This window comes from Haliea alexandrii, assembly GCF_003719295.1.
Classification (GTDB): Bacteria; Pseudomonadota; Gammaproteobacteria; order Pseudomonadales; family Halieaceae; genus Haliea; species Haliea alexandrii.
On record NZ_RFLW01000005.1, the window covers coordinates 1 to 55,872 of the forward strand.

57 protein-coding genes and 4 tRNA genes (1 of these 61 only partly in view) are annotated in these 55,872 nt (G+C 60.8%); 30 read left to right on the forward strand and 31 right to left on the reverse strand.

Annotated elements, in window-relative coordinates; translation table 11 throughout:
- Positions 1–125 precede the first annotated feature (125 nt).
- The 5 genes from EGJ68_RS16225 to EGJ68_RS16245 form a co-directional block, all read right to left on the reverse strand.
- A tRNA-Thr gene (locus tag EGJ68_RS16225) sits at positions 126–201 on the reverse strand.
- 16 nt (positions 202–217) lie between these two features.
- A tRNA-Gly gene (locus tag EGJ68_RS16230) sits at positions 218–291 on the reverse strand.
- A 75-nt stretch (positions 292–366) separates the two neighbouring features.
- Positions 367–450 (reverse strand) — tRNA-Tyr (locus EGJ68_RS16235).
- A gap of 104 nt (positions 451–554) precedes the next feature.
- Complete coding sequence (locus tag EGJ68_RS16240) at positions 555–968, reverse strand: hotdog family protein (protein ID WP_123035603.1); 414 nt, start codon at positions 966–968, stop codon at positions 555–557.
- Complete coding sequence (locus EGJ68_RS16245) at positions 965–1,513, reverse strand: FAS1-like dehydratase domain-containing protein (protein WP_123035604.1); 549 nt, start codon at positions 1,511–1,513, stop codon at positions 965–967. The genes EGJ68_RS16240 and EGJ68_RS16245 overlap by 4 nt, the downstream gene beginning before the upstream one ends.
- A gap of 156 nt (positions 1,514–1,669) precedes the next feature.
- Here EGJ68_RS16245 and EGJ68_RS16250 point away from each other — a divergent pair, with 156 nt between their 5' ends.
- Entirely contained in the window at positions 1,670–2,086 is a 417-nt protein-coding gene (locus EGJ68_RS16250) for a Zn-ribbon domain-containing OB-fold protein (protein WP_123035605.1), read from the forward strand.
- Positions 2,083–3,252, forward strand: a complete 1,170-nt coding sequence (locus EGJ68_RS16255; RefSeq protein WP_123035606.1) for a lipid-transfer protein — start codon at positions 2,083–2,085, stop codon at positions 3,250–3,252. Before EGJ68_RS16250 ends, EGJ68_RS16255 begins: the two co-directional genes overlap by 4 nt.
- 35 nt (positions 3,253–3,287) lie before the next feature.
- Here EGJ68_RS16255 and EGJ68_RS16260 read toward each other — a convergent pair whose 3' ends face one another.
- Positions 3,288–4,631 carry an MFS transporter gene (locus EGJ68_RS16260; RefSeq protein ID WP_199228084.1) on the reverse strand — a complete coding sequence of 448 codons (1,344 nt, stop codon included), beginning with the start codon at positions 4,629–4,631 and terminating at the stop codon, positions 3,288–3,290.
- The gene (locus tag EGJ68_RS16265) at positions 4,628–5,077 is read right to left on the reverse strand and encodes a gamma-glutamylcyclotransferase family protein (RefSeq protein WP_123035607.1); all 450 of its coding nucleotides are present in this window, start codon (positions 5,075–5,077) and stop codon (positions 4,628–4,630) included. The genes EGJ68_RS16260 and EGJ68_RS16265 overlap by 4 nt, the downstream gene beginning before the upstream one ends.
- A 132-nt stretch (positions 5,078–5,209) precedes the next feature.
- On the opposite strand from EGJ68_RS16265, the gene EGJ68_RS16270 reads away from it, so the two are divergent.
- The 3 genes from EGJ68_RS16270 to EGJ68_RS16280 all read left to right on the forward strand — a co-directional run bounded on the left by EGJ68_RS16270 (position 5,210) and on the right by EGJ68_RS16280 (position 7,256).
- On the forward strand, positions 5,210–5,617 hold the full coding sequence (locus EGJ68_RS16270) for a globin (RefSeq protein ID WP_123035608.1): 408 nt from the start codon (positions 5,210–5,212) through the stop codon (positions 5,615–5,617).
- Positions 5,618–5,729: 112 nt separating this feature from the next.
- Complete coding sequence (locus EGJ68_RS16275; RefSeq protein ID WP_123035609.1) at positions 5,730–6,650, forward strand: NAD-dependent epimerase/dehydratase family protein; 921 nt, start codon at positions 5,730–5,732, stop codon at positions 6,648–6,650.
- A 9-nt stretch (positions 6,651–6,659) separates the two neighbouring features.
- Positions 6,660–7,256, forward strand: a complete 597-nt coding sequence (locus EGJ68_RS16280) for a uracil-DNA glycosylase family protein (RefSeq protein WP_123035610.1) — start codon at positions 6,660–6,662, stop codon at positions 7,254–7,256.
- A 65-nt stretch (positions 7,257–7,321) separates the two neighbouring features.
- Here EGJ68_RS16280 and EGJ68_RS16285 read toward each other — a convergent pair whose 3' ends face one another.
- Positions 7,322–8,068 carry a PEP-CTERM sorting domain-containing protein gene (locus tag EGJ68_RS16285; protein WP_123035611.1) on the reverse strand — a complete coding sequence of 249 codons (747 nt, stop codon included), beginning with the start codon at positions 8,066–8,068 and terminating at the stop codon, positions 7,322–7,324.
- 273 nt (positions 8,069–8,341) lie between these two features.
- Here EGJ68_RS16285 and EGJ68_RS16290 point away from each other — a divergent pair, with 273 nt between their 5' ends.
- A complete protein-coding gene (locus EGJ68_RS16290; RefSeq protein WP_123035612.1) occupies positions 8,342–8,695 on the forward strand; it encodes a transposase in 354 nt (117 codons plus the stop codon).
- 63 nt (positions 8,696–8,758) lie between these two features.
- Here the strand turns inward: EGJ68_RS16290 and EGJ68_RS16295 are convergent.
- The 4 genes from EGJ68_RS16295 to birA all read right to left on the reverse strand — a co-directional run bounded on the left by EGJ68_RS16295 (position 8,759) and on the right by birA (position 13,507).
- A tRNA-Thr gene (locus EGJ68_RS16295) sits at positions 8,759–8,834 on the reverse strand.
- A gap of 172 nt (positions 8,835–9,006) precedes the next feature.
- Positions 9,007–11,472, reverse strand: a complete 2,466-nt coding sequence (locus EGJ68_RS16300; RefSeq protein WP_123035613.1) for a putative bifunctional diguanylate cyclase/phosphodiesterase — start codon at positions 11,470–11,472, stop codon at positions 9,007–9,009.
- Positions 11,473–11,771: 299 nt separating this feature from the next.
- Positions 11,772–12,530 (reverse strand): type III pantothenate kinase, encoded by a 759-nt coding sequence (locus EGJ68_RS16305; protein ID WP_123035614.1) that lies wholly within the window; start codon positions 12,528–12,530, stop codon positions 11,772–11,774.
- On the reverse strand, positions 12,530–13,507 hold the full coding sequence (gene birA / locus EGJ68_RS16310; protein WP_123035615.1) for a bifunctional biotin--[acetyl-CoA-carboxylase] ligase/biotin operon repressor BirA: 978 nt from the start codon (positions 13,505–13,507) through the stop codon (positions 12,530–12,532). The genes EGJ68_RS16305 and birA overlap by 1 nt, the downstream gene beginning before the upstream one ends.
- Before the next feature lie 162 nt (positions 13,508–13,669).
- On the opposite strand from birA, the gene EGJ68_RS16315 reads away from it, so the two are divergent.
- From EGJ68_RS16315 to EGJ68_RS16350, 8 genes are all read left to right on the forward strand, one after another.
- On the forward strand, positions 13,670–14,194 hold the full coding sequence (locus EGJ68_RS16315; RefSeq protein ID WP_123035616.1) for a nuclear transport factor 2 family protein: 525 nt from the start codon (positions 13,670–13,672) through the stop codon (positions 14,192–14,194).
- A 119-nt stretch (positions 14,195–14,313) separates the two neighbouring features.
- Positions 14,314–14,694 (forward strand): MerR family transcriptional regulator, encoded by a 381-nt coding sequence (locus EGJ68_RS16320; protein WP_123035617.1) that lies wholly within the window; start codon positions 14,314–14,316, stop codon positions 14,692–14,694.
- Between the two features lie 70 nt (positions 14,695–14,764).
- Entirely contained in the window at positions 14,765–15,934 is a 1,170-nt protein-coding gene (locus EGJ68_RS16325) for an isovaleryl-CoA dehydrogenase (protein WP_123035618.1), read from the forward strand.
- 13 nt (positions 15,935–15,947) lie between these two features.
- Positions 15,948–17,555: a carboxyl transferase domain-containing protein gene (locus EGJ68_RS16330; RefSeq protein WP_123035619.1), complete on the forward strand. Its 1,608-nt coding sequence runs from the start codon at positions 15,948–15,950 to the stop codon at positions 17,553–17,555.
- Between the two features lie 451 nt (positions 17,556–18,006).
- Positions 18,007–18,795 carry an enoyl-CoA hydratase/isomerase family protein gene (locus EGJ68_RS16335; protein WP_123035620.1) on the forward strand — a complete coding sequence of 263 codons (789 nt, stop codon included), beginning with the start codon at positions 18,007–18,009 and terminating at the stop codon, positions 18,793–18,795.
- 2 nt (positions 18,796–18,797) lie between these two features.
- On the forward strand, positions 18,798–20,804 hold the full coding sequence (locus tag EGJ68_RS16340) for an acetyl/propionyl/methylcrotonyl-CoA carboxylase subunit alpha (protein ID WP_123035621.1): 2,007 nt from the start codon (positions 18,798–18,800) through the stop codon (positions 20,802–20,804).
- Positions 20,801–21,706 (forward strand): hydroxymethylglutaryl-CoA lyase, encoded by a 906-nt coding sequence (locus EGJ68_RS16345; RefSeq protein WP_123035622.1) that lies wholly within the window; start codon positions 20,801–20,803, stop codon positions 21,704–21,706. Before EGJ68_RS16340 ends, EGJ68_RS16345 begins: the two co-directional genes overlap by 4 nt.
- A 75-nt stretch (positions 21,707–21,781) precedes the next feature.
- Entirely contained in the window at positions 21,782–22,132 is a 351-nt protein-coding gene (locus tag EGJ68_RS16350) for a hypothetical protein (RefSeq protein WP_123035623.1), read from the forward strand.
- Between the two features lie 48 nt (positions 22,133–22,180).
- On the opposite strand, the gene EGJ68_RS16355 is transcribed toward EGJ68_RS16350, so the two are convergent.
- The gene (locus tag EGJ68_RS16355; protein ID WP_123035624.1) at positions 22,181–22,648 is read right to left on the reverse strand and encodes a hypothetical protein; all 468 of its coding nucleotides are present in this window, start codon (positions 22,646–22,648) and stop codon (positions 22,181–22,183) included.
- A gap of 120 nt (positions 22,649–22,768) precedes the next feature.
- Here EGJ68_RS16355 and EGJ68_RS16360 point away from each other — a divergent pair, with 120 nt between their 5' ends.
- The gene (locus tag EGJ68_RS16360; protein WP_123035625.1) at positions 22,769–24,253 is read left to right on the forward strand and encodes an AlkA N-terminal domain-containing protein; all 1,485 of its coding nucleotides are present in this window, start codon (positions 22,769–22,771) and stop codon (positions 24,251–24,253) included.
- 75 nt (positions 24,254–24,328) lie between these two features.
- Positions 24,329–24,838: a methylated-DNA--[protein]-cysteine S-methyltransferase gene (locus tag EGJ68_RS16365; RefSeq protein WP_123035626.1), complete on the forward strand. Its 510-nt coding sequence runs from the start codon at positions 24,329–24,331 to the stop codon at positions 24,836–24,838.
- Between the two features lie 75 nt (positions 24,839–24,913).
- On the opposite strand, the gene EGJ68_RS16370 is transcribed toward EGJ68_RS16365, so the two are convergent.
- The 3 genes from EGJ68_RS16370 to cysQ form a co-directional block, all read right to left on the reverse strand.
- The gene (locus EGJ68_RS16370) at positions 24,914–25,861 is read right to left on the reverse strand and encodes an MBL fold metallo-hydrolase (protein ID WP_123035627.1); all 948 of its coding nucleotides are present in this window, start codon (positions 25,859–25,861) and stop codon (positions 24,914–24,916) included.
- Positions 25,862–25,893: 32 nt separating this feature from the next.
- Positions 25,894–26,148: a YdcH family protein gene (locus EGJ68_RS16375; RefSeq protein ID WP_123035628.1), complete on the reverse strand. Its 255-nt coding sequence runs from the start codon at positions 26,146–26,148 to the stop codon at positions 25,894–25,896.
- Positions 26,149–26,281: 133 nt separating this feature from the next.
- Positions 26,282–27,151, reverse strand: coding sequence for a 3'(2'),5'-bisphosphate nucleotidase CysQ (cysQ, locus tag EGJ68_RS16380; RefSeq protein WP_123035629.1), 870 nt, complete (start codon positions 27,149–27,151; stop codon positions 26,282–26,284).
- 188 nt (positions 27,152–27,339) lie between these two features.
- On the opposite strand from cysQ, the gene yrfG reads away from it, so the two are divergent.
- The 7 genes from yrfG to EGJ68_RS16415 are packed head-to-tail and all read left to right on the forward strand — an operon-like array spanning position 27,340 to position 34,291.
- A complete protein-coding gene (gene yrfG / locus EGJ68_RS16385; protein WP_123035630.1) occupies positions 27,340–28,017 on the forward strand; it encodes a GMP/IMP nucleotidase in 678 nt (225 codons plus the stop codon).
- Positions 28,014–28,409, forward strand: coding sequence for an RNA-binding S4 domain-containing protein (locus EGJ68_RS16390; protein ID WP_123035631.1), 396 nt, complete (start codon positions 28,014–28,016; stop codon positions 28,407–28,409). Before yrfG ends, EGJ68_RS16390 begins: the two co-directional genes overlap by 4 nt.
- A 60-nt stretch (positions 28,410–28,469) precedes the next feature.
- Positions 28,470–30,416: a 1-deoxy-D-xylulose-5-phosphate synthase gene (gene dxs, locus EGJ68_RS16395; protein WP_123035632.1), complete on the forward strand. Its 1,947-nt coding sequence runs from the start codon at positions 28,470–28,472 to the stop codon at positions 30,414–30,416.
- 28 nt (positions 30,417–30,444) lie between these two features.
- Positions 30,445–31,569 (forward strand): glycosyltransferase family 4 protein, encoded by a 1,125-nt coding sequence (locus tag EGJ68_RS16400; RefSeq protein ID WP_199228085.1) that lies wholly within the window; start codon positions 30,445–30,447, stop codon positions 31,567–31,569.
- A complete protein-coding gene (locus tag EGJ68_RS16405) occupies positions 31,562–32,488 on the forward strand; it encodes an NAD-dependent epimerase/dehydratase family protein (protein ID WP_123035633.1) in 927 nt (308 codons plus the stop codon). The genes EGJ68_RS16400 and EGJ68_RS16405 overlap by 8 nt, the downstream gene beginning before the upstream one ends.
- Positions 32,458–33,510, forward strand: coding sequence for a glycosyltransferase family 2 protein (locus EGJ68_RS16410; protein WP_123035634.1), 1,053 nt, complete (start codon positions 32,458–32,460; stop codon positions 33,508–33,510). The genes EGJ68_RS16405 and EGJ68_RS16410 overlap by 31 nt, the downstream gene beginning before the upstream one ends.
- Entirely contained in the window at positions 33,500–34,291 is a 792-nt protein-coding gene (locus EGJ68_RS16415; RefSeq protein ID WP_123035635.1) for a glycosyltransferase, read from the forward strand. The genes EGJ68_RS16410 and EGJ68_RS16415 overlap by 11 nt, the downstream gene beginning before the upstream one ends.
- A 68-nt stretch (positions 34,292–34,359) precedes the next feature.
- On the opposite strand, the gene EGJ68_RS16420 is transcribed toward EGJ68_RS16415, so the two are convergent.
- The 6 genes from EGJ68_RS16420 to EGJ68_RS16450 all read right to left on the reverse strand — a co-directional run bounded on the left by EGJ68_RS16420 (position 34,360) and on the right by EGJ68_RS16450 (position 41,755).
- Positions 34,360–35,193, reverse strand: a complete 834-nt coding sequence (locus EGJ68_RS16420) for a class I SAM-dependent methyltransferase (protein WP_123035636.1) — start codon at positions 35,191–35,193, stop codon at positions 34,360–34,362.
- 382 nt (positions 35,194–35,575) lie between these two features.
- Positions 35,576–36,625 (reverse strand): hypothetical protein, encoded by a 1,050-nt coding sequence (locus EGJ68_RS16430; protein ID WP_123035638.1) that lies wholly within the window; start codon positions 36,623–36,625, stop codon positions 35,576–35,578.
- A gap of 1 nt (position 36,626) precedes the next feature.
- Positions 36,627–37,484, reverse strand: a complete 858-nt coding sequence (locus EGJ68_RS16435) for a hypothetical protein (RefSeq protein ID WP_158283716.1) — start codon at positions 37,482–37,484, stop codon at positions 36,627–36,629.
- A 599-nt stretch (positions 37,485–38,083) separates the two neighbouring features.
- Positions 38,084–38,839 carry a 3-deoxy-manno-octulosonate cytidylyltransferase gene (locus EGJ68_RS16440; RefSeq protein WP_199228086.1) on the reverse strand — a complete coding sequence of 252 codons (756 nt, stop codon included), beginning with the start codon at positions 38,837–38,839 and terminating at the stop codon, positions 38,084–38,086.
- Complete coding sequence (locus EGJ68_RS16445; RefSeq protein ID WP_123035640.1) at positions 38,829–40,439, reverse strand: aldolase catalytic domain-containing protein; 1,611 nt, start codon at positions 40,437–40,439, stop codon at positions 38,829–38,831. The genes EGJ68_RS16440 and EGJ68_RS16445 overlap by 11 nt, the downstream gene beginning before the upstream one ends.
- Positions 40,433–41,755, reverse strand: coding sequence for a flippase (locus tag EGJ68_RS16450; protein WP_123035641.1), 1,323 nt, complete (start codon positions 41,753–41,755; stop codon positions 40,433–40,435). Before EGJ68_RS16450 ends, EGJ68_RS16445 begins: the two co-directional genes overlap by 7 nt.
- A gap of 236 nt (positions 41,756–41,991) precedes the next feature.
- Between EGJ68_RS16450 and gmd the strand changes: the two genes are divergently transcribed.
- From gmd to EGJ68_RS16485, 7 genes are all read left to right on the forward strand, one after another.
- Entirely contained in the window at positions 41,992–43,113 is a 1,122-nt protein-coding gene (gene gmd, locus EGJ68_RS16455; protein WP_123035642.1) for a GDP-mannose 4,6-dehydratase, read from the forward strand.
- Complete coding sequence (gene fcl, locus EGJ68_RS16460) at positions 43,113–44,078, forward strand: GDP-L-fucose synthase (protein ID WP_123035643.1); 966 nt, start codon at positions 43,113–43,115, stop codon at positions 44,076–44,078. Before gmd ends, fcl begins: the two co-directional genes overlap by 1 nt.
- A complete protein-coding gene (locus tag EGJ68_RS16465) occupies positions 44,056–44,469 on the forward strand; it encodes a CCDC90 family protein (protein ID WP_123035644.1) in 414 nt (137 codons plus the stop codon). Before fcl ends, EGJ68_RS16465 begins: the two co-directional genes overlap by 23 nt.
- 106 nt (positions 44,470–44,575) lie before the next feature.
- Positions 44,576–44,830, forward strand: coding sequence for an exodeoxyribonuclease VII small subunit (locus EGJ68_RS16470; protein WP_123035645.1), 255 nt, complete (start codon positions 44,576–44,578; stop codon positions 44,828–44,830).
- Positions 44,827–45,741, forward strand: a complete 915-nt coding sequence (locus tag EGJ68_RS16475) for a polyprenyl synthetase family protein (RefSeq protein WP_233248867.1) — start codon at positions 44,827–44,829, stop codon at positions 45,739–45,741. Before EGJ68_RS16470 ends, EGJ68_RS16475 begins: the two co-directional genes overlap by 4 nt.
- A 238-nt stretch (positions 45,742–45,979) precedes the next feature.
- Positions 45,980–48,184 (forward strand): TonB-dependent receptor, encoded by a 2,205-nt coding sequence (locus EGJ68_RS16480; protein ID WP_123035646.1) that lies wholly within the window; start codon positions 45,980–45,982, stop codon positions 48,182–48,184.
- A 4-nt stretch (positions 48,185–48,188) separates the two neighbouring features.
- Positions 48,189–49,130 (forward strand): Lrp/AsnC family transcriptional regulator, encoded by a 942-nt coding sequence (locus EGJ68_RS16485; RefSeq protein WP_123035647.1) that lies wholly within the window; start codon positions 48,189–48,191, stop codon positions 49,128–49,130.
- A gap of 68 nt (positions 49,131–49,198) precedes the next feature.
- Here the strand turns inward: EGJ68_RS16485 and ribA are convergent, their stop codons facing one another.
- The 9 genes from ribA to ribD all read right to left on the reverse strand — a co-directional run.
- Positions 49,199–49,798: a GTP cyclohydrolase II gene (ribA, locus tag EGJ68_RS16490; RefSeq protein ID WP_123035648.1), complete on the reverse strand. Its 600-nt coding sequence runs from the start codon at positions 49,796–49,798 to the stop codon at positions 49,199–49,201.
- 69 nt (positions 49,799–49,867) lie between these two features.
- Positions 49,868–50,545, reverse strand: a complete 678-nt coding sequence (locus EGJ68_RS16495; protein ID WP_123035649.1) for a retropepsin-like aspartic protease family protein — start codon at positions 50,543–50,545, stop codon at positions 49,868–49,870.
- Between the two features lie 13 nt (positions 50,546–50,558).
- Positions 50,559–51,086: a phosphatidylglycerophosphatase A family protein gene (locus EGJ68_RS16500; RefSeq protein WP_233248868.1), complete on the reverse strand. Its 528-nt coding sequence runs from the start codon at positions 51,084–51,086 to the stop codon at positions 50,559–50,561.
- Positions 51,087–51,176: 90 nt separating this feature from the next.
- On the reverse strand, positions 51,177–52,097 hold the full coding sequence (gene thiL / locus EGJ68_RS16505) for a thiamine-phosphate kinase (protein WP_123035650.1): 921 nt from the start codon (positions 52,095–52,097) through the stop codon (positions 51,177–51,179).
- Positions 52,097–52,549: a transcription antitermination factor NusB gene (nusB, locus tag EGJ68_RS16510; protein WP_027950858.1), complete on the reverse strand. Its 453-nt coding sequence runs from the start codon at positions 52,547–52,549 to the stop codon at positions 52,097–52,099. The genes thiL and nusB overlap by 1 nt, the downstream gene beginning before the upstream one ends.
- A gap of 8 nt (positions 52,550–52,557) precedes the next feature.
- Complete coding sequence (ribH, locus tag EGJ68_RS16515; RefSeq protein ID WP_123035651.1) at positions 52,558–53,034, reverse strand: 6,7-dimethyl-8-ribityllumazine synthase; 477 nt, start codon at positions 53,032–53,034, stop codon at positions 52,558–52,560.
- Positions 53,035–53,064: 30 nt separating this feature from the next.
- Positions 53,065–54,168 carry a 3,4-dihydroxy-2-butanone-4-phosphate synthase gene (gene ribB / locus EGJ68_RS16520; RefSeq protein ID WP_123035652.1) on the reverse strand — a complete coding sequence of 368 codons (1,104 nt, stop codon included), beginning with the start codon at positions 54,166–54,168 and terminating at the stop codon, positions 53,065–53,067.
- Between the two features lie 31 nt (positions 54,169–54,199).
- Positions 54,200–54,862 (reverse strand): riboflavin synthase, encoded by a 663-nt coding sequence (locus EGJ68_RS16525; protein ID WP_123035653.1) that lies wholly within the window; start codon positions 54,860–54,862, stop codon positions 54,200–54,202.
- Between the two features lie 49 nt (positions 54,863–54,911).
- Positions 54,912–55,872: the 3' portion of a bifunctional diaminohydroxyphosphoribosylaminopyrimidine deaminase/5-amino-6-(5-phosphoribosylamino)uracil reductase RibD gene (gene ribD / locus EGJ68_RS16530; protein WP_123035654.1), read on the reverse strand. It continues 158 nt past the right edge of the window; 961 of the gene's 1,119 nt are visible here — the last part of the coding sequence; its start codon lies beyond the right edge, outside the window — the gene reads right to left on this strand; its stop codon occupies positions 54,912–54,914.

The following is a 55,872-nucleotide window of genomic DNA, read 5'->3' on the forward strand; positions in this document are numbered from 1 at the left end:
TATTACGTTCGAACTTTTCCTTTGCCATCTCGACGGTCTCCTGTTACCGGCCTGGACTTGCAGTAATACCGCACATTCCTGTGTCAACTTCAACCGCCCGGCACGCCGCACGGCAATCAACTGGGTGGAGCTCATAACCGGATTTGAACCGGTGACCTCTTCCTTACCAAGGAAGTGCTCTACCGACTGAGCTATATGAGCCTTGCTCGTACCCAATTGGAGCGGGTAGCGGGAATCGAACCCGCATCATCAGCTTGGAAGGCTGAGGTTCTACCTTTGAACTATACCCGCCTGACCCGCTAGTATCTGGCGGATTAACCGCAGCGGCGGCATGCTAAAGCACGACTTCTGCCACGGCGTTGAACCTGGTGGAGGGGGGTGGATTCGAACCACCGAAGCTTTCGCGTCAGATTTACAGTCTGATCCCTTTGGCCACTCGGGAACCCCTCCGAAAGGCGGCATATTGTCCAGACGGCCCGGTCCTTTGTCAACCGATAAATCAAACAAAATCATCCACCTGCCGGGCGATGCCAAACAGGAACCCAGCGGGGGTTTCAGACGGGTAGTGCGATGGTCGCCAGTGCCTTCACATGCATGCCCCACTGGCTGTTCTGGCCTACGACTTCAACCTCGACCAACCCGTCCGCACAGGACTTCACTTCGCCGCTCATGGTCATGGTGGTACCCGGGATATTGGGCGCCCCCAGGTGAATGGTCAGCTTGCGGAAGACAGCATCGCGGCCACACCAGTCGCGCAGATAGGATTCGGTCAGGCCCTGGGTTGTCAGGATATTCATGAACACATCCGGCATGCCACTGGCCTGCGCCACCGCTTTATCGTGGTGGACCTTTTGAAAGTCGCGTGTCGCCAGGGCACCACTCACGATCAGTGACGTGGTGATGGCAATTTCACGTGGCGGCAAGGTGTCACCGACCTTGACCTGCCCCTGCTTGATTGGATCACTCATTGGGCAGCCTCCCCGCCGGCATTTTTGGGACGGTATTTGAGCACCTTGAAGCTCTGGCGACCCAGCGGGTCCCCGTCCTGATTGGTGAACTCGGTAACCGTCTCGTAAAAGTAGCCCTCGCCGAGCCCCGTCTTTTTACGCTCGGAAATGTTGTCGATCACCGTTCGCGCGTGAACCACTTCACCGAGGCGCACCTCCCGGTCGTACTCCTGGGTGGTATTGGTCGCGACCACACCCACATAGCCGTGCTCATCAAAGAGGTCGAACAGCTGGGTCTGCGGGTCCTGCTCACGCCCCTGGGCCGCTACTGCGTAACCGGCCTGGCCCCACGCGAACAGCATCGTTGCCGGCGCCACCAGCTCACCGCGGGAGCCCGACGCCGCCTCGGCTTCATCCAGATGATCGGGATTGGTGTTGCCCATGACTTCGCACCAGTGGCGAATCATGGCTTTATTTACTGCGTCCTTGGCGGTGGAGGAACCGCATTCGCGGCCGACGAAGGCCTGTATCTTTTCCTCGAAGGCGCTGATGTTCTCGCTGCTCATGGTTTTGAGGCTCCGTAGAAATGCAGGTGCGGCATGCGTGCCGCTGACTCGTGATCCAACTCGATCGACAACATAATTGAATTTATATTCAATTTCAATTATGTTTTACCGCAGTCATATTTCAATAAACAGCAATTATCAAACGGTGGTGTGCACATGGCGCAAAGTTTCCGAATGAAGCCCCCCATGGGGGAAGACAACGGCTGGTGGTGGCAGCAAGCGGCAGAGGGTAACCTCGCCATTCAGCGCTGCAAGGCCTGCAGCACACTGCGACACCCCCCGCGGCCGATGTGTGGCGACTGCCAGTCGCTGGAATGGGACCACGTCGTTGCATCCGGCCGGGGTACCCTGGACAGTTTCACCGTTTTGCATCATCCGCAATTCCCCGGCTTTGATTACCCGCTCATCATCATCCTCGTGAAGCTGGAAGAAGGCACACGTTTCACGTCACAGCTGATCAACTGCAGCGAAGACGCGGTCGAGTTCGGCATGCCTGTGGAAATGGTCATGCACGAGGACCCGGACGGTTTCCGTCTGCCCATGTTCCAGCCCGCACAAGGAGCCCACGCATGAGCCAATTTCTCAAGGACAAGGCGGCCATTGCCGGTATTGGGCTCACCGAATTCTCGAAGAAGTCCGGCGTATCCGAGCTGTCTCTGGCGGCCCAGGCCACCCTCGCCGCCTGCGAAGACGCAGGACTGCCCCCCTCGGAAATCGACGGTTTTGTCAGCTATACGCTGGATTCCACCGATGAAATCGAGCTTGCTCGCACTGTCGGCGCCGGCGATTTGAAGCTCTTCACGAAGGTCAACTACGGTGGCGGCGCGGCCGTTGGCACCATCCTGCATGCCGTCATGGCGGTGGCCACCGGTGTTGCCGACAACGTCATTTGTTACCGCGCCATGAATGGCCGCTCAGGCCAGCGCATGGGCCAGGGTATCTCCGGGCAGATTGTCAGCTCGGACCTGGTGCACTGGTCCTGGTACATGCCCTACGGCATGCTGACACCGGGCTCCTGGATTGCCATGATCGCCAACAAGTACATGCACCACCACGGCGTTACTGCGGAAGACCTGGGCCGGGTCGCCATTTCCCAGCGCAATTACGCGCAGAGTAATCCACGCTCCTTCTTCCACGGCAAGCCGCTGACCATGGAGGACTATCTGGCCTCGAAAATGATCGCCGATCCGCTGCGCTTGTACGATTTCTGTCAGGAAACTGATGGTGGCTGCGCCATTCTGGTCACCAGCGCGGAGCGCGCACGCGACCTGCAGCAGAAGCCAGCCATTATTCGCGGTGTAGTGCAAGCCTCCACCCGCGGCCAGGAGCAGATGACCAGCTACTACCGCGATGAGCTTGATTCCCTGCCTGAAATGGAGATGGCCGCAAAGCTGGTGTACGCCCAGAGCGGGCTGGGGCCGGACGACATCAACGCAGCCTGCCTGTACGATGCCTTTACCTCAGAAGTGATCATGCAGCTGGAGAGCTTCGGCTTCTGCGGCCGTGGCGAGGGCAAGGACATGGTACGCGACGGCGCCCTGGACATTGATGGCCGCCTGCCCAACAACACTCATGGCGGCCTGCTGTCAGAGGCCTACATCCACGGCATGAACAGCATTGCTGAAGGCGCACGCCTGGTACGCGGCACCTCGACCAGCCAACCGAAGGGTGTAGAGCATGTGCTGGTGAGCAGCGGCGTTGGAGTGCCCACCGGGGCACTGATTCTCGCACGCGACTGACCCCACAGCCCCGCGTAGCAAGCACTGCGCGGGGCTCACTCCCTCCAGGCGTCTGCCGCCAGCGCGCCGCGCGCTTCGTCAACCGGCAGCACCGCGACCATCGCCAGCACAAACAGCGCCAGGCAGAACACGATCGCATCCGCAAGGCCGAGCAGCCACTGCACAAGGCCCAGGCCAAAAATCCCGAACACCGCCGCAGCCTTGGTCGCCATGCCCCAGTAACCGAAGAACTCTGCCGCTTTGACGTGCGGCGTCAGCACCCCCACCAGCGCACGCGCCGCCGATTGTGAGGACCCCAGGCTCAGCCCCGAAAGCACGCCGGCAAACAAAAATACGTGCTGCGCCTGCCACGACACGTCCAACCAGACATGCGCCAGTTGCGTGAGAGCCGGTGTCTGCCAGATTGCGAGAATTGCAACCAGCCACAGCGCCAGCGTGAACAGATAAACCCGGCGCGCGCCCCAGTGGCTCTGCAGATGGCCAAATACCAGTGCACCCAGCGCTGCGGTAATCTGCACCGTAATGAACATCCACACGCGTACCGACTCATCCCACCCGATCACCTGTGCCCCGTAAATAAACGAAAACGCGATGATGATGTAGACGCCGGCCATGGCGAAAAATACCGAAACCAGCAGGGAGCGCAGATCCCGGAACTGCGCCAGCGCGCGCTGCGTCGCCAGCACCCGGGCAATGCCCATGCCAAGCAACGCCCGGTTGCCCAGACCGGGACGACGAACACCCCGCTCGCGCAACCAGAGAAATGTGGGGATGGCGGCAAGCAGGAAAAAGCCTCCGGCGAACGGCCCCACCCAGCGGATGCGGTCATAATTGTCCAGTGACACGTCGCCAAGCACCAACAGGGTAAAAGCTGTAGCCACCAAGCCGCCGACATAGCCGAGGCTCCAGCCCAACCCCGAAATCCAGCCGAGCGCACTGCGCGGCCCCAGATCCGGCAGGAAACTGGCAATAAACCCTTCACCGATGGCGTAGGCAAAATTGGAGAGCACCAGCAACACCATGGCCGGCACAATCCAACCGGGTTCCACAACGTACAACAGGCAGGTAGCCGCTACGGTGAGCAGATAGCTGGCAAACAAGAAGCGCTTGCGGCTGCGCGAGTAATCCATGATCGCACCGCACACGGGGCTGGCAAACACGACCAGCACATAGCTCACCGCCAGCGCTATGCTCCAGAGCAGGTTACCCAGCCGGTAGTCCGGCGCATCACCCACGATCACGCGCGTGAACAGGTCCCCGAAAACCACCGTAATAATGAGTAGCGTGTAACCCTGATTGGCGAAATCGAACATCGCCCAGCCGAATATTTCGCGCCGCGGCGCCAGCGCGACAGGGCCAGTGCCGGTGCCGGTGCTCACACCGGTAGCCGCCGATACACCCACACGGCCTCACCCGAATCCAGTGCCAGGCACACACGCTCGTAACGCACCCCGAGGCGCTCGTAGCGATCGAGGCGGGCCAGCTCTCTGGGGCCAACGGCGAACACCTCTCCGGGCACACGGCCATCCGCTAGCGGCTGGATATCCAGGCGCTGCTTGTCAAAGCCCGCTACCGCAGCGGGCGCTGTAGAAATGCGGCGCCCAACGATCAACCAGCGCACCAGCGGATTACGCAGGGTGCCATACACGAAGACGCGTTGATCGCAGGGCCCCTCCGGAACGTTGTAGCCCGGTGGCAAGGCATACCCCCAGGGTCCCAGCAGCACCCACCACAGGTACATGCCCGTTGCGGACAACACACCCAGCAGGCCGGCGGCGACCCGCCACCTCCACGCGCCACGTGAAACGGTCACTTGTGCAGTCATTCGCACATCATACCGCTGCGGCCGACACTGTACAGTGCTGCCACCTCGGCCACGCTAGCGCAAGCTGCCGCTACAGCACAGCAGACCATCTTCAACTAGACTTCCAGCAATGGCCGGACAGGGACGCTGATCATGAAGGAGCCGACATCAAAGCAGCTGTTCTTGCACAGCGTGACGCGCTGCATGGAAGACCATGCCTTTATACCGGCATTTTATGAGCAGCTGTTCGACGCATCAGATGAGATCAAGGCCAAGTTTCGCTTCACCGACCTCGAAAAGCAGAACGCCATGCTGCGCCGCTCGCTGCTGTTGTGCGCGGAAGCCACGGCCGGGCGCACGGAAGCCCTGCGCGAAGTGAACGAGCGCGCCACCACACACGATCGTGATCACCTCAATATCGAACCACAGCTCTACGCCGTGTGGATCGACACCCTCATCGCAACCGCCAGTGATTTTGACCTGCAATGGAATGCCGATGTGGAAGCGGCCTGGCGGAAAATTCTGGGGCATGTGGTGCAACAAATGATTCGGCGGTATTGATGATCGATCAACGCGACCTCAGAGGTTCCCCTCCCCCACTGCACCCCGTATATTCAAGACTGGGAGTCAATCTTGATAGTCGTGCCACAACCCGTACAACTGAGGGGAAACCATGCTCGAAGACCAGAAAATTCTCCTGACCGGTGCCGCCGGCCAGATTGCCTTTCCTCTAGGGCAGTTTCTCGCCGCCAACAATGAAGTCTGGGCCGTTGCGCGCTTCAGTGAGCCCGGCTCCCGGGAGCGCTGTGAGCAGGCGGGCATGATCACCCGCGCGGTTGACCTTGCGACCGGCGAATTTGGGGGCCTGCCACAGGATTTCGACTATGTGCTGCATTTCGCCGTATTCCAGCTGGCCGGACAGGACTATGACTACGCCTTGCAGGTGAATGCCGAGGGAACAGCGCTACTGATGGCGCATTGCCGCAGCGCGAAAGCGTGCCTGATCATGTCTACCTGCGCCGTGTATGCGCTGCACCCCGAGCCGCGCCACGCATTTCGGGAGGATGACCCACTGGGAGATTCGAAACAGCCCTACTCGCCGACCTATGCCATTTCCAAGATTGCGCAGGAAGCCATCGCGCGCAGCTGCGCAAGGCTTTACGATCTCCCCACAACCATCGCCCGCATGAACGTGTCTTACTCCGCCAATGGCGGGCTACCGGCCTATCATCTCGATGCGATTATGCAGGATGAGGAGATCGTATTACCCGCGGGTGGCGAGGCTTGGTACACCTGCATTCACCAGGACGATATCAACGAGCAGGTGGAACGCTTGCTGGCCGCAGCGACCGTGCCAGCGACCATCATCAACTGGAGTGGCGACGAGCCTGTAGATGTACGCACCTGGTGCCAGTACTTCGGCAAGTTGGTCGGGAAGACCCCGCGTTTTCGCGAAGACGACAGCCAGTCGATACCGTCACGGGTGAGCGACAACCAGCGCAGGATTGAGCTGATCGGCCCCTGCCGCATCAGCTGGCGGGACGGGTTTGCGGCGATGGCGCGGGCACGGTATCCCGCGTTAAAACAACCGTAGCCGCCAGGCATGAGCGCCACAGACGCGCTGTTGGCCCGCGTGCGCGCCTGCCGCCTGTGCGAACCCGAGCTGCCGCTGGGCGCAAGGCCGGTCCTGCAGCTGCATCCAGACGCCCGCATCCTGATTGCCGGGCAGGCACCCGGTCGCAAGGTGCACGAGACAGGCGTGCCGTTTGACGACCCCAGCGGCGCGCGGTTGCGGGAGTGGCTGGGTATTGAGCGGGAGCGCTTCTACGACCCGCGTACCGTGGCACTCCTGCCCATGGGCTTTTGCTACCCGGGTACCGGCAAGAATGGCGACCTGCCACCCCGCCCCGAATGCGCGGCCACCTGGCGTCAGCCGTTGTTGGACCACTTGCCGCGGCTCGAACTGACGTTGGTGCTGGGGCAGTACGCCCAGGCCTGGCACCTGGATGGGCGCAGAGAGAGCGTAACAGTGAGGGTGCGCAACTGGCGGAGGCATTGGCCCAGCGTGGTACCGCTGCCACACCCCAGCCCGCGCAACAACCGCTGGCTGGCGCAAAACCCCTGGTTTGAGTCAGAACTGTTGCCTGCGCTGCGAATGCGCGTGCGGGAAATCGTAAACGGCTGCGCAGCAATTGGCTGACCGCCACGCGCGACATACCAAAAAAAAAGGCCCTCCGTGGAGGGCCGTGATCGAACCTGGCTGACTTAACCTGCCTTGCGGCGAGAGTAGCCCAGCGCGGCCAGGCCCAAAGCCATCAGAGCCAAGGTTGCAGGAACAGGAACTGGAGAGGCCTCCACGTTGACATTCATGGCAACGATTTCTGGCGCCTGATTGAATTGCGATGCAATTGCGAAAGAGTATTCTCCCGCCGCAAACGGATCAAAAGTTGCAAATAATGGTGGCGTGACTACCCCCGTAATACCAACGGACAAGTAGTTAAATCCCGCATTCTCTGAGCCTCCAAACTGGCGCTGGTTGACGAACGAAAAGCCGTCAAATGTTCCCATCGCCGCGGAATCTGTACCAATAGCTGGATCGAGATCATAGAACAGGGTTATGCCGTAATCTGCGATCGTGCTTTCGCCGTCACCATCGATGCCGATGAAGTAGCTGAAATTCCAGGTAGAGCCCAATGTACCGGTGGTTGAACCGGGTGTACCGTCGTTCTCTCCGGCCTGCGCTGTGTAGGTTCCTGCGCCGTCATTGCCTAACGCGGGATTTGAAAAACGCTGCGTCGCCGCAAGCGCTATCGTGACTGTGTCGCCCTCCAGGCCATTGAACGTAGTGATCATTGTCTGATTGGTTGGTATGCCATCACCCCCGAACGGATCATCACCAAATCCAGTAAGCGCTCCGAAAGTGCCGGTGGGAGCGAAGGGCGCTGCCTGGGAAAGAGCAGACGCACCACCCAGAACGATAGCGGCCATAGCTTTCGTAAAATTGCGTGTCATTAAATACCTCGCTGACAGATGACTGAATTTCTAACGCGAACAATTTAAAAAAATGCTCGGATAGACCAGTCAGCAATAGTCAGGCCGGTTTATTTTTTGTCATTTAAAACAATTGCTTACGATGCATCAAAAACCTGGATGGGATGGAAGTGTAAAAAATTTAGACACCGTATTCATTGTGTGACGGTCAAGCGTTTATTCGCACCAGTCTTTCTCCGGTCGTACCTCTGAAAGCACAGCGATAGCCTCGGCACCTACCCCAGCGCCTTCCCGGTGCTGAGCGCGCTGTACACGGCGAAACAACGCCTCAGTCGGCTGCTCCTGCTCAAAACCTTGACCAGAAAGCGCGCCGAAAAGACGCTGCCCAAGCTGCTCAGGCTGATCAAACAGTTCAACGCCAGCCCACTTCACCGGCTGGCGAGAACCCTAACCTCCTGGCTAGAGCCGATCGTGACGATGTGGCGTTTCCGCAAGAGCAACGGGCCCACCGAGGGCTTCCATAACAAGATGGAAATGATGTCGAGGCGAGCGTATGGTTTCAGGAACTTTGAGAACTACAGACTGAGGGTGCTGACCCATTGTGGTTGGGCGGTGCGGCGTTCCGGTGGCATCATCAACAGGGTTTAGTGAATATCGGCGCATCCCCCGTTAATTGGGTAGAGCCTTAGGACATTGATAATTATGGAAAAATGGAGCTGGCGAGAGGAATCGAACCCCCGACCGGCTGATTACAAATCAGCTGCTCTACCTACTGAGCTACGCCAGCCATACAAGAACCGCTGGGAGCCATAGCTCCCGCGGGGGCGCATGATAGACAATGGCCCCAGGTGATGCAATAGCAACTCGCAGAGGGCGCCCGGCCAGGGGCGCCCGGCCAGGGGCGCATGACCGCGCTCGTGATGACCGCCAGCATCCAACAGTCAGTATCCGTCAGGTGCTCAGTCTGCCCAATGGGGCGTGGACTTCCACTCTTTGAGCCATCCAGGAACCCTCTCGGCAGGCATTGGACGGGCGATGCCAAAGCCTTGGCCAAATTTGCACCCCATCGCCAACAGCTGCCGCCTCTGCTGACTGGTCTCCACCCCTTCAGCAATGGCTGTACAGTGAAACGAGGCGGCCAGGCCGATTACGGCCGATACGATGGTCTTGTCGTCCGTGTCTTCTGTCATGTCACGGATGAAGCTCTTGTCTATTTTCAAAAAACCTGCGGGAAACAATTTTAGATATTCCAGCGACGAATATCCCGTGCCAAAATCATCAAGCGCGCTGCACACACCGATCTGCAGGCAGTCGTACATCACCTTGGATACTTCATTGATATCGCTCATCGCGCTGGACTCAAGAATTTCGAGTTCCAGTAAATTAGGCGTGATGGACGGGTAGCCAGACAGCCATCCAGAGATCTTTGCTACGAAGTCCTCTGCCTGCAGCTGCCGCGGACTGACATTGACGCTGACGGCAATATCCAGACCCAAAGCTTGCCAGCGTCTGATTTGCTCCAGGGCAGTGGTGATAACCCAATCGCCGATATCGACGCTGATTTCATGATTGTCTATGCGCGGTATGAACAGGTCGGGGGTCAACAGACCTCGTTCGGGATGTTGCCAGCGGATAAGTGCCTCAAAGCCGATGACCTCGCCCGACTCCAGATTTACCTTGGGCTGGTAATACAGCACCAGCTCCTGTCGCTCGAGAGCCAGCCGAACGTCCTGTATAAACTGCCGGTAGTCGAGAGCAGCATCATTTTCAACAGTATTGAAAATATGAATGGTATTCTTGCCTTGTTGCTTGGCGGTATACATTGCCTGGTCGGCGTGACGTATCAATTGTTCCGCTTCAACCAGATCCTGTGGATACACGGTTACCCCGATACTGGCGGAGACTTTTAGCGTATATTCTTCCAAAAGAATCGGCTCTGAGACCACATGCAGAATCCGTAACAAAAGTTTCTCGCAGTCCGACATTTTTTCGATATCCGCCAGCACTACAACAAACTCGTCACCTCCGATGCGGGTTAACGTGTCCCCTTCTCGCAGAACGCTCAATACCCGCTTTGATACATCAACCAACAGCCGGTCGCCTGCCGAGTGACCGTATTTGTCATTCACCGCCTTGAATTCATCGAGATCCAGATAGGCAACAGCGACAGAATTTTTACGTCTCTGACTGTGCGTCATGGCTTGCACCAAGCGGTCGGCCAGCAGCACCCGGTTCGGCAAACTCGTCAGTGCGTCATAGTGAGCCGCGTACTCCAGTTGATACTGATCCTCCTTGATTCTTGTGATATCGGTGAACAGACCCACATAGTGCTGCACCACATCATCGTCGTCACAAACGGCACTGATGGTGACCAGATTGGTCATGACCTCACCATCCTTGCCGCGGTTCAGAATTTCCCCGGTCCAGTGCTTTCTATTGATCAGCGATTCCCACATGCCATGGAAGAACTCGGATTTCTGCAGTCCGGAGTGTAAAATGCGGGGATTGCTGCCGAGCAGTTCGTCGCGTTCGTATCCGCTCATCTCACATAAGGTATCGTTCACATCAATGATACATGCGCGGGCGTCTGTGATCGCTATGCCTTCGCGGGCATGAGTAAACACACTGGCAGCCAATCTCAGCTTGTTCTCAGTGTCTTTGCGCTCAGTAATATCGCGAATGACACCGATGTACCCGGATACTTCCCCTGCTGCATCGTGCAGCACAACGCCCATGGTTTCACCCGGAAACAAACGCCCGTCCTTGTGCTTATATTCAACCTCATAGGGCGCCGCCTTTTCCTCTGCACTCAGGTTGAATCGAAGTCGACCCTGCAGTTCGTAATCTTCCTCACTTGCATAGATTACCGATGTTTTCTTGCCCGCCAGCTCATCAATGCTATAGCCAAACACTCGCCGCATGCCCCTGTTGATCGATACAATCCGTCGCTGGGTATCTGTTGTCAAAATCGCATCGGGTATGGCATCCAGCACAGACTGCAGTTTTCTTGACTCCACCTCAGCGGCTTCTCTCTGGTGTTCAGCAATCCGCTTCTCCTGCCTTAGACCATCTATCCAGGCCTGTCGCTGTTGGATTTCCCGCGGAATCCAGTGTCTGATCAAAAGGAACAGAACCAGCAACCCGGCAATGATATTTAGTAGCTTCGGAACGACCATCAGACTGGGGTGAGACAGCGTCTCAAACACACCAATCGGCAAGAATCCAAACAGTGAATTAAAATAGAGACCAAAGTAGGCGCTTTCAAACAGCGTGCGAAAAGCGTCGATAGCGAGAATCAGTAAAAGAGCAGCGATCGTCTTATCTACGCTTCTTGAAACGCGCAAACTGTCGATATAAAGCCACAATATGACCAGCCAGAGAACGACCAGAACCCAGTAAGAAGCCGACGTGATAATCTCAAGCAAAACGGGTCTCCATGCCAGACCTTATCGTTGCGGTGGTGCCGTCGTCCATCATTGCAGCTTGCCACCCGCGCAAGGGCCACGCTCCGCAGCGTAGGCATATGGCGATGTAGACTACTCTCTAATAGCCGCAGGCGGTGGCACTCGTCAAATTTGCCCTTGTTGTTTTTATGGGTTCTTCTGCGAAGCTGGCCTTGTAGGCTTGGAGCATCAGGCCATCCACAACAGTGCCAGACGACTGCCAGGAACACCGGCCACCCGTCCTGCTGATGCAATTGGTGTTGGCCAGGCTCGCTCCACGCCTATTCGCCGCCGGTCTGCCGGCCCTGCAGAGCAGCCATGGCTTCCAGGCCCTCAAACACCAGATCCGAAATCCACTCTCCGACGCCACCCAGCAGACGCTGCAGCGTCTCGGCCCCTCCTCCACACAGATACAATCGGGGCTGCGGCTCACCCGCCAGCTCCATCGCCACGCGCACCGCCGAGGCCTGGGCGAGGGCAATGCCGTGGCGCACCGCTTCCGCCGTGGATGTTCCGGGCGCCAGGTCATAAACTGCCTCTTCCGCGAAGCGCACCCGGTCGGTGTCCAGCAACAGGGCCCGCTCCATCAGCGAGGGACCGGGGATGATATAGCCCCCCTCGTGGCGGCCACCGGCATCCACCAGGTCAATGGTCAGGGCGGAGCCCGCGTCGACCACACAGAGGCGGCTGGGCTGCCGGTACCTGGCGCCCAACATCACCAGCCACCGGTCGACCCCCATACGCAGGGGTTGCGCATAACTGTTCACCAGATCACCACTGCGCGCCTCGCTGCGGGCGAACCAGAGTTTCGCTTGCGGCCACCGCTGCTGCAGCCGACGACGCACGGCATCCTCCGTCGCCTCGCTGGATACGCTGGCAATCCAGATCTGCGCAGGGTCAGCGGGCTGTGCGAGTAGCGCCTCCATGGTCTCCGGGGCGCTGTGACGAAACTCGCCGCGGGCAATGATCTCTGCGCCCCCCTTGAGCCGCCACTTGGCGCTGCTGTTGCCCATATCCAGCTGTAGGCACTGCGCCGTCATCAGGAGGCCGCCCGCAGGGATATTTCGCCGCCATACACAGGCTGCAGACCCAGGGTGGTTTCCAGCAACAGCGCGCCGCGCTCGTCCACCCCGCGGGCCACTCCGGCCTGGCGCTGCTCGCCACTGCTTAACACCACCGGCGTGTCGGCGTAGGCGTCCAACGCCATCCACGGCGCCCGCCAGGCCGCAAAACCGGTATCGCCAAAGCTGGCCGCAAGTGGCAACAGCTCGTTGAGCAGGGCCGCCAGCAGGGCATTGCGCCCGGGCGGGGTGCCACCGCAGAGGCGGGCCAGGTCGGTCCAGGCCTGATCGATGCTGTCGGCGGCGGCAGTCGGCATGGCCACGTTGATACCCACGCCAATCACCACCTGGCATCGGCCTGCTGCGTCGCCCGCCATTTCCAGCAAAACGCCGCCGAGTTTGGTACCCCCTGAGAGCACGTCGTTGGGCCATTTGAGTTGCAGGTCACCGACATCCAACCCGCTCAAAGCACGCACCACCGCCACGCCCACCGCCAGGCTCAAGCCCTCCAGCGCCGCTGCGCCCTGGTGGTACTCCCAGGAAAACGACAGGTAGATATTGCGCGCAAAGGGGCTCACCCACTGTCGGCCGCGGCGGCCGCGACCCGCGGTTTGCTGCTCGGCGCTGCAGACGAGCCCCGGGGCAGTACCCGCCGCAATCCGGCGCAGCACTTCCGCGTTGGTTGAATCGACCGTCTCCAGCAACTGCAGCTCATGCAGCAGCGCGCGCGCAGGCGGCTGCAGCGCCTCGCGCACGCGACCGTCATCCAACAGCTCCACGCCGCCGGGGATACGGTAGCCTCGCCCCTTGACGGACTCCACCTCCAGGCCCAGAGACTGCAGTCTGTTCAATTGCTTCCATACGGCGGTGCGGCTGAGGCCAAGTGCGTTGGCCAGCGCCTGGCCGGAATGGAACTGGCCATCAGCCAGCAGGGGCACCAGGGTGGTATTGGGCATTCGCGAGTTACCGGGCAGTGAAACATGGCGCGAATAATAGCAAACCCTGCCACGGTTCAACTGAATAACCAGCGCAATTGGCCCTGCGCCACATTTCAGGCCAGAGTTGGTCACAACAAACGCTGTTTCGCATGCTCACAGCTCAACCTCAGGAGAATCGCCATGCCCAACCTAGACGACGCCACGCTGCGCGCTGCCGCGGACACCCTGATACGAGCGCACGCGCAGGCATCCCGCGACAACGAATGGACGTTTTTTGTCGATCAGATTTACGCGCGTGATTGCGTCTACACCTGTGAGTACGCCGGCGTCATGCAGGTCACGGCCCGCGGTATCGACGAGATCAAAGCCACTCACTACGGCCGCGACATGCAGGTCGGCTGGGAGGGCTGGACCTTTCCTTACCTCGGCGTTTACACCGGCAGCGAAAACCGCCTCATCACCCACTGGATGAACCGCGGGCCGGGAGAGCGCAGTGGCGGGAGCTACTACGAAACTCCCGGTGTCTCGTTTATCACACTCGATGACGAGGCGAAGATCATACGGCAGTTCGACCTCTTCGACCTCGCCCACCAGATGCGCCTGTGTGATGAACTGGAAGTGGCAGGGTTGTTGTCCCCCACCCTGAAGGAAAACTGGGTGCAGCCAATGAAGGCACGCCTGCAAGAGCAGCTGGCCTCGCACTGAGCTCGTACCCGCCTTCCCACACAGTCGGGGTGCAGGGCACTCCCGCCCGTGACGGCCGGTAGTTTACGTTAACGTAAACGTAGGCTATATTTCAGCCACACTCTCATCAGGCAGGTGCAGTGACAGACCGCAGCTACAGCATTTCGCAGCTGGCGTCGGAGTTCGGTATTACCACGCGGACCATTCGCTTCTACGAAGAAAAGGGGCTCATCCACCCCCGCCGACAGGGGCAGCAGCGTGTGTACAGCGCCGGTGATCGCGTGCGGATCAAACTTATCCTGCGCGGCAAGCGCATTGGTATGAGCCTGCAGGAAAGTGTGGAGGTGATTGACCTTTACGACCCCGCACACAATAACCGCAGCCAGCTACACTCATTGATACACACGGTGCAGGACAAGCGCGAACGCCTGCTGCGCCAGAAGCGGGACATCGAGGACATGCTGGCGGGCCTGGATGAAGTACAGGCCCTGTGCGAGCAAGGGTTGGAAAATGCAGATTGAAGGCGACAGGCCACGCACCCGGCAACGCTGGCACGCCACCCCATAATCACGGACTGAGGCACAGATCATCATGAATACCGGCTACCCCACGCTCAACTTTGGCCTTGGCGAAGAACTGGACATGCTTCGCAACGCGGTCTACCAGATGTGCCAGAAGGAGATCGCGCCGCGCGCCGCCCAGATCGATCGCGACAACGCGTTTCCGAACGACCTGTGGCGCACGTTTGGCGACATGGGTTTGCTGGGCATCACCGTCGAGGAGCAGTACGGCGGCTCCAATATGGGCTATCTCGCGCACAGTATTGTCATGGAGGAGATCAGCCGTGCATCGGCGTCGGTCGGGCTGTCCTACGGTGCCATGTCCAACCTCTGCCTGAACCAGATCCAGAAAAACGGCAGCGAAGCACAGAAACAAAAGTACCTGCCCCGGCTGTGCAGCGGTGAGCACGTAGGCGCGCTGGCCATGTCGGAGCCCAACGCCGGCTCGGATGTGGTGAGCATGAAGCTGCAGGCACGCAAGGAGGGTGACACCTACTACCTCACCGGCAACAAAATGTGGATTACCAACGGCCCGGACGCCGATGTCTACGTCATCTACGCGAAAACCGACCCCGAGGCCGGCTCCAAAGGTATTACCGCCTTTCTGGTCGAGCGCGACTCCCCGGGTTTTTCCCGCTCACCCAAGCTCGACAAACTGGGCATGCGCGGTTCCAACACCTGCGAGCTCGTGTTCGATAACACGCCGGTACCCGCCGCGAACATCCTGCGCGGCGAGGGGCAGGGTGTGAAGGTGCTGATGTCCGGGCTGGACTACGAACGCACGGTACTCTCCGGCGGCCCGGTGGGGATCATGCAGGCCTGCCTGGACGAAGTGGTGCCCTACCTGCACACCCGCGAGCAGTTTGGCCAGAGCATCGGCCAGTTCCAGCTCATGCAGGGCAAGCTCGCGGATATGTATGCCGACCTGTCCGCTTGCCGGGCTTACCTCTACGCCGTGGCCGCCGCCTGCGACCGCGGCGAGGAAACGCGCAAGGATTGCGCAGCGGTCATTCTCTACACCGCAGAAAAAGCCACGCAGATGGCGCTGCAGGCGATTCAGGCGCTCGGTGGCTTCGGCTACACCAACGATGCCAATGCGGGCCGCCTGTTGCGCGATGCCAAGCTGTATGAAATTGGTGCCGGCACGTCGGAGATCCGCCGTATGCTGATTGGCCGCGAACTGTTCAACGAAACCGCCTGACCGGAGTGCTCCCATGACCGTGCTGCAATCCCGCCTGAACCCGCGCGACGAAACGTTCCAGGCCAACAGCGACCACATGCAGACCCAGGTCGATGACCTGCGCGAGCGGGTGGCGGCCCTGCGCGAAGGCGGCGGCAAGAAAGCGCAGGAGCGCCACCTTGAGCGCGGCAAGCTGCTGCCCCGACAGCGCCTGCAGGCACTGCTGGACCCCGGGTCGCCCTTCCTGGAGCTGTCACAACTGGCCGCCCTCGATGTCTACGACGACCCGGTCCCCGGCGCCGGCATCATCACCGGGATTGGCCAGGTTGCCGGCCAGGAGTGCATGATTTTCGTCAACGACGCCACGGTAAAAGGCGGCACGTACTATCCGCTCACCGTGAAAAAACAGGGCCGCGCACAGACCATCGCGGAAGAAAACCACCTGCCCTGCCTGTATCTGGTGGATTCCGGCGGCGCATTTCTGCCCCTGCAGGACGAAGTATTCCCGGACCGGGAGCATTTCGGCCACGCCTTCTACAATCAGGCTCGCATGTCTGCCAAGGGTATTGCACAGATCGCCGCGGTGCTCGGTTCCTGCACTGCCGGTGGTGCCTACCTGCCCGCCATGGCCGACGAGTCCATCATCGTCAAGAATCAGGGCACCATTTTCCTCGGCGGCCCACCGCTGGTAAAAGCGGCCACCGGCGAAGTGGTGACAGCAGAAGAGCTCGGCGGCGCGGATGTACATTGCCGCACCTCGGGCGTTACCGACCACTACGCGAACAACGACCACCACGCCCTGGAGCTGATGCGCCGCGCGGTGGCCCGCCTCAACCGCGTCAAGCCGGTGAACCTGGACCTGCGTGAACCCGAGGAACCGTTATACGACACACGGGAAGTCTACGGGGTGATACCCGCGGACAGCCGGCAACCCTACGATGTGCGCGAGGTCATCCTGCGTGTGGTCGACGGCTCCGAATTCGACGAGTTCAAGGCGCTTTACGGCGAAACCCTGGTCTGCGGGTTTGCCCGCATCCACGGCTACCCGGTGGGCATCGTCGCCAACAACGGCATTCTGTTTGGCGAATCCGCAGTGAAGGGCGCGCATTTCGTCGAGCTCTGTGCGCAACGCAAGATCCCGCTGGTGTTCTTGCAGAACATCACAGGCTTCATGGTGGGCAAGCAGTATGAGGCCGGCGGCATCGCCCGCCACGGCGCAAAAATGGTGCACGCCGTGGCCTGCGCCAATGTACCGAAGTTCACGGTGATGATTGGTGGTTCTTTTGGCGCGGGCAACTACGCCATGTGTGGCCGTGCCTACGAGCCGCGCTTCCTTTTCATGTGGCCCAACGCACGTATTTCGGTGATGGGCGGTGAGCAGGCCGCGGGGGTTCTGGCCACGGTGAAGCAGGACCAGTTGGCGCGTGAGGGCAAGGCGATGACGGCTGACGAGGAGCGCGCGTTCAAACAGCCGATTCTGGACCTGTATGAGAAGCAGGGGCACCCATACTACGCGTCGGCGCGGCTGTGGGACGACGGGGTGATTGATCCTGCGGACACGCGGACGGTGCTGGGTTTGGCGATTTCGGCGGCGCTGAATGCGCCGGTTGAGGAGACGCGCTTTGGGGTGTTCCGGATGTGAGCGGGGTATTGGGCGCCAGTGTGATTGGGGGCTGGGCTGTGGGAGCTTCGTTTGCGGCCGGGGTGGCGGGGAGGCGCTGGCCGGAAACGCTACGAGCACGTCCGTGTGCGCTCGATGGCGGCCATCCATGGCCGCCAACGTTCCGGCCAGCGCCTCCCCGCCACCCCGCCCTGAATGAGGCAGTGAATTTGGACTGTTTGAGCGCCGCTTACCGGACAGAAGAAATCCCTGGACTGTTACTGGGTTGCCTACAACGTGGGGCAGTCGAGGCAGTGTGGGGGTGGGGCCGGAGCTGCGGGACCGTCGGCGGCCATGGATGGCCGCCGCCGAGCCTACAGGGACGCACTCGCGGCGGGTCCCGCTGCTCCGGCCCCACCCCCTCGCTGCCAGCACCACCCGAGCCTACGACCACCAATCGCGCCCACAAACACGCTGCAAGGAACGTCAACCAATGACCACCACCGTCCTCACCACCACCGACCACCGCGGCGTTGCGACTGTCACCCTCAACAACCCGGCCAAGCACAACGCCTTTGACGACGCCATGATCAGCGCCCTGCGGCTCGCCTTCGATCAACTGCGCGAGCGCGACGATATACGCGTCGTCGTCCTGCGCTCCGATGGCAAGCACTTTTCAGCCGGCGCCGATCTGGACTACATGAAACGCATGGCCACCTACGATTATGGCCACAACCTGCACGATGCCGAGATGCTGGCAGGCATGCTGCGCGCACTCTATGAACTGCCCCAGCCCACCATCGCCCGCATTCAGGGTGCTGCGCTGGGCGGTGCCGTGGGGCTGGTGAGCTGTTGTGATATGGCCGTTGCCACACGCGGGGCGAGTTTCGCGCTCTCGGAGGTGAAGATCGGCCTGGTGCCCGCGACGATCAGTCCCTATGTATTGCGCGCGATTGGCGAGCGCGCGGCACGACGCTATTTTCTGACTGGGGAGCGCTTCGATGCTCACCGGGCACTGGAGCTCGGCCTGATCAGCGAAGTGGCCGATGAGGAGTCACTGGATGCCGATGTGGACATGCTGGTGAGTGCTCTGCTGGCCAACGGCCCGGAAGCCGTGAGCGCCGCCAAGGACCTGATCGCCAACGTTGCCGGAGAGCCGCTAACGACCGAACTGGTGGAGGATACCTGCGCGCGGATTGCCCATATTCGGGTCTCCCGCGAAGGCCAGGAAGGCCTCAGCGCCTTCCTCGAGAAACGCACACCCAACTGGCAGGAGAGATAGCCATGTTCAACAAGCTATTGATCGCCAACCGCGGAGAGATTGCCTGCCGCATCATGCACACGGCGCGCCGTATGGGTATCGCCACCGTTGCCGTGTACTCGGATGCAGACCGCAATGCGCTGCACGTGCGCATGGCAGATGAAGCGGTGCATATTGGCCCGGCACCCGCACGGGAGAGCTATCTGGTGGCGGAACGCCTCATCGCCGCGGCGCTGGGCACAGGAGCGCAGGCCATCCACCCGGGTTATGGCTTCCTGTCGGAAAACGCCGCTTTCGCGAGCGCCTGCGCGGAGCAGGGGCTGGTGTTCGTGGGCCCGCCCACCGGCGCTATCGAGGCCATGGGGTCCAAGTCCGCCGCCAAGCACATCATGGGCGAGGCCGGCGTGCCCCTGGTGCCAGGCTATCACGACGCCGATCAGGACCCGGCGCTGCTGCGCCGGGAGGCGGAGCGCATGGGCTACCCGGTATTGCTCAAGGCGACCGCCGGCGGCGGCGGCAAGGGCATGCGCCAGGTGTGGTCGGGGGAGGAATTCGATGCCGCCCTCGCCGCCGCCCAACGGGAGGCGAGCGCGAGTTTTGGCGATGCCACCATGCTGGTGGAGAAGTACCTGACCAAACCCCGCCATGTGGAAGTACAGGTGTTCTGCGACAACCACGGCAACGCGATCTACCTCGCGGAACGCGACTGTTCGGTGCAGCGCCGCCACCAGAAGGTCATTGAAGAGGCGCCCGCACCGGGCATGACGCCGGCCCTGCGCGCCGCCATGGGCGACACGGCGGTGCAGGCGGCCCGCGCCATCGACTACCGCGGTGCGGGCACAGTGGAATTCCTGCTGGATGAAGACGGCAGTTTTTATTTCATGGAGATGAATACGCGCCTGCAGGTTGAACACCCGGTGACGGAAATGATCACCGGGCAGGACCTGGTGGAGTGGCAGCTACGCGTGGCGGCTGGTGAGGTGCTGCCGCTGCAACAAGAGGAACTCAGCTTGCGCGGCCACGCCTTCGAGGCGCGCGTCTACGCCGAAGACCCGGACAACGACTTCCTGCCCGTTACCGGCACCCTCGCCTATCTGCAGGCGCCCGAGGAGTCGGCACATGTGCGGGTGGACACCGGTGTGCAACAGGGGGACGAGATCAGCGTCCACTATGACCCCATGATCGCCAAGCTTATTGTCTGGGACGAGTCGCGCGAGCGTGCTCTGCAGCGCCTGGCCGCTGCTCTGCGGGATTACCGGATTGGCGGTACGGTAACCAACCTCGATTTTCTGTATAACCTGGCCACGGCCGCACCCTTTCAGCAGGCGGAACTGGATACCGGGTTCATCGAACGTCATCAGTCGCTGATTTTCCGCCAACGGCAGCTCGACCTGCAACGCGATCTGCCCATGGCCGCATTCGCCCTGTTCCTGCAGCGTCAGCGTGAGGCCGCGCCGCGCAGCTGCCTCGACCCGTGGTCGCCATGGGCCAGCGGCACGGCCTGGCGTCTCAATGAGCCCCACGTGCATCACCTGTTGCTGCACTGTCATCAGCGCGACGTGCACGCCACGTTGGAACAACTGCCCGGCGGCGGGTTCTGCATTGATATCGACGGCGAGCGTAGCCAGCTGCGCGGTGCCCTGCAGGGGGACGCGCTGGTATTCGAACAAGACGGCCACCGGCGACGCGCCACACTGGCCCGTACCGCGGATGGCTTTACCCTCTACCTGGCCGACGGTGCCTGCCATTTCCGCGAGCTGCCCCCTGACACGGGTGAGGCTTCCGAACATACGGCCGCGGGTGGCCTCAATGCCCCCATGAACGGCACAGTGGTCAGCCTGTTGATTGAAGCGGGTACCGAGGTTGCAGCCGGCACGCCGCTGATGATCATGGAGGCCATGAAAATGGAGCACACGGTGCGGGCACCGGGCGCGGGTACGGTAAGCCAGTTCTACTTCGCCGCGGGCGACCTGGTGGACGGCGGCGCCCCGCTACTGGCCTTTACCCCGAGCGAGGAGGTCGACGCATGAACCTGCCCACGTCGGTCACCCTGGTCGAGATGGGCCCACGCGACGGGCTGCAGAATGAGTCCGCCAGCATCTCCCTGGCAACCAAACTGCGCCTCATTGACGACCTCGCCGCAGCAGGCCTGACCCTCATTGAGAGCGGCAGTTTCGTCAACCCCAAATGGATTCCGCAGATGGCGGACAGCGCCGAGGTCTTCCGTGGCTTGCAGCGGCGCGCTGGCGTTCGCTACACGGCGTTGACCCCCAACCTGCAAGGCCTGGAGCGGGCACTGGACGCCGGCGCGGACGAGGTGGCCGTGTTCGCGGCTGCCTCGGAGGCGTTTTCGCGCAAGAACATCAACTGTGGCGTCGCCGAGAGTCTGCAACGTTTCGAGCCAGTGATGGCACGTGCCGAAGCGGCAGGCGTGCGCGTGCGCGGCTACATCTCCTGTGTACTCGGCTGCCCCTACGAGGGCGAGATTGCGCCGCAGGGCGTACTGGATGTGGCGCGTGCGCTGCTTGACCTGGGCTGCTACGAGGTGTCGCTCGGCGACACCATCGGCACGGGAACCGCCGGCAGTACCCAACGCCTGCTGGACGCATTGCTGCCGCACATACCCGCGCAGCAACTCGCCCTGCACTGCCACGACACCTACGGGCAAGCGCTGGCGAATATTCTGGTGGGCCTGCAAAACGGCATTGCCACTGTCGATGCGTCTGTTGCGGGGCTGGGTGGCTGCCCCTATGCGCGCGGCGCCACCGGCAACGTTGCCACGGAGGATGTGGTGTACATGCTCAATGGCCTGGGCATACACACCGGCATCGACCTCGACGCGCTGGTGAGCGCGGGCGCGCGCATCTCGGAGGCGCTGGGACGGCGCAACGGCTCCCGCGCCGCCAACGCGCTGCTTGCCTCGGCGGACTGATACTCACCCGCTGACACATTCCCGGCACCACACGGTGCATGATAACCTGCAGCGCAAACCGCGCCGGAACGCTTCATGCCCGTGTCATCCATTGCTCTGCAGCGTCAACTTGCCGCCAGCATTGTCACCGTCAGCGGTGTATTGCAGGTGGCTTCCCTGTGGCGCAACCGCTTGAGTGAGGACGTGCTGCTCACCGCGCTGGTGGGCAGCATTTACCTGTTAATAGCGCTTGGCCTCTTTGGTCGTTCCCGTTTCGCGCTGTTTGTCGCCGTGGCCACCTGCTGCAGCAGTGCACTGCTGCTTGGCCCGGACCTGCCACTGGCCGCCTGGTCTTCGCTACAACAGCTGCGCATCGCGGGCGATGCCATCGTGGCCATGCTCTGCCTGCACGTGCTGTGGTCGGTGCGCAAGCTGCCAAGTGTCTGAAAAACCGCGGCGCTCGCAACGTGAGGTCCGCGCCGGGACGGGCCGCTGCTAACCTGCCAACGCGTTTTGCAGCAGCGGATAGCCGACCAGTAGCCAGGTGCCGCTGATCATCAGCATCAACAAACGCGATTGCGCTTTGAGCTCACCGAAGCCCCGGGTGAAGCGCACCTCCTGCTCACCAAGGCGCACCCCAAGAGCCACCTCATGATCCGCGAAGCGCTTCTCAAGACGGGCATCCTGATCCGCGAAGCGCTTCTCAAGACGGGCATCCTGATCCGCGAATCGCTTCTCAAGACGGGCATCCTGCTCCGCGAGACGCACTTCAATGCGCGTTTCCTGCTCCGCAAACGCGGCGCGCAGCGTTGCATCCAGGTAGTCCCGGGTGACGATGTTGTCCGCATAGAAACCGAATGCTTCGGCCATGAGTTCCGCCTGCGCCTCTGCCTGCTGCTCGGGCACGCCGGCCGCGCGCAGGCGGCGGGCGTACTGGAGCGAGTCGAATGCCAATGTTCCCATCATAGCTCTCCATCGCAGTAACGGCAAAGTCTGCCAGCTGCTGCGGCGCAAGGGTACATCCAATGCGGCCAGGGCCGTTTCTGGCTAGTCAGCGCTGCTGGGGCAGGCTAGAGTGCGTGCATGCAGACGTCATCATCCAAGCGCATCACACCAGACCTGAGCCAGTGCTCGCCAAACAGTGCCGTGGCCGACGTCGGTGCGCCCTTGCACACCGCCCTGGACCCGGAAACCTGCCGCCGGGCCCGGCTCTCGCGCGACCTGCGCTTCGACGGCGAGTTCTTCCTTGGCGTGCGCAGCACAGGCATTTACTGCCGCCCGATTTGCCCGGCCCGCGCGGCCGCCGAACACAATGTGGTGTACTTCCGCGAAGCCAGCCAGGCGGCCGCTGCCGGCTTCCGGCCCTGCCTGCGCTGCCGTCCTGAGGCGGCACCGGGGAGCGCTGCGTGGCAGGGCAGTCCGGTTACCGTACAGCGTGCGCTGCGCCTGATTCGCGAGGGCGCCCTGAACCAGGGGTCGCTCGCCACACTGTGCACGCGCCTCGGCGTGGGTGAGCGCTATCTGCGCAAATTGTTTCAGCGCGAGCTGGGCGTTTCGCCTAACGCCGTCGCGCAAAACCAGCGCCTGCTCTTTGCCCGCCAGCTGTTGCAGGAAACCGCACTGCCAATAACGGATATCGCTTATGCCGCCGGCTTTGGCAGCGTGCGTCGCTGTAACAGCGCCTTTCAAGGCAGTTTTGGCAAAACACCGGGTGCCATGCGTCGAGGGCAAGTCACGGCTTCTCCCGAACCGGGCATTCGCTTGCTGCTGCGCTATCGCCCCCCTTACGACTGGGCTGGTGTTCTGGACTTTTTCCAGCGCCACGCGGTGAATGGCGTTGAGTCCGTGGAGAACGGCGTGTACCGCAGGCAGATCCAGGTGCGTGCGCACAGCGGCACAATAAGTGTACGCCATGCGCCCGCGCGGCACGCCATCGAGCTGGAGTTGCACCTGCCCGACTTGGCAGACATGACCCCCGTGGTGCAGCGCGTACGGCGAATGTTCGACCTGGATGCCAACCCCGAGGTGATCGCTGCGAGCCTGCGGCAGGACCCGGCACTGGCAACCCTGCTGGAGCGCTTCCCCGGCATACGCTCTCCGGTGTACTGGAGTGCGGAGGAAGCCACCCTGCGCGCCATTGTGGGCCAGCAGGTGAGTGTTGCCGCCGCTCGCGGCGTCTGCTCACGCCTGGCCGACGCCACACAGCGCCCCGGACACCCTCCGGCCTTTCCCGCCGCTGTAGCGGTTGCGGCGCTGGATAACAGCCACTTTCCCATGCCCAAGCGCCGGCGCGACACCCTGCGCCGGGTCTGCAGCCGACTCGCCAGCGGCGAAGACCCAGGGGCTGAAGCGTTGCTGGCTGAGCCTGGCATTGGCCCCTGGACCGTCGCCATGATCGCGATGCGGGGTGAAGGCCAACCCGATGCGTTTCCCCCCCGGGATCTCGGCCTCATGCGCGCCTGGGAGGCGCTCCCTGAAGCCACAGAAGCACTGCAGCCCGCCAGCGAACACTGGCGCCCCTGGCGGGCCTACGCCGCCAACCTGCTGTGGCGCAGTCTCGATGCATAAGCCCGACCGCAGCCAACGTTGCGCAACGCCACCCTCACGTCACAACCACGGCCGCGCGCGCCGAGGAGACTGGACATGACTACCACCGTCACCCGCTTGGTCGAAAGTCCCCTGGGAACGTTACAGCTGGTCGCGAACGACTCGGCACTGACCGCCATCCACTTCCCGGGACAGCACGAAGCTGCAGCGGAGGAGCGCGAGACCAACGCCGTGCTGGCGTTGGCCAGCGCCCAACTGGCAGAGTATTTTGCGGGATCGCGGCGGGCGTTTGACGTGCCACTGGATGCGCGGGGCACGCCGTTTCAGCAGGCCGTTTGGCGGGCACTGCGCGCCATTCCGTGGGGCGAACTGCGCAGTTACCGCGACATCGCCTGCGCCCTGCACAACCCGCGAGCTGTGCGCGCTGTCGGGGCAGCGAACGGGCGCAATCCCCTACCCATTGTCGTGCCCTGTCACCGCGTGATTGGCGCGAACGGCAGCCTGACCGGGTTTGCCGGCGGGCTGGCCGCAAAAGTGTTGTTGCTGGAACTGGAGGGGAGCTTGACGGAGGAAGGCGTGGCGCCAACCTCCGGCAAAAGCACCTGAGATTCGCGCGGGTGGCTCCTCAAAGACGCTGAAGGCTCGCTACGGCCGCTGAAGGCTCGCTCTGCAGCTGAAGGCTCATGGACTGTTGGCAATAAAGCTGATCCACGTGGGCTCATCGATAAACCCCGTGCCCCAGCTTGCCCACACTTCACCGAGACCGGCCTCGGTAATGGCCTCCACGGATTCGCCCGCCTCCAGCTTGTCGGACACGTAGGTGGACGTGAGCTGCAGCATATCGAGATAGCGTTCAAGGTCCGCTTTGCTGGCCACACTGCCGTGTCCGGGCACAATGACCGTGCTGCCGTCCACTCGCTCCAGCACGGCCTGCACCGCGGCGATGTAGCCTGACACGGTGCCGCCGGAAGCGATATCGACAAACGGGAAGCGGTCCTTGAAGTACAGGTCTCCCATGTGCACCAGGTTTTCCGCCGTGAAATACACCACGCTATCGCCATCAGTGTGACCGGCGGCATAGTGCTGCACATCGAGGTCGTCGTTATTGAAGTGCAGGGCCAGGGAATCACCGAACGTCACCACCGGCAACGCACCCTTGGGGCTGGGCTCCACCACCCGGTTCATGGCCGGCATGTCCTGCCGCGTGGCCATGCGCTCGCGCACGCGGGTGTGGGCGACGACGACCGCGCCCCGGTCCGCCCAGAACAGATTGCCGCCCGTGTGGTCGGAGTGCCAGTGGGTGTTGAGCACGAAGCTCGGGTTGGCATCCGCACCGGCCAGGTCAACCAGCGCCGCTTCATAGGCGGGCACCATGTTCTGGTAATCATCATCGATGATCAGCAGACCATCTTCACCCACCGAGGCGACCACGTTGCCGCCGCGCCCCTGCAACAGATGGAGCGTGCCGGTGAGTGCCGTGGTGGTGACCTCGGGAAGCTCACCGTGGTTGTCAGCGCCAGCCGGCGCCGCGAGGGGCAATGCCATTGCCAAACAGAGCAGCGCGGCGGGGCCTAGAGCGCGCGGCGCCAAGGGCAGGTAATGTGCACAGTGCGTGGTCAGTGAGGACATGGAGCTACCTCCTTGCGGTTGCGGTGAGAGCCCTACGCGTTGAGATCGGGAATGAGATCATCTTTCAAATGCTCGATCGTATCCTTCAGGCGCAGCTTTTCTTTTTTCAGGCGCTGCAGCAGGATCTGGTTCTTGTAGGGAAATTCATAGAGTTCATCAATTTTTTCGTCCAGCGCACGATGGCGTGCCATCAGCTCCATCAGCCGCATGGCGGGTGTTGGCTCTTCATTAGCGGCGTCAGGTGCGTCTTGGCCGCGTCCAAATGGGCTGCGCGGTGGCTCGTTCATGGTTGGGCTGCCTCCTGTACGGGCAGTGTCCGAATCGTGTTCAACTCTATACCTTACGGGTTTACCCGCACAAGCGCCATGCAAGACGGTTTTGTATTGGCGCCGACCACAGCCGCCTTGATAACAGCCGCACTCATGTCGAAACACCACCACGCGATTGCCGCTGGTCGGCAAGCAGCTCGGGCCAAAGCGCATTGTGCGCCTCCCCCACCGCGAGAAAGTGCGGGCTGAGCAGCGAGTCACGACAGTTATAGCGCAGAGGTTGGCCGTCGAGGCCCAGCACACTGCCGCCTGCGGCCTCCACTACCGCCTGGCCGGCGGCCACGTCCCATTCGCTGCACGGTGAAAAGCGCGGGTAAACATCACCGCGGCCCTCCGCCAGCTGACAGAACTTGAGTGCACTGCCACTGTTCTCACGCTGCAACGGGCCACAGTGCGCCTCCAGCCACGCCAGGCAGGCATCCAGGGCCGCATTGCGGTGACGCCGGCTGGCCAATACCGTAACGCCCTCCTGCGCACCGGGCAGCGCCCGGGTACGCAGTGGCCCTTGCTGCCACTGACCGTTTGCATCGGCTATGAAGCGCGCGGAGAGCGCACCCGGCACACCGACACAGGCCACTCTCTGCAGGGGAATGTAGAGCACACCCAACACCGGACGGTGCTGGTCGATAAGCGCGATGTTGATCGTGAACTCCCCGGTACCGGCGATAAATTCCTTGGTGCCATCCAGCGGGTCCACCATCCAGAACCGGGTCCAGGCGTGGCGCTGCGCCTTCTGCGCGGGCGATGATTCCTCGGACAATAACGGCAGCTGCGGTGTGAGCGCCGCCAGGCCATCGCGCAGACAGGCGTGGGAGTCCATGTCCGCATGCGTGAGCGGGGAATTATCGGTTTTGGCACGCAGCCCGCTGTCACCCGGCGCATGGTAGTGGTCACAAATCACCTGCCCTGCCTTCAGGCAGAGTTGCAGCAGGGGTGGAACAAGCGCGGTCAAATCGGGCACGGTAGCTACCTGGGCAATAATCGGGCAATTGTAACACTGTGGGCCACGACGTCCCGCGGTGCAGTGGGAAGCCCCTGCTCAGCAATGTGGGTGTCGGCGACCGACGCCGGCAACATCGGCCACCCGCATGCGGCTGGCCCCAAAACACGGCATACTAGTGCGCCCCAACGCAACGCTGAGTCACGCGCATGATCACCTGGGACAGTATTGATACGGTTCTGCTGGACATGGACGGCACCCTGCTGGACCTGCATTTCGACAACTACTTCTGGCTGGACCACCTGCCGCGCCTGTATGCGGAGAAACACGGCATCGCGGCAGCGGAAGCCACCACGGCGCTGCACGGGCGTTTCGACGGACGCCAGGGCACTCTGGACTGGTACTCACTGGACTACTGGAGCGCCCAGCTGGAGATGGACGTACCGGCGCTCAAGCAGGAGCTGCGGCACATGATCAAACTGCGGCCCCATGCGCTGGAATTCCTGCAGCGCCTGCACGCCGGCCCGCGCGAGGTGGTGCTGGTCACCAACGCTCACCGCAAGACGCTGGAGATCAAAATGGCCCAGGTGGACATCACCCCATGGTTCGACCGCCTGGTGGTGTCGCACGACCTCGCCGCACCCAAGGAAGACCAGGCTTTCTGGCATGCCCTGCAAGCCCTGCACCCCTTCGACCCGGCGCGCACCCTGCTGATTGATGACACCGAGAGCGTGCTGCAGTCCGCGCATGACTACGGGATTGCGCACCTGCTCACCCTGCTGCAGCCGGACAGCCAGCTGCAGAAACGCCTCGACACCCGCTTTCCCGGCATTCACCACTTTGATGAAATCATGCCCGAGGCCGCGCTCATGGGCACTGCACCGTGAGCGAGCACAAACTTCGCATCGACAAATGGCTGTGGGCTGCGCGCTTCTTCAAAACCCGCAGCCTGGCCAAGGCCGCCATTGAGGGGGGCAAGGTGCAGCTGGACGGCCAGCGCATCAAGGTGTCCAAGGAAATTGCAGAGGGTGACCGGCTGGTAATACGTCAGGGCTACGACCTGCGCGAAGTGATCGTATTGGCACTGTCCGACCAACGCCGCGGCGCGCCCGACGCACAGTTATTATATGAAGAAACCGCATCCAGTATTGAGCGCCGGGAAAGCGACGCCGCTGCACGAAAAGCCGCCGGCGGCATGATTGAGCGGCCGCTGCATCGTCCCACCAAGAAACAACGTCGACAGATCCACCGCTTCAAGGAACTGCCCGGGGAAGATTAAGGCGCAGTGCTACCACACGGAAATCATCGCATTCCTCCCCGAATGCGCTAAAATCCGCCCATGTTACGCGATATTCCCGTCACACTGCCGAATACGCCCCTGCTCAGCGCCGTTGACCAGGGCAAGCCCCTGCGGGCGCTGGGTGAGGCAGAGCTGGAACAGCTTTGCGAGGAACTGCGCGCCTACCTGCTGTACAGCGTAGGCCAGAGCGGCGGCCATTTTGGCGCCGGGCTGGGCGTTGTCGAGCTCACCGTGGCGCTGCACACCGTGTACAACACACCACAGGATCGCATTGTGTGGGACGTGGGCCACCAGACCTACCCCCACAAGATCCTCACCGGACGCATGCAAGCCATGCGCAGCATCCGCCAGGCCGGTGGCCTCGCGGGCTTCCCCAAGCGCAGCGAGAGCGATTACGACACCTTCGGCGTGGGGCACTCATCCACCAGCATCTCCGCCGCCATAGGCATGGCACTGGCCGCCCGGCAGCAAGGCATTGACCGGCATGTGGTGGCGGTTATCGGCGATGGCGCCATTACCGGGGGCATGGCCATTGAAGCGCTGGCTCACGCCGGCCACGTGCGCCCCAACATGCTGGTGGTACTCAACGACAACCAGATGTCCATCGGCCACAACACCGGTGGCCTGGCCACCTACTTCGCCAAGATCTGGGCCAGCAAGACCTACATCAGCCTGCGCGAAGGCTCCAAGAAGATCCTCAAACGCATCAAGCCCGCCTGGGACCTGGCCAAGCGCACCGAAGAGCATATGAAGGGCATGGTCGCCCCCGGCACCCTGTTCGAAGAGCTGGGCTGGCACTACATTGGCCCGCTGGACGGACACGACCTGCCGCAACTGCTGCAAACCCTGGAGAACATGAAGGACCTGGAAGGCCCCCAGTTCCTGCACATTCGCACCATGAAAGGCAAAGGTTTCGCGCCGGCGGAAAAAGACCCGGTGGGCTACCACGCCATCAACAAGATCGAAGCCGTGCCCAAGGGGCCGCAGGCGAACCTGCCCGCCCCCCCTGCCGCACCGCGCAAACCCAAGTTCCAGGATGTGTTCGGGCGCTGGCTGTGCGACATGGCCGAGCAGGACCCGAAACTCGCCGGCATCACGCCCGCCATGTGCGAAGGCTCCGGCATGGTCGAATTTGCCCGGCGCTTCCCAGAGCGCTATCACGATGTCGCCATTGCCGAGCAACATGCCGTGACCCTCGCCGCAGGCATGGCCTGCGATGGCCTGAAACCCGTGGTGGCGATCTACTCCACCTTCCTGCAGCGCGCCTACGACCAGCTCATTCACGATGTGGCTATTCAGAACCTGGACGTCACCTTCGCCATCGACCGCGCCGGCCTGGTGGGCCAGGACGGGCCCACTCACCACGGGGCATTCGACCTGAGCTACCTGCGCTGCATACCGAACATGGTTATTGGTGCGCCCTCAGACGAAAACGAGTGTCGGCAGATGCTCTACACGGCCTATCAACATGCGGGGCCCGCTGCCGTGCGCTACCCGCGTGGCACCGGCAAAGGCGCGCTGATCAGTGAAGCGATGAGCGAACTGCCCATCGGCAAGGCCGTGACCGTGCGTGAAGGCCAGCGCGCAGCCATTCTCGCCTTTGGCACCGTGTTGCCTGCTGCACTGGAGGCCGGAGAGGCACTGAACGCCACCGTGGTCGACATGCGCTGGGTGAAGCCCCTGGATGAAGCCCTGGTGCTGGCGCTTGCCGGCAAGCACGACTTGCTGGTAACGGTGGAAGACAACGCCATTGCAGGTGGTGCGGGCAGTGGGGTGCATGAGGTGTTGTCTGCCAATCAGCTGGATACGCCCTGCTTGCACCTGGGTATTCCCGATGAATTTGTGGAACACGGCAGCCAGGCGGAGCAGTATGCGGCAGCGGGGCTGGATGTGACGGGGATTGCCGCGGCAATTACTGAGCGACTGGGAGATGCGGCACTGGTGCGGGCCGAAGTTCGGGCGGGTGCTGTGCCGGTGGTGGGGTGATGGCGTGAACAGCAAGGCCACCTGAAGCGTGCCCTCGATAAAGGTGCTCTGTGCAGCGACATCGTACCCCGCCGACCACGACGACTGGCGAGGCGTATTCATTCGGCATATGGTCGATGCGCTTGCTCGCCACTCCGATATAGAACTTTCCGTTTGGGCGCCACCGGGGCCGCTACCCGATAACGCTCGCTACGTGCCGACACCCGCAGAGGAAGGCATGCTGAGTGATCTAATGGCGGCGGGTGGCATTGCGCATGTGATGCGCAGCCTGCGGCCAGGCGCGTTGTTAGCACCTTTGAAGCTGCTGCGCCCCCTGCACGCCGCGTATCGCAGGGAAACCACAACGCAACTGTATCACCTGAACTGGTTGCAAACCGCGCTGCCGCTCCCGAGGGACGGCAAGCCGGTCTTGGTTACCGTGTTGGGAACAGATCTGAAGCTGCTCAACCTACCCCTGGTCAAGCCGCTGCTGCGGCGTGTGATGCGTGACCGCAAGGTTGCCATCTGTCCCAATGCCGAGTGGATGCAGCCCATTCTGGAGCGCGCATTTGGTGATGTTGCACACATTCAACCGGTTCCCTTTGGCATTGACCCCGTTTGGTATGGCATCGAGCGACAACTGGTGCCAGAGCAACCGGTATGGCTGGCTGTCACCCGACTGACTCGCGACAAACTGGGCCCGCTGTTCGAATGGTCAGAACCGCTGTTCAAGGGTCAATCCAGGCAGCTGCACCTTCTGGGCCCCATGCAGGAACAAACAGAGCTGCCAAGCTGGGTACACTACCACGGACCCGCCACGCCAGAGCAGCTGGCAACACACTGGTTCCCCAAGGCGCACGGCCTGGTAACGCTGAGTGAGCACGCAGAGGGGCGCCCACAGGTTATGCTGGAGGCCATGGCCGCAGGCTTGCCCATTATCGCCTCCGATATGCCAGCCCATGCGAGCCTTGTGCAAAACAACATCACAGGTGCACTGTGCCGTGACCGGGAAGGCTACACTGCCGCGATGCAAAGACTCGAAAATGCCGCGGTTAATGGGCAGTACGGCGCCAGCGCCCGACAATGGGTACAGGAAGCCGTCGGCACGTGGGATGACTGTGCGGAGCGCTTTTTGGCGCTCTATAACGAGCTACTGACACACGCGTATGATTAGCGGAGTGCTGGTCATTGGCGCTAGAGGCTTCATCGGCAGAGCGCTTTGCCAGGCGCTCAACCGCCAAGGCACACGAGTGAGGGCGGTTTCGCGCGGCGGACAGGTCCCGAACCTCCCGGGTATCGAACAGATTACTAGCGATTGCCGAAGCCCCTCCGAGCTGGCCGCCTCGCTGGACGACATCGACGCCGTGGTTTACCTGGCTTCGTCCAGCACACCGGGCAGCAGCGCTGGCAAGCCGTCTGCAGAGATCAGCGAGAACCTGGCGCCATTGATGGCTACACTTGAGGCGCTGCAGGGTCACCCTTCCATACCTCTCATTTATTTCTCCTCAGCCGGTGCAATCTATGACGAGCAGGCTGCGGTGGCCTCTTGTGAAAGTGACCTGCCGCGGCCTCGCTCCTACCATGGTGCGGCGAAGGTAGCCGCAGAGCAGTTCATTGGAGCCTGGGCAAGGCAGTTTGGTGGGGGTGCAACAATCATAAGGCCTTCCAACGTTTACGGCCCCGGCCAGGCAGAAAAAGCAGGCTTCGGCATCGTGCCGACAGCCCTCGGCTGCATCAGAAGGGAGGAGGCACTGACCGTATGGGGAGACGGCTCCGCCGTGCGCGACTACCTGTATATTGACGACCTTGTAGACCTGACGCTAGCCGCACTGGAACAGGCATCAGCAAGCGAAGTACAAACACTGAACGCCGCCAGCGGCGAGTGTGTCAGTCTCAACGAGCTTCTCAGCCTCGCCGAACTGGCCAGCGACCAGGCCTTGCGACGATACTATGTACCGGGCCGCGCGGTGGATGCCAGCAGGGTAAGCATCAGCGCAGACTGCGCTCGCCAGACTTTAGGCTGGCAGCCCGCAGTGCCACTGGCAGAGGGACTCAAGAGAACATGGCTGTGGTTGAACACTACCCCGCTCTAACGCGGCCTGCTGCGCCGCTGGTCTCCGTCTGTATCGCCCACTACAAGGGCCAGGAGTTGATCGCGGCTTGTCTCGATTCCGTGCTGGCGCAGGACTGTGCTTTCGATGTGGAGATCATCGTGCATGACGATGCGTCCCCGGATGATTCGGTGGCGTTTCTGCGGAAACATTACCCCCAAGTGGAACTCCTCGTCAGCGGGCAGAACGCGGGGTTCTGTGTGGCCAACAACCGGATGGTGGCCCGTGCGCGAGGCCGGTATGTGTTGTTGCTCAACAACGATGCCGCACTGTTCCCCGATGGCCTGACCACTCTGGCGACAGCGGCAGGGCAGCAGGATCCGCCGGGCATTCTCACCCTGCCGCAGTACGACTGGGAAACTGGGAAACTGGTGGACCGGGGTTGCCTGCTGGACCCCTTCTACAATCCGGTGCCCAACCTGGACCCGGACCGCAGCGACGTGGCTATGGTGATTGGGGCGTGTTTGTGGATTCAGCGAGAGCTGTGGGAAAAGCTAGGGGGGTTCCCGGAGTGGTTTGAGTCGATTGGGGAGGATCTTTATTTGTGTTGTGCGGTTCGTCTTGGTGGCGGGACTGTGGAAGTTACCTGCGAAAGCGGGTACCGACACAGGCAGGGGCACAGTTTTGGTGGCAACAGGGTGAGCGGAAGCAAGGTCTCTTCCAGCTATCGTCGCAGGCGGCTGAGCGAACGCAACAAGACCTATGTATTATTCGTAGCAACTCCAACCGGACTGATGTGGCCCCTGCTCGGACTCCACATTCTGCTAATATTGGTTGAGGGCCTTATCCTGACTCTGATCAGAAGGGACGGTCGAATCTTGCGTGAAGTGTATGCCAATGTATTCACATCATCGTGGTGTCACAGAAAACTACTCCATGAATACCGGAGTTCAGCACAAAGAATGAGCTCAATCAATCCATGGGATTACTTCCGAACATTCACCTTGCGCCCGAGAAAATTAACAATGTTGTGGCAGTACGGTTGGCCTTCACTTGAAAAATAATGCAGACATCGCTGCGACTTGGCGCTCTACGCTGACCATCGTAATTCCAACCTTTAACTCGGTAACAGACCTTCCAGAATGTCTGAAAAGTGTTCAGAGCATACTTGGCCACCTAGTCGGAAAGACTGTTTTCGTCGTCATCCAAGATGGCCTTTCTACAGACGGCACAAAGGAATATGCGGAGAACATTAATAGTAACGGCATCAGCTTCGTTTCAGAACAGGACAAAGGCGTCTATGACGCAATGAACAGAGCTGTCGCACGAACGAAGACAGAGTGGGTATATTTTCTGGGTTCTGATGACCGTCTTCTCCCAGGCTTCAAAGTCATGTTAAGCCAATTGAACAGCACCGATCATATCTATTATGGGAACGTGAGACTTGGAAGTAGTGCAAAACGATATGATGGTTCGTTTTCAACCGTCAAACTCGTATTCCGCAATATTTGCCATCAAAGCATGTTTTTCCCAACACATGTTCTTAAGCAGCACCCTTACTCGCTAGATTATCCAATCAAATCTGACTGGGCTAGCAATATTCGCCTTTTTGCCAGCACAACGTTCCAGCATGTAAATGTGGATGTTGCGCTTTATAATGACAATCATGGACTAAGCTCAACTTATGAAGATAAGCAATTTAAAAGAGATAAGGCGAAATTGTTTCATGACTTTCATGGCTACTGGCCGAAACTTCTATGTGACATCTCACCAACGATAACAAAAATCTATCACTTCGCGACTCGGCAAAAGAAAAAAGGGCTCATAGAATTCAAAAGCATCTGAAAACAAACCTATCCGAGACTATATTTACGATTCGCTCTACCAAAATCCCCTAAATTTACAGATCTAAGCTATGGTTTTTTTGCAACGATTACGTCTTGATATGAGAAGTGCCTCTCTCTATTTGACCAGCTCCCATGAAGAATTGGCTCCTCAATCACCAACCCCGCATCGATGTAAAATCCTCTTACGAGCTCTTCGGATACCGCAATCGTCTGCTCTGGCGTTCGCTTGTGCGTAGACAGGAAATCGCCGAAATCATAGCAGAAATTTTGCGATGCCTGCTTGGAGGAAATCTGCGCCGCCGTGAACTCGTTAATCAAATAGTAAGTTATAAAGCACGTCCCACTTCTTTTCATAACTCGTGAAATCTCATTCAAGTAGGATCTAATGTCATCAGGGCGCATATGACTAAAAACTGACGTAAGAAAAACTACATCATAGGTACTATTCTCAAAAGGAAGCCGGTATCTTGCCGCCGGCTGGCCATTATCACGCCCCGCATATGGGTTTGATACGTCCGCATGATGAAACACAAAATTTGGGTATCGTGATGTAATCTCTTTCGTGCACCACTCTACGGCCTTCTCTACAATTTCAACGCCATCGTAACGACCCGGGGGGCTCACCAAATCTGCTAATGCGATAGCCACCCTGCCATAACCACATCCTATTTCAAGGATTGCTGAACTCTCATTCAAACCCGTTGTCACTACCAAGTCGTGTTTGATGCCCCCCCCTATAGCCGTAAAGTCTCCGCCGCCAACCAAAAGCGCCGTCATTGCTGGAGGAGACATCGGTTTCTTGGTCCTGGTGAGCGATTGATAAGTGTCTATGAATGAATAAAACAAAATTCTAGCGAAACGTTTTAAAGGTGGCGGAATGTATTGTAGAGCACTTTTCATAGAGTTCTCTCTGTGATGGCTATTCCTGCCCACCAGCAATGGGCATGTCCTTAGGCAACCAGTTCTTCCTCAAATGCCGCTGGGCTGACACTCCCATTGGCGCTGTGTCGGCGTCCTTGATTGTAATCCGCTTCGCTACACTCGAATACCGTTTGCCTAATTTCTTCCCGGGTACCGAGGCGTCAGAGCGTACACTCATGCCGGTGGGCAAACCGCGAAAGTACAGAGCTATTTTCAGTGCATCGCGGAGCCACTTCGCGGTCATGCGCTCTGACATGGCCCACGCCACCATCAAGCTTGATTACAGGTAAATGTGCGTGGCAAGGTAGTGCCGAAAGCGGCATGGCCAGTTGGCAATCTAGATCATATTGCTCGACTCCAATCAAGCGGGCCTGGCTGGTTCTTCTGCGCCAAGATGCTCCGGCATCGCCTTAAAGAGTTCATCGAGCGAACTGATCGAATGAACTCCTTGATTATCCATCCCACGCGCCTGAAAGTACCCTCCCAACACATAAGTCGGTATGCCCGCAAACGAGGCCTCAACGAGACGCGTCAACATTCCCGATGTCGGTGGCTGGCAGACAAGAAGGGCTTCGGCCTGCACCATGAGATCACGAATCATCGCGTCCGAAACGCCTCCAAGAACTCTCACGGAAGAAGGTGCAATTGGGGCCAGCACCTCCGTGCCGAAGCCAGCCAACGTGAAAGTCTGGCCTGAAGAACACTCTCGAATTAGGTCGAGCAATCCCTCCAGCCCCAATCGCGTCGGCGGATTCCAAGCGGTCCCGAGAATAAGAATACCGGTTTTATCCGAGGTCACTCGGAGTTTTCTGATTTGGTACAGCGCGGATTGCTCTGACTTAGGGGGGCTATAGAGGAGAGTTTGAACCAATTCGACGTTCATTGCTCGAAGGACCGCTGCGTCGAGTTCGCTGATAGCATGCACACGGCACGCCGCGCGATAGACCAGCATCTCCGCCGCGAACGCTGCACCCTCGGATCGAAAGAAGGACTGATTCTGCCCGGGAACCATAAACTCTATATTATGAGGATAGGCAGAAAACCGCACATTGAACGAAACTAAAACATTCCCCATGATGACGCCTTGGTTCGCTGACACCTCAAGCATTACCCTAGGCCAACCATGGCGGCGCATTTGCGCATGTAACCAGCCGCCGTACAGGATAGTTGCAGCGACGCCCTTCAGGCTTAGACTACGCATGCCAATAGTTACTGCAATGGGCAGAATCGCAAATGCAGATAGCGGGGAGCGGAAGAGCACGCTCAGCAGCTCATAGAGACCTGACGGTATGCACAGGGTGCGAATGCCATCCGCTTGGGCGATTTCGGCAAGCTGCAGACTGCGTTTATATCCGCCGTGCTTGGCGGTAGCGTTCAGGAAGGTGGATAGATGTAAAACGTTGCGACTCATATCATTCCAAGGTGGACAAAAAACTCGTCGGATCTTTCGCAAGAGATGACGGGAACCACGCCGAGTCTGTATAGCAGCTGAGGGAAACGCTTCTGGATTCAAGCCACTCACTCAAGGCGGGAAGTGACTTCGAAATCAGCTCCGCTTCGCCCGACATCATACCTGCGAGATTGTACTTCCGTCCTGTTTTATACTGCCACACACGTTTTATGCACGCCCCCTTCGAAATAGAGGTGAGGCGACGGATTTTCCTGATCTGTCGAACCCGAAAATTTTGAGAGTGGGCGGCTTCTTCGAGGTCATAGAAATGCGAATTAGACCCTTTGGGATCCGCAATGTCCCAGCCAACCGTGGAAATCGATGAGACTCCCATGTGGAGCAAAGTAAAGAGGACTGACTCGTACATCATCCCTGGCCCCCATGGTCTAAGGGAACCGCGCCGTTCCAGGGTCCAATCCTCGAAAGCTTCTATTGCAGCAAGCGATGCTTCAAGCCCTCCAGCCCCTCGATGTATTTCGAATCGGATGTCCCATGACTGCAAACTTGGTGGGTCTCCAGGTGCGCTTGAAAACAGCCTGAGTAACCGCGAGCGATCATAGCGATAGTTCTTGAGGTTCCATGTGTTGCAAAAGTGTAGATTACACAGATCGCTTGCTCCTTCCAGTTCGATCGCCTGTTTGATGCATACCAGGAGCAGGGGCTTGGGCAACACATCGTAGAGATCGCGCCAATAGACTGCAGATGGACCGGCGGATACCACCAAAGCGTTTCCGCCAACGAACCTATTTTGAAGAATCTCTTCCGGCGTGCGAGCCGATTTCTGCAAGTCAACTTTAAGTGTCTTGACGACATGATCCATCTCGGCGAGTCCATCTATAGCTCTCATCTCAAATCTGTCCCATAGAACGCGCTCAATTGGCGATTTTTTCGGTTGCTCAAAAGATACACCCTATGGATACATTCCCACACCACCAGCAACGGTATTTTACTCGATTGGTACACTCGCCCGTCTCTCTCAATCTGGTCGGTCACCGTTTGGCGCTCAGTAGTGGCTCTCAGCCAGCTGATCGTTGCGTGGAAACCAATGAAAGTATTCTCGCGGCATATCGACTCGGTCGAGTGAAAATTTTCCGTGCGATAGCCGAGTGAATCCAATACAGATCATACCAACGGGCAGTGTAAACCGAGGCAGTGCTTGGGGTTTTGGCGCCACAAACGCTGGGGGGCAGCACTTCTTGCCCGGCAGATGCTGGAGGTTCAGCTAATGATCGTTTCGAGGAAATCTGCAAACTTGATAAAACATCGGATACCGCCGTTCTCAACGTGATAGGCCACCTGCGCCTCAGCCACCCCCGACTATCGCGGCGATAAAGAACCCCTCAATTCTGGGAGGGTTAGAATCGAGTACTACCCCGTCGCAGCCGAAAGCGACGGTAGCGCAGACAGAGAGATCCGGTATCATGCCGCACCGCGAGCCCGAAGCGCCATCTCCACCTTCGCTACGTCCTCGGGGACATCTACTGCCAGGCTTCCGGGGCTGCATTCGTACATCAGGATGCGGCGATTGAGGTCGAGAAAGCGCAGGATCTCGATATCCTCGAACTGTTCCAGCGTGCTCTTACGGCCGAAGCCTGCATAGGCGGCCAACTCCTCGCGGTTGAAGCCGTAAATGCAGACCTGCTTCATGTAGCGCGAAGGCGCGTTATTCGCCTCCTTGAAGCCGGGCAGCGGGCTGCGCGACATGTAAATCATGACGCCCGCCTCGGTGGTGATCACCTTGGGGATGTTAACGGAGTTCGGGTTTTCGTCCGGCCCGATCCGGGCCAAGCCATTAATAATCATATCAGGGTGCTCGGTCTTCAACGCGATACACCGGCGGATGTCGGCGGGGGCAACCAGCGGCTCGTCGCCCTGCACGTTGACATAGATATCGTAGTCGATCATCTGCGCCGCCTCGGCGAGCCGGTCGGTCCCAGTGAGCGCACTTGCGCTGGTCATCAGCGCCGAGAAGCCAGCCGCGCGCACCACCTCGGCGATCCGGTTGTCCTCGGTGGCGACGTGTACATGCGTCTGCCCCACCGCGCGGGCCGATAGCTCGGCCACCCATATGATCATAGGCTTGCCCAGGAGCGGCACCAGCGGCTTGCCAGGATAACGGGTGGAGGCGTGACGGGCCGGGATGACGACACAGGCGCGCATCCGGTCAGAGACCATAGAGGCTGCGGGCGGGCAGCCCCTTGTATCTGGTGGGGGTGATGGAGACGAGCGACGGCTGCAGCCCCGAAGCTGCGAAGGCCGCGAGCATTGCCTCAATCTCGTCGTTGCGCGGATCGCCGGCGGGATAGCCGTCGAAACCCGCCATCAAAATGTGAGCGGCCCGCCCGCTGGTTGCCACCGCCAGCGCATAGGCCAGCACCAATGAGGCAGGCGCGATGCAGTGGGTGTCGTGGAACTCGAAGCGGCCCCGCTCGATGCCGATGCCGAAGTCAAGAAGCTGCTTGTCGCGGAGAGCAGCACGCAGACCCTCAGGCAACATCGAGACCGGGGTTATCAACGGCTGTGGCAGCCCGGCATGTGCCTCGGCATCGGCTAGAAGGCGCACGGGGTGGCAAGCGATACGTAAGTCGATTAGCTCAGGCGCAATTTCCGATTGGGTGTTGAGCGCCACCACCAGCGGCCGGGTACGCCGGATATGAGCCTCAAGCGCGGGGCGGTGCGCGGCCACGCCCGGCCCGGCCCCGAGGACCAGCACCTCGCGGTCCGCCATGACTTCGGCCGGGCACCAGCTGCCACGGGCCTCGCCGCGATAGAACTGGCGCGCGCCGTCCAACGTATTGAAGCTGAATTTCTTGCCGCCCTCCGCGCGCAGGTGATCGATCACGGCGAGGATGTCCTCCTCGTCGTAGCGCGCATCGCCTTGCATCTCCTGAATGTAAGTGGGGTGGATTCCATATTTACCGGCGAGGTAGTAATACGGGTTGGTACCCCAGCCGTACTGCGCCTTCATCGGCCCGAAGTGCTTGCGGATCAGTGCCATCAACGGCACGAGGTTGGCCCTGCGGCCGCGCAGCGCCTCGGCCTCGATCACCAACTCCTCGGTACGGGCGTTGCCGGGGCCGCGGCCCATACCAGTGACAGTGGCATCCAGCCAGCTTACCCCCTCAGCCGCGGCGCGCAGCGTATTTGATAGCGCCAAACCCATGTTGTCATGGGTATGAATGCCAAGCGGACCGTCCCACTCCACACGAAGCCAACCGATGATGCGGGCGGTGTCCTCGGGCGCCATGCTGCCCATACTGTCCGCGAAGTAAAGAACTTCAAGTGGCCACTCAGTGGCCAGCTTACCGATTTCGCGCACCTCCCGCTCCGTTCGGTCCGCAATCTGCATGAGATTGACACCCACTCGGTAACCGCGATCGACAAGCGAAGAGGTAGCGGGAAGAACATCTTTAAGCTCGTGATAATGGCAAGCAAAACGTACAATCGAGACACTGGAGGTGGCCGCGTCTTCAGGGAACAAGCGTTGAAGCGCAGTTTCTCGATCCATCGGGCCGCAAAGATCGGCACCATTCACCATGACCGCGACCTCAAGGCCGCTGGGAATTTCCAGCCTGCGAAGAAACTCATCGGTTGCATACGCGCAGGCACCCTTGAAACCTTGATTTCCGAGAAATCGGAAGCCCAACTCAATGACATCAACCTGTGCGGCTTTCATCGCAACCAAATATTCGGCGATCAACTCAGGCGAAAAATCCCAGGCCGTGTAGTAGCCCCCATCGCGCAGCGTGCAATCAACTATACGTGTAATTATGATATTTTCAGCCTTAGCGGATTAACCGACGAGATCTTGATTGAAAATTGATCCTTGGTATTCTTGCTATGCAAATCAAATATAAGCCCCACTAGCGCGTAAGAAATCAATGTGGCGTACGCCGCACCAATCAAACCAAACGCATTGATAAACACATAATTCAGCGCAACGTTCACTACCGCCCCCATGAATGCCCTTTGAAATAGTTTCACTTGTAAGCCTTTTGCAACATACCATCTTGAACTTGCCATACCCCAAAAAGCAAACGGCAAAGACAAAACATAAATCGCTAACACCTCGGAGGCTTTATAATACTCTGACCCATAAAGGATGACGATGATCCATTCTGCGAGAAAAATTGTGGGGAGCGCCAGGCACACTGCGGACCAAAATACAAAGCTGTACAGCTTCAACAATCGACTTCTCAACACCATCGAATCATCAATCATCGAAACAATTGCTGGGAAGAGCGACGCGACAATCATATTGGCGATTGCAAATAACGGGTTAACAAGGTTAACGGCGGCACTATAAAATCCAACCTCACGCGAACCCACCATCTGCCCGAGCATCACCTGATCTATCTTCATATAAACCATGATTGCTGCCGCCGAAAGTATGAGCGGCCAACTGTCGAGCAACAAGCTTTTGGCTCGATGTACACTGGCACTTAGTCTAGTTAATGCTGGCCCGCGGAGACCCAAGACACCCAATAGGGCTAGCGCAACAAACACGGCTTCTACAAGCATTGCCCATACAAATGCGACAAGCGGTTCCTCGTTCCAAATTAGAACAACCTTGACGGCGGCGAATACAAGAAAAACTCCGCTCTGCACCCAAACGGTGTATTTGGAAATTACCTGAGATTCGAACCAGTAAACGGCAACCTGAGACGCCTGGAATAGCATCATGGATCCAAGGATGCCGACCATGACCTTAACTAATGAGTCGTCCGGGCGCAGCCAGAAAATGGATGCCAGAATGAGAGCGTAGGCGATCAATCCGCCGACGACATGGAGCGCCGCGGCGGTACCCAGGGTTTCTTCCTTGCCACTGGGATTACGCACAATATCGCGCACAACGATGCCTTGGAGGCCCAGCGTGGCGATCGGACCGAACAGCCCGACGAATGCGGTGGCGAAACCGAGCAAACCGAGCTGCTCAGGACCAAGGTATCGCGCGATCCATACGCCTACAAAAAGGCCAACACCCATCCGCAGGATCTTGTCGAAGAATAACCAGCCGATGTTATCGACGATCTTGACCAGGTTCGGCCGATGCGCGATACGGCGATGAATCACACGGGGGATAAGGTTCATCAATAATCAGACAGCGTCGTATTCATCTGCTTTGCCGCTCTGCAAGTTGCTGCCCTGCCGTATCACTGAATCAGGTTTGAGCGCTGTTACTGGTGCCCAACTCACCCGGAGTCTATCACAGACCATTTTCCAGACCCCACGATTGCTGGCGGCATATTTGGATTTTCCACTATTTCGCCATCTGCTGGAGCCCGTGTAGGATGCAGGCTGAGTCAGACCCGATATAGAGCCACCTTATGCACCGCAAAGCACTCATCACCGGCGTCACCGGCCAGGACGGCTCCTACCTGGCCGAGTTCCTGCTGGACAAGGGCTACGAGGTCCACGGCATCAAGCGCCGGGCCTCGTTATTCAACACCCAGCGGGTGGATCATATCTACCAGGATCCGCATGTCGACAACCAGCGCTTTATCCTCCACTACGGTGACCTGACGGATTCCTCCAGCCTTACCCGCATCATCCAACAGGTGCAGCCGGATGAGGTCTACAACCTGGGCGCCCAGAGCCATGTCGCGGTCAGCTTCGAGTCACCGGAATACACCGCGGATGTGGACGCCATGGGCACATTGCGCATCCTGGAGGCCATCCGACTGCTGGGCTTAGAGCGCAAGACACGCTTCTACCAGGCATCGACCTCTGAACTCTATGGGCTGGTCCGGGAAACCCCGCAGCGCGAAACCACGCCCTTCTACCCTCGCTCACCCTACGCCGTCGCCAAGCTCTACGCCTACTGGATCACGGTAAACTACCGCGAAGCCTATGGTATGTACGCCTGTAACGGCATCCTGTTCAACCATGAGTCACCCCGCCGCGGGGAGACCTTCGTCACCCGCAAGATCACCCGCGGCCTGGCCAACATTGCCCAGGGCCTGGAAAGTTGCCTGTACATGGGCAACATGAACTCGCTGCGCGACTGGGGCCATGCGAAAGACTATGTGCGCATGCAGTGGATGATGCTGCAGCAAAACGACGCGAAAGACTATGTTATCGCCACAGGGAAGCAACATTCCGTTCGTGACTTCGTGCGCTGGAGTGCAGATGAGCTGGGTATCGCGCTTGAATTCAAGGGCAACGGTGTCGATGAGGTCGGTGTAGTCACCTGCATTCACGGCAACATGGCGCCAGCGGTAAAAGCAGGAGATATTCTGGTTCGTGTGGATCCACGCTATTTTCGGCCAGCCGAGGTGGACAGCCTGATGGGGGATGCCACACGCGCGCGAGATGAACTGGGTTGGCAACCAGAGATCACCGCACGGGAACTGTGCGCCGAAATGGTAGCAGAGGACCTGAAAGTGGCGCAGCGCAATGCATTCCTCAAGCAGCATGGGCATGATGTGTCGGTCACGGTGGAAAACTGATGAGCCCTCGTGTCGTCTATGTGGCGGGCCACACGGGGATGGTTGGCTCAGCGATCTATAGCGCTCTCGCACGTAATACCAACGTCACACTCATCACAACATCCCACGCTGAGCTGGATCTCACCCGCCAGACCGAGGTCGAGGCCTTTTTTTCAGAACACGCTATTGATGAGGTCTACCTGGCAGCGGCAAAGGTGGGGGGCATACAGGCAAACAACAGCTTTCCGGCTGAGTTCCTGGGTGAGAACCTGCTGATCCAAACCAATATAATTCGGGCTGCCCATCAAGCCGGGGTGCAGAAGCTGCTATTCCTGGGCTCATCCTGCATCTACCCGAGAATGGCCGCCCAGCCAATGCGCGAGGACGCCCTGCTCACGGGGGTGCTGGAGCCCACCAACGAACCCTATGCCATCGCCAAGATCGCCGGCATCAAGCTCTGCGAGAGCTACAACCGCCAGTACGGCCGGGACTACCGCTCGGTCATGCCCACCAACCTGTACGGCCCAGGCGACAACTTTCACCCGGAAAACAGCCACGTCATACCCGCTCTGCTGCGCCGCTTCCACGAGGCCGTTCAGACCGGGGCCGAGCAGGTAGTGATCTGGGGCAGCGGCACACCGATGCGGGAGTTCCTGCACGTGGACGACATGGCCGCCGCCAGCGTGCATGTCATGGACCTTCCGGTGACAGAGTACCGGGAACACACCCAGCCGATGCTGAGCCACATTAACGTTGGCACCGGGGTGGACTGCAGCATTCGTGAACTGGCGGAGACCATCGCCCGCGTTACCGGTTTCGGCGGCCGCCTGGTGTTCGACAGCAGCAAGCCCGATGGCGCTCCGCGCAAGTTGCTGGATGTATCGAAGCTGGCTGCCCTGGGCTGGGAGGCCAGGATCACGCTCAATGAGGGCCTTCGCCAGACCTATGAGTGGTTTCTTGCGCATGAACAAGGCGTTCGTGGCTGAGACCGCCATGCCGCAGCCGGTATTCGATGTGCTAACCTATCCCCGTAATCTTGAATCTACGGGACTGTCCCGCCAGCAGGCGGAGGCAATAGCCAGAGGCATGACGCTTATGGTGACGCAACAGGTTGAGTCGCTGGTGACCAAAGAGCACTTTGATCTGACTTTGGCGTATGTTGATCAGAGGTTTCAGCAGGTGGATCAGCGCTTTGATCAGATCGACAATCGTTTCGAACAGGTTAATCGCCGTTTCGAGCACGTCGACGGACGCCTGGATCGAGTCGAGGATCGACTCTCGCGTGTGGAAAAAAGCCTGTCCGGCCACACGATTTTGCTGAGCATCATTACCTTCGCGGTGGTGACTCCACTCCTGCAGTCTCTCGTCACACACTAACTCCATCCGCCTCACAGCGACAAAGCACACCCAGAGGTGCAAGGCGTGCCCCGAGTTCGCGCTCCCTGCTATAGTAGGCGCTCCGGCTCCAACGCACTGAGACATCATGCCAAAAAAATCCACTGCCCCCACCTTCGCCGAAACCCTCACCCAACTCGAAGCCCTCACCACCCGCCTTGAGGACAGCGACACGTCCCTCGAACAGTCCCTGCAGGATTTCGAACAGGGCGTACAGCTCATCCGCCAGGCCCAGCAGTCCCTGCAGGAAGCCGAGCAGAAAGTGCAGCTGCTGCTGGAGAAGGACGGCAAGCCCGTCACCACGCCCTTCCACGGTGAGGACGAGGAAGGCGTTACCGAGTGACCCCGGCCCTGAACACCCTGATGGAGCACAGCCGCGAGCGCTGCGAGGCGCGCTTGCAGGCGTTGAGCCACATTCAGCCGCAGGATGCGCGCGCCTCCGGTGCGCTGGCCGGTCTGGAGGAAGCGGTGCGCTACGCGCTGCAAGCAGGCGGCAAGCGTATCCGGCCCTGCCTGGTATACGCCGCAGCTCAAGCCGCCGGCGACAGCAACACCCACGCTGCCGCGCTGGATAACGCCGCCTGCGCCATGGAACTGGTGCACACCTATTCCCTGATTCACGACGACTTACCGGCAATGGACAACGACGACCTGCGCCGCGGGCGTCCCACGCTGCACAAGGCCTTCGATGAGGCCACCGCCATTCTCGTGGGTGACGGCCTACAGGCACTGGCTTTCGAGTTGCTGGTGGATGACGAAGGCCTGCCCGCCGAGGCCCGGATGCGCATGGTCCGGGTACTGGCACAAGCCGCAGGCCTTGGCGGTATGGTGGGCGGGCAGTTTGTGGATATAGCGGCCACCGGCAGCCCGTTGGCACTGGCTGAACTGCAAGGCCTGCACACGCTGAAGACCGGCGCACTGATTCGTGCCTCACTCAGTCTCGGCGCCATTGCGGCGAGCGCCTCGCAAGAAGAGCAGGCAGCGCTTGAGGTATTCGGCGAACATCTCGGCCTGGCTTTCCAGGTGGTTGACGACATTCTGGACGTGGAAGGCAGCGCGGCCACTCTGGGCAAAACCGGCGGCAAAGACGCCGCCGCGGGCAAAACGACCTACGTCAGCCTGCTCGGTCTTGAGGGCGCTCGCGCAGCGGCGGACGCGCTGCTTGCCGACGGGCTCGAGGCATTGACGTGCTTCGGCGACCACGCAAACCCGCTGCGCGATCTCGCCCGCTATATCGTCCAGCGCCAAGCCTGACAATCCCCGGCGTTGCCGCCAACAACCAAACCAACCAACTGCCGCTCCCTTTGCACGCCGCCCACCGGCGTTTCATGTTGAACCAGCGATTACTGCTTTGCGTTTCTCTTTTGCTATTTATTGACGCAAAGCTACACCTCACCCATGCTGAAAACTGCAAGTCGTCATAAAACCATGCAATCAGAGCGCAGCAGACGCTCGTCCACACACGCCTACCGCACCCTACAGGGGAACAGCCATGAAAAAACAACGCCTGATGCTCGCCATCGCCGCACTCGCCAGCGGCCTCCCCGCCGCCACATTGCCCACGCTCGGCCACGCCGCTGCGCTGGAGGAGGTGGTGGTGACGGCCCGCAAACGTGCCGAGAACCTGCAGAGCACTCCCATTTCCATTACTGCGCTCTCGGGCGAAGACCTGGCGCGAGCCGGTATCAACCAGCTCACCGCCATCGAGCGCCAAACACCGAACCTGAACTTTACGGTCGGCACCGGCGGCGGCAGCTCTACGGTTAACGCCTTCCTGCGCGGTGTGGGTGAGTTCGACTTCATTCTCACCACCGACCCCGCCGTCGGCCTCTATCTGGATGGCATTTACCTCGCACGAGCCTTTGGCGCCAATATGGAGCTGGCGGATGTGGAGCGCATTGAAGTGCTGCGCGGCCCGCAGGGCACGTTGTTCGGCAAAAACAGTATTGGCGGCGCCATCAGTGTTATCACGCGCAAGCCTACCGGAGAGAGCAGCGCGGAATTCGGCCTGGCCACGGGTTCACGCAATCTGGGCGAAGTGTCGTTCTACGGCCAGACGGCGCTGACTGACACGCTGTCAGGCAGCATCTCCTACCTGCGGCGCAAGGCAGACGGCTGGCAGGAGCGGCCCGGCGACGATGCCGGCGATATCGACCTGTCTACCGCACGCGCCATCCTCAACTGGGCGCCCACCGACAGCTTCGAGTCCACCCTGTCCGTGGACTGGCACGAGCAGGACCAGACGGGCTACCCCAATGTGATGCTGACCTGGCAGGACGGCACCCTGTTTGGTGACCTGTGGAACCAGCTGAACCCCGACAACCCCTGCTGTACGCCGAACGCCAACATCGATGTATCCGGCATTGAAGGCCCGCTGCCCAACGACGACGTCGAGGGCATGGGCGTTACCTGGACGAACACATGGCAGGTGAACGACAGCCTGGAATTCAAGTCGATCACCGGCTACCGCGAGACCGAAGCACTCTTCGGGCGCGACGGCGACAACAGCGCACTGAACTACTCGGGTGACATTCATGACCAGGACCACGACCAGTTCAGCCAGGAACTGCAGCTGGTGGGCACCAGCGGCGCGCTGGAGTGGGTAGGCGGCCTGTACTACTTTACGGAAGATACCCGCGATTTGACGGACCTGATCATCATTCAGGGCCTGGGCACGTCGGTATCCTTCGATAACCGGCAGGAAACCAGCAGCTACGCCGCCTATGCGCAGGTCAGCTATGCCGTATCCGACCAGCTGGATGTGTTTGCCGGCATTCGCTATACGGAAGAAGAGAAGGATTTCACCCAGCAAATCAGCAACTACGATTTCGGTGTGCCGCATGTCTTCGCTATCCCCGGCGTGCCGGTGAGCAGCTGCGCATTTGACGCGCCCACAGCCTACTTCGACTGCTCCCAGGACTGGTCCAACACGTCACCCAAAATCGGCGCCTCCTGGCAGCTGAACGATGACGTTATGGCTTATGCGCATGTGAGCCGTGGCTTCCGCAGCGGCGGCTACAACGGCCGCGCCTTCGGCAGCGCGGCGGACCTGCAGGAATACGAACCGGAGATCCTCACCGGCTATGAGGCCGGTATCAAAGCCGATCTGCTCGGCCGCAGCCTGCGGTTGAACGGCGCTGTGTTCTACAACGACTACGAGGACATTCAGGTGCTGATCACGCGCGCCGGCTCCGTGGCCGTGGAGAACGCCTCCAAGGCGAGCATTGAGGGCGTTGAGCTGGAAGCCACCTGGCTACCCGTCGAGGCATTCCAGTTGCAGGCCGGCGTGGGCTACCTGAACGATGATTCCGACGGCTGGGTGGATGTCACCGGCGACTACACCAACACCGAACTCAAGCACACCCCGGAGTGGACCTTCAACATGGCCGCCGACTACCGCTACGACCTGGGAGAAATCGGCGACCTGCTGTTCCGCGCGGATATGCGCTATACCGACAGCTACTACCTCAACGCGGTGAACAGCTCGGTGTTGCAGGTGCCTGGCCATACGCTGTTCGGTGCGGGCCTGATCTACACCTCACCCAGCGAGCTGTGGGAGGTGGGCCTGATTGGCACCAACCTGGGTGACAAACGCGTGCTGAACTCGGGCTTTGACGGCAGCGGCTTCTTCGGCTACTTCGAAGGCAGCTACAACAGGCCACGCACGGTGGAACTGAGCCTCACACTGCGCATCTGACCGGATGACCGCAGTCTCCACCTACCAGCCGGACGCCATCGACATCGCCATCATGACGGCGCTCGAGGGTGACATCCGGCGTCCTGCCCAAACCCTTTCCGATACGGTAGGAGCCTCGCCCATCACGGTGCGGCGGCGTATCGAACGCCTGCTTGCGCAGAGCGTTATCAGCCTCGCCCCACTGGTGGACCTGCACGCCGCTGGCTACCCGAACCTGCTGTTGATTGGCATCAACGTGGAGCACATCTCACCCTTTGATGTGGCGCTGGCGATTGCCGCACTGCCCGCTGCACTCACGGTGAACGTGGTACTGGGCCGGCACGATATCGAGCTGGTAGCCGCCCTGCCCAGCCGGGAGGGTGTGAGCACGTTTCTCACCGAAACGTTGCCGCGTATCGCGGGCATTGCACGGGTAACACCGGCCATGGCCCTGGATGTGTGGAAATTCCGGCGCGGTTACCAGGCCCATTCGGCGGACGATGTACCTCGTGAACACCGGCTGCTGGACACGGTCGACCGCAGGATCGTCGCCAGCCTGCGTCAAAACGCACGCAAGAGCAATCGCGCCGTTGCCGCGGAGATTGGTGCCTCCGAATCAGCGGTGCGCAGCCGTATAAAACGTATGCAGCACACGCGGCAAATCAGCTTCGAGTATCTGCAGGTGCTCCGCGATGGCCCGATGAGCGCGGCGTTTGTCGGTATTGACGTACACGGTGGCAGCGGACGCTCGGTGTGCCGGGCACTGGCCCTCATCCCGGAAGTCAGCTTTGTGGCCACAACGCTGGGGCGGCACGATTTGATCTGCGCCTTGAATGTTACGCAAGTGGAACAACTGACCGGATTACTGCACGAGAAAGTGGTGCCCATCGACGGCGTGAAGAGTACAGCGCCCTCGCACTGCCTGCAGCAGATTGCTCACCAATCGGAGTTGGGGTTGATTCTCTAGCAGCGGTTTCGTGCCCTGTGCTACGGGGTATCGCAATCGGCTGCACCGCCGAGTCAGGCAGCGACCGCCTACCCGCTGTGGCCCGTAAACAAATGCCCCAGCTTCGCACCCTTGGTTTTCAGGTATTTTTCGTTGTGGGGGTTGCTCGCGCAGTGTAGCGGCACCCGCTCCACCACCTCGACGCCGTTTTCCTCCATCGCCGCCACTTTGCGCGGGTTGTTGGTCATCAGGCGCACCCGGGTGATGCGAAGATGGCGCAGCATCGGGCCCAGGATGGAGTAATCGCGCATGTCGGCGCCAAAACCCAGCTGTTCGTTGGCCTCGACGGTGTCGGCGCCCGCATCCTGCAGCTTATAGGCCTTGATCTTGTTCAGCAGGCCAATACCGCGGCCTTCCTGGCGCAGGTAGAAGATAGCCCCGCGACCAGCCTCGGATACCGCCTTCATGGCCGCTTCCAGCTGGTTGCCACAATCGCAGCGCAGGCTGAACAGGGCATCGCCGGTCAGGCATTCGGAATGGATGCGCGCCAGCACGGGTTCACCGCTGCCAACATCACCCATGGTGAGCACAATATGCTCCTTGTTCGAATCCGGGTCTTCAAAACCGTGGATATCGAACACGCCCCAGGCGGTGGGCAGGCGGGAAGTCTCTACGTAGCGTACTGGCACGGGGCAATCCGGTGGCGAAAAAAAGGGGCGTAGTTTAGCACTTAATCGCCGCGGGTGTGGGCACGGGCACTACCATTCACGGGACAGCGACAACACGCCGTTGCGCTCGCGCAGCTCCACGTGCTGCAGGTAGCTCATCCCCAGCAGAATGGTGGTCGGGTAGTCACCCACCACCACCGTGGCGCGCACCCCCTCCACTGGAATACCGCCCACCTCTACCCGCTCCAGGTTCAGCACCCAGGCGTCGGAGACACCGCTCGCGGTCTCCACCGTAGAGGGCATGCCGGCTTCATAGTCCAGGCCCAGCGCCGCGGCCTGCCGCGCATTGAGTGCCACCACATTGGCGCCGGTATCCACCATTACCTGCACCTTGCGGCCGTTGATGAGGGCGCCGGTGATGTATTGCATGCGCTCGTTACGCGGGATCTGCACTTCGCGCCGCTCGGGCGCGACGTAGTTGGTGGTGATATTGCGATTCAGCCCTACACGCTGGCGCGCGCCGTTGATATCCAGCAGGGCGATAGTGGCATCAGCACTGATCAGCTTCACCCCGTCGAAGCTCTCGCCGGCGCGCAGGGTCTTGCGCTGGCCGTTGATCATCAAAACCGCGGTGTTCGGCAGCAGCGCTTCCACGGTCACCGAAGCGGCGAGCAAGCGGCCACTGGCAAGCACCAGCAGCAGGAGCAACACGGGCACCCACCAGCGCCTGCAGACTGGGCCGGAAAACCGGGATTGCCGAAGACTCATGCAGCTCACCAGGCTACCCGACCGCCATCAGCCAGAGGGCGATATGCACGGTGATGCAGGCCATGATCCCCGCCACAATATCGTCGATCATGATGCCGAAACCGCCGGCCACCTTGCGGTCCAGCGCGCCGATCGGCCAGGGTTTGGCGATGTCATATACACGAAACACCACAAAGCCGATCACCACCCACATCCAGCCTGCGGGCATGGCCCACATGGTAATCCAGTAGCCGACAAACTCGTCCCAGACAATGCCCGGGTGATCGTGCACCTGCAGCTGCTGGCTGGCGCGCTCACAAATCCAGACGCCGGCGACGGCCGTTGCCAGCACAAACAGGGTGTACCACAGCAGCGGGAACGCTGTGCTGGCAAGCGCGGCATCCACCAGCAGGAACAACGGCACGGCCGCCAGCGTGCCCACGGTGCCCGGGGCAACCGGCGACAAGCCGCTACCGAAGCCGAAGGCGAGCCATTGCACAGGGTTGCGCAGCAATGCAGGGGGCGGTGGAGCGGCAGACTTGGCCATGGGGCGTGTATCCATGCGGTCGAGCGCCCAGTTTACTGTGCTTTGACGCGGGAACAACCGGTGATTTCCTTCCCGCGCGACGGCCGGGTCTACCCGGGGGCCGGCTCAGAAATGGTTATAGCCCGGCGCAAGCGGCTCAAACCCGGGGCACACAACGCCCTCCCCCTCCGTCACCTCGCCGATTCGGCTACAGCCCGCAGGCGGCTGCACGGCAGCGGGGAAACAAAAGCACAGTTCGTAGTCGTCGCCGCCGGCCAGCGCCCAGGCCAACACCTGCGCACGGTCAGGATGGGCCTCCAGCGCCGAAGACAGGGGCAGCGCCTGCGCATCGATGCGCAGCTGCACGCCGCTGGCGGCGGCGATATGCCCCGCGTCAGCCAGCAGGCCATCGGAGAGGTCGATTGCCGCCGTGGCGGTATTGAGCAGGGTGGCACCGAGCGCCAGTCGCGGCGTGGGCCGGAAAAAACGCTGTTCCAGATATTCGGCGGCCTCCAGGCTCGGACGATAGCGGCCCTGCAGCACCGCCAACCCGGCGGCGGCATCACCCAGGGTACCCGACACGTAAACTGCGTCGCCGGGCTGTGCCCCGCCGCGGGTCAGTGCCAGCCCGGGGGGCAGGGCACCGAGCACCTGCACGGTAATGGTCAGGGGGCCGCGGGTGGTGTCACCGCCCACCAGCGGCAGCGAGAAGGCGCTTGCCGCGGCAGCAAGACCCTGGCTGAAGCTGTGCAGCCACAGCTCGTCGGCCGCGGGCAGGGTGAGCGCCAGGGTCATACCGAGTGGGCGCGCGCCCATGGCAGCGAGGTCTGACGCGGCGGCAGCCACGGCGCGGTAGGCCACATCTTCTGGCAGGCTGTCCGCAGGGAAGTGCACGTCTTCAACGACGGTATCCACCGATGTGGCCAGGCGCTCACCAGTTTGCAGCGAGAGAATCGCGCAGTCATCACCCACCCCCAGCTCAACGGCCGGGCCTGCCCCCAGGGCGGAGAAATAGCGGGCGATCAGGGAGAACTCGTCAGCCGGCATCAGGCGCTGGCGTCGGTTTCGGCCTTGCGCAACTGGCGAGCCGCTTTATCGAGAACGCCGTTGATGTATTTGTGGCTGTCCGTGGCGCCGAACTTTTTCGCCAGGGAGACGGCTTCGTTGATCACCACTTTCCATGGCACGTCGATGCGCTGCTGCAGCTCGAAGATGCCCATGCGCAGCAGACTGCGCTCGATGGGGTCCAGCTCGTCGAGTTTGCGGTCCAGCAGCGGCGCGAGTGTTGCCTCCAGCTCATCCACGCAGCCCGGCACACCGTGCAGCAGGGCCTGAAAGTACTCCAGGTCCACGTGGTTGAAGTCGTAATCGCTGCGGAACTCCGCCTCGATCTGACTCACCGGCGCTTCCGCCATATGCCACTGGTAGAGCGCCTGCATGGCGTAGTGCCGCGCCTTGTGGCGCTCGGCGGCCAGGGTATTGCGGGCTTGTTTGCTCACGGCAGCGCTCAGCTCCCGATCCGGCCCAGCAGGCTGACCATTTCCAGCGCCGACAGCGCCGCCTCCGCGCCCTTGTTGCCGGCCTTGGTGCCGGAGCGCTCAACCGCCTGCTCAATGGAATCCACGGTGAGTACGCCAAAGGAGATGGGAATGCCGTGGTCGAGGCTCACTTGTGCGATGCCCTTGGTACACTCGCCCGCCACATACTCGAAATGCGGGGTGCCACCGCGAATCACGGCGCCCAGTGCCACAATGGCGTCAAAGCCGCCCTGTTTCGCTACGCGCTGGCACACCAGCGGTATTTCGAAGGCACCCGGTGCGCGCACCACGGTCATCTGCTCTTCTCTCACGCCGTGACGGCGCAGGGCGTCAATCGCGCCCTCGAGCAGGTGCTCAACCACAAAGCTGTTCCAGCGGCCGACCACGAGTGCGTATTGACCATCGGCAGCCGTGAAATCCCCTTCGATTGTCTTGATGTTTGTCATGCGAATTCCTTGTTCGTGTGTGCCCGGGCACTAGGGCGCCAGGTATTCCAGCACTTCCAGGTCAAAACCGGAAATGGCATTGTACTTGATGGGTGCGCCCATGAGGTGGATTTTTCCCACCCCCAGGTCCTTGAGAATCTGCGAGCCCAGGCCCACCTTGGTGTAGGTATCCGGCAGCGCGCGGGCGCTGGAGGGCGCTTCACCCAGCGCCATGTCGATGCTGTCGAGCAGCTGTTCGCCGCTTTCATCGCCGGCGAGCAGCACGATCACACCGCGCCCCGCCTCCGCCACGCGCGCCATGCAGGCGCCGAACTGCCACGAGGGTCGCCCGTCTATGCGGCTTGCCACCAGGTCGCGCAGGGTAGAGGCCACATGCACCCGCACCAGCGTCGGTTCGTCCGCGGTTATTTCACCGCAGGTGAGTGCGAGGTGCAGTTCCCCAGCCGTATTGTCGCGGTAGGCGAGCAGGCGGAAACGGCCGTACACCGTGTCGATCTCGCCGTCGCGCACGCGCTCGATGGTGCGCTCATTAACCATACGGAAATGGATGAGGTCGGCGATGGTGCCTATCTTCAAATCGTGGCTGCGGGCGAACTCAACCAGCGCAGGACCATCCGCCAGCAGACCCTCGGGGGTGAGGATGTCGGCGATGACCGCCGCCGGCAGCAGGCCCGCCAGCGCCGCGTAGTCACTGGCGGCCTCGGTGTGGCCGGCGCGGGTAAGCACGCCGCCGGGCAGTGCGGTGAGCGGGAAAATGTGACCGGGCTGCACAATATCGGTGGGCACCGCCTGCGGCGCAACGGCAGCCTGCACGGTGCGCGCGCGATCCGCCGCCGAAATACCCGTGTCAATGCCCTCCGCAGCCTCGATAGACAGCGTGAAATTGGATTTTTCACCGTGTGCTGCCGGCACCATGGGCGGCAGGTCCAGCTGGCGGCAGCGTTCCTCGGTGAGCGCCAGGCACACCAGGCCGCGGGCCTGACGTGCCATGAAGTTGACGTGCGCGGCGCTCACATGATCCGCCGCCACCATCACCACGCCTTCATTATTGCTGTCGTCATCGTCATCCATCAGCACCACCATGCGGCCCTGGCGAATGTCGCTGATCAGTTCGTCTACGCTGTTTGTCTGCATGCCTTTGCGATCCTTGTGGGACGGTGCGCGGTTAGCCGCGCAGGTAGCCATTTTCAGCCAGGGTAGCGAGGGAGACGCCCGCCTGCCCCGGCACAGCGGCGGCATCGCCAAGTACCAGCCGCTCGAGATAGCGCGCAATCACGTCCACCTCCAGATTCACCGGGCTACCGGGACGGTATTCGGCGAACACGGTTTCCGCCCGCGTCTGGGGAATAATGTTGAGTTCGAACTCCGCGCCATGCACGGCGTTCACGGTGAGGCTGGTGCCGTCGACACAGATACTGCCCTTGTGCGCGATGTACTTGGCGAGGCCATCCGGTGCGCGCATCACGTAGCGCCAGGAGCGGCCATCTTCCACAGCGCTGACCACCTCCCCCACACCGTCGATATGGCCACTGACGATGTGACCGCCCAAACGGCTCGCGGGCGTCAGGGCCTTCTCCAGGTTGACACGGCTGCCGGGCTGCAGGCCACCGAGTGTGGTGAAGTCCAGGGTTTCGCGGGACACATCCGCCCAGTAGCCATCGCCAGGCAACTCGGTCACCGTGAGACAGACGCCATTGGTGGCAATACTGTCACCCAGCTGCACATCGGCGAGATCCAGCTTGCCGCTGTGGACCCGCAGGCGCAGGTCGCCACCCGCCGGCTGCAGCGTGGCGATGGATCCAACGGCCTGGATAATTCCTGTGAACATAGTCTGCCCTGTGTCTTGTGTCGCACGCCGGTTGCCTGGCGCGCACGGCTCAGGCGCCCGGTACGGCGGTAAATCGCCAGTCTTCGCCCACCTGCCGCACGTCGCGCAGCCGCAGCGGCACCTTGTCCGCCATGGCCTCCAGTGGCAACGCCAGCAGCGGCCGTGCGGTACTCCCCAGCAGGGTCGGCGCCATGTATACGATCAATTCGTCCAAAAGGCCCAATTGTAAAAGTGCACCCGCCAGACGGGGCCCGGATTCTACCAGAATTTCGTTGCACTGCCGCCTGTCGAGTTCGGTAAACAGCGCCTGCAGGTCCAGCCCACCAGCGGCACGGCCCAGGGCCAGCAGCTCACTAAACGGGGACGGTGCGGATACAATCGGCGTGTGAGCGCTATCGTGGCACCAGAGCGTTGGCGCGTCCTGGCTGAAGACCCGCGCCCGGACGGGTGCCTGCTGCCGCGAGTCCAACACGACACGCAGCGGCTGACGGGCAGCGGCGCGGGTCGCCAGCGCAGCGGGCAATCCCAGCTCGGAGGCACGTACAGTGAGCGAACAATCATCCGACAACACCGTGCCGACGCCCGTGACCACGGCACAACTCATCGCCCGCAGCCGCTGCACATCGCGACGGGCAGCCGCGCCGGTAATCCACTGGCTCTCGCCAGAGGCCATGGCCGTGCGCCCATCCAGCGACATCGCCAGTTTGGCGCGCACCCGCCCCCGCCCACGGCGCATGCGGGCGACAAAACCGGGAATAACCGACTCCGCCTCGGCCTGTAACAAGCCACACTCGACGGCCACGCCGGCGGCCTCCAGGCGGGCAAGGCCGCTGCCGGCCACTTGCGGGTTGGGGTCCTGCATGGCGGCGACCACACGCACTACCCCGGCTGCCAGCAATGCCTCGGTACAGGGGCCTGTTTTACCGTGGTGGCTACAGGGTTCAAGCGTGACATAGGCCGTGGCATCACGAGCATCGCCCGCCGCCGCCAGTGCCTCCACCTCGGCATGG

Bases quoted from the DNA above. Each gene is read 5' to 3' on its own strand.
- EGJ68_RS16470 (WP_123035645.1), top strand. From the start codon at position 44,576: ATGCCAAAAAAATCCACTGCCCCCACCTTCGCCGAAACCCTCACCCAA.
- EGJ68_RS16410 (WP_123035634.1), top strand. From the start codon at position 32,458: ATGGCTGTGGTTGAACACTACCCCGCTCTAACGCGGCCTGCTGCGCCG.
- fcl (WP_123035643.1), top strand. From the start codon at position 43,113: ATGAGCCCTCGTGTCGTCTATGTGGCGGGCCACACGGGGATGGTTGGC.
- ribH (WP_123035651.1), bottom strand. From the start codon at position 53,034: ATGACAAACATCAAGACAATCGAAGGGGATTTCACGGCTGCCGATGGT.
- EGJ68_RS16360 (WP_123035625.1), top strand. From the start codon at position 22,769: ATGCAGACGTCATCATCCAAGCGCATCACACCAGACCTGAGCCAGTGC.
- EGJ68_RS16440 (WP_199228086.1), bottom strand. From the start codon at position 38,839: ATGGTCTCTGACCGGATGCGCGCCTGTGTCGTCATCCCGGCCCGTCAC.
- EGJ68_RS16375 (WP_123035628.1), bottom strand. From the start codon at position 26,148: ATGAACGAGCCACCGCGCAGCCCATTTGGACGCGGCCAAGACGCACCT.
- EGJ68_RS16250 (WP_123035605.1), top strand. From the start codon at position 1,670: ATGGCGCAAAGTTTCCGAATGAAGCCCCCCATGGGGGAAGACAACGGC.
- EGJ68_RS16500 (WP_233248868.1), bottom strand. From the start codon at position 51,086: ATGGATACACGCCCCATGGCCAAGTCTGCCGCTCCACCGCCCCCTGCA.
- EGJ68_RS16245 (WP_123035604.1), bottom strand. From the start codon at position 1,513: ATGAGCAGCGAGAACATCAGCGCCTTCGAGGAAAAGATACAGGCCTTC.
- gmd (WP_123035642.1), top strand. From the start codon at position 41,992: ATGCACCGCAAAGCACTCATCACCGGCGTCACCGGCCAGGACGGCTCC.
- EGJ68_RS16280 (WP_123035610.1), top strand. From the start codon at position 6,660: ATGAGCGCCACAGACGCGCTGTTGGCCCGCGTGCGCGCCTGCCGCCTG.
- birA (WP_123035615.1), bottom strand. From the start codon at position 13,507: ATGCCCAATACCACCCTGGTGCCCCTGCTGGCTGATGGCCAGTTCCAT.
- EGJ68_RS16305 (WP_123035614.1), bottom strand. From the start codon at position 12,530: ATGACGGCGCAGTGCCTACAGCTGGATATGGGCAACAGCAGCGCCAAG.
- EGJ68_RS16485 (WP_123035647.1), top strand. From the start codon at position 48,189: ATGACCGCAGTCTCCACCTACCAGCCGGACGCCATCGACATCGCCATC.
- EGJ68_RS16330 (WP_123035619.1), top strand. From the start codon at position 15,948: ATGACCGTGCTGCAATCCCGCCTGAACCCGCGCGACGAAACGTTCCAG.
- EGJ68_RS16420 (WP_123035636.1), bottom strand. From the start codon at position 35,193: ATGAAAAGTGCTCTACAATACATTCCGCCACCTTTAAAACGTTTCGCT.
- EGJ68_RS16370 (WP_123035627.1), bottom strand. From the start codon at position 25,861: ATGTCCTCACTGACCACGCACTGTGCACATTACCTGCCCTTGGCGCCG.
- dxs (WP_123035632.1), top strand. From the start codon at position 28,470: ATGTTACGCGATATTCCCGTCACACTGCCGAATACGCCCCTGCTCAGC.
- EGJ68_RS16405 (WP_123035633.1), top strand. From the start codon at position 31,562: ATGATTAGCGGAGTGCTGGTCATTGGCGCTAGAGGCTTCATCGGCAGA.
- EGJ68_RS16255 (WP_123035606.1), top strand. From the start codon at position 2,083: ATGAGCCAATTTCTCAAGGACAAGGCGGCCATTGCCGGTATTGGGCTC.
- EGJ68_RS16275 (WP_123035609.1), top strand. From the start codon at position 5,730: ATGCTCGAAGACCAGAAAATTCTCCTGACCGGTGCCGCCGGCCAGATT.
- EGJ68_RS16340 (WP_123035621.1), top strand. From the start codon at position 18,798: ATGTTCAACAAGCTATTGATCGCCAACCGCGGAGAGATTGCCTGCCGC.
- EGJ68_RS16315 (WP_123035616.1), top strand. From the start codon at position 13,670: ATGCCCAACCTAGACGACGCCACGCTGCGCGCTGCCGCGGACACCCTG.
- EGJ68_RS16480 (WP_123035646.1), top strand. From the start codon at position 45,980: ATGAAAAAACAACGCCTGATGCTCGCCATCGCCGCACTCGCCAGCGGC.
- thiL (WP_123035650.1), bottom strand. From the start codon at position 52,097: ATGCCGGCTGACGAGTTCTCCCTGATCGCCCGCTATTTCTCCGCCCTG.
- EGJ68_RS16495 (WP_123035649.1), bottom strand. From the start codon at position 50,545: ATGAGTCTTCGGCAATCCCGGTTTTCCGGCCCAGTCTGCAGGCGCTGG.
- EGJ68_RS16365 (WP_123035626.1), top strand. From the start codon at position 24,329: ATGACTACCACCGTCACCCGCTTGGTCGAAAGTCCCCTGGGAACGTTA.
- EGJ68_RS16270 (WP_123035608.1), top strand. From the start codon at position 5,210: ATGAAGGAGCCGACATCAAAGCAGCTGTTCTTGCACAGCGTGACGCGC.
- yrfG (WP_123035630.1), top strand. From the start codon at position 27,340: ATGATCACCTGGGACAGTATTGATACGGTTCTGCTGGACATGGACGGC.
- EGJ68_RS16345 (WP_123035622.1), top strand. From the start codon at position 20,801: ATGAACCTGCCCACGTCGGTCACCCTGGTCGAGATGGGCCCACGCGAC.
- EGJ68_RS16350 (WP_123035623.1), top strand. From the start codon at position 21,782: ATGCCCGTGTCATCCATTGCTCTGCAGCGTCAACTTGCCGCCAGCATT.
- EGJ68_RS16265 (WP_123035607.1), bottom strand. From the start codon at position 5,077: ATGACTGCACAAGTGACCGTTTCACGTGGCGCGTGGAGGTGGCGGGTC.
- EGJ68_RS16525 (WP_123035653.1), bottom strand. From the start codon at position 54,862: ATGTTCACAGGAATTATCCAGGCCGTTGGATCCATCGCCACGCTGCAG.
- EGJ68_RS16335 (WP_123035620.1), top strand. From the start codon at position 18,007: ATGACCACCACCGTCCTCACCACCACCGACCACCGCGGCGTTGCGACT.
- EGJ68_RS16465 (WP_123035644.1), top strand. From the start codon at position 44,056: ATGAACAAGGCGTTCGTGGCTGAGACCGCCATGCCGCAGCCGGTATTC.
- EGJ68_RS16355 (WP_123035624.1), bottom strand. From the start codon at position 22,648: ATGGGAACATTGGCATTCGACTCGCTCCAGTACGCCCGCCGCCTGCGC.
- ribB (WP_123035652.1), bottom strand. From the start codon at position 54,168: ATGCAGACAAACAGCGTAGACGAACTGATCAGCGACATTCGCCAGGGC.
- EGJ68_RS16435 (WP_158283716.1), bottom strand. From the start codon at position 37,484: ATGGATCATGTCGTCAAGACACTTAAAGTTGACTTGCAGAAATCGGCT.
- EGJ68_RS16285 (WP_123035611.1), bottom strand. From the start codon at position 8,068: ATGACACGCAATTTTACGAAAGCTATGGCCGCTATCGTTCTGGGTGGT.
- EGJ68_RS16325 (WP_123035618.1), top strand. From the start codon at position 14,765: ATGAATACCGGCTACCCCACGCTCAACTTTGGCCTTGGCGAAGAACTG.
- EGJ68_RS16430 (WP_123035638.1), bottom strand. From the start codon at position 36,625: ATGAGTCGCAACGTTTTACATCTATCCACCTTCCTGAACGCTACCGCC.
- EGJ68_RS16450 (WP_123035641.1), bottom strand. From the start codon at position 41,755: ATGAACCTTATCCCCCGTGTGATTCATCGCCGTATCGCGCATCGGCCG.
- EGJ68_RS16240 (WP_123035603.1), bottom strand. From the start codon at position 968: ATGAGTGATCCAATCAAGCAGGGGCAGGTCAAGGTCGGTGACACCTTG.